Below are 56,863 nucleotides of genomic sequence, written 5' to 3' on the forward strand. Positions count from 1 at the left end.
CCGCGAGCTGGGCGCCCTCGGCTACCGGAACTGCCTGGTGCTCGGCAGCGCGGTCCCCCTGCTCTCGATGCGGCAGCGGGTCGAAGGGTTCGTTGCCGGGTTCAACGAATCCGGCACCACCCGCGTCCACCAGCCAGGATTCAGCTGGGTCGGCGCCCGCGAATACGTGCTCAGCCTGACCGATGCCGAGGCCCGCGAGCTCGACCTGGTCTTCGCGGTGACCGACGACATGGCACTCGGCGCTCTCGCCGGACTGCGCGAGCGCGGTCTCCGCGTCCCGGAGGACGTCGGCGTGGCCGGCTTCGACGACATCAGCACCCTGCGCGACGTCGTACCGAAGCTGACCACCGTGCATGTCGCTCTGAACGCCGTCGCGCAAGAAGCCGTCTACCGCGCCACCACCACCGACACCGACCTGGTACGGCGAACTGTCCCGGCGTACCCGGTCCTGCGCGCGAGCACGCCGGCGATCACAGCTTCACGCCGCCGCTGATCAGGTCGAGCTTCCAGTACCGCTGCAGGCTGAGGAACAGGATCGCCAGCGGCACGATCGACACCAGCACCCCGGCGATGACGATCGAGTACTGCGCGGCCTGGCCACCCGTGATGATCATCAGGCCGTAGAGCCCGAGCGTGAGCGGGTACAGGTGGTCGTCGTTGATCATCACGAACGGGAGCAGGAAGTTGTTCCAGATCCCGATGAACTGCAGCAGGAACACCGTCACCAACGCCGGCAGCATCAACGGCGCGCCGACCAACCGGAAGATCCGCCACTCGCTGCCGCCGTCGATCCGGGCCGCCTCCATGATCTCGTCCGGGACCGAGGCCTCGGCGTAGATCTTGCACAGGTAGATCGCGAACGGGCTGACCAGCTGCGGCAGCAGCACCGCGGCGTAGTTGTTGGTCATCCCGATCTTGGCCAGCAGCAGGAACTGCGGAACCGCGAGCAGGATCTGCGGCAGCAGCACCGCGGCCACGATCGCCCGGAACAGTACGACGCTGCCGGTGAACCGGTACTTGCCCAGCGCATACCCGGCCGCTCCGGCGATTGCCGTGGACAACAATCCCCCGCCGACCGCGTAGATGACCGAGTTCAGCACCCAGCGGCCGAAGATGCCGTGGTTGTAGCTGAACAACGCATCCAGGTTCGACCAGAAGCCGCCGTTGAAGACGGGGACGAACGGCGCGGTCGAGAACAACTCGTCGTTCGTCTTCGTCGAGGCGATCAGGATCCACAGCACCGGCAACACGCAGTACAGGGCGCCGATCAGCAGGATCAGCGTGGGCACCCAACGAGTGCGCTGTCTCATGACAGGTCTCATCGGCTCCTCCCGACCCGGCGGCCGATCGCCGACACGACCACCGTCGCGGCGACCGTCATCAGGATCAGCAGGAACGATGTCGCGGCGCCCTCGTAAATGCTGTTGTCCACAAAGGCGTCCGTATAGGCGCGCATCAGCGGCACCCACGTGGACGAGATCGCGTTCGCCAACGGCTTCAGCGTGGTCGGCTCGTTGAACAACTGCAGCGCGCCGATCACGCTGAAGAGCGCGACCATCGCCACCGCGGGTGCCATCAACGGCAGCTTCACCCGAACCGCGATCTGGAACTCCGACGCGCCATCCAGCTCGGCAGCCTCGAACAGCTCCCGCGGCAGACTGCGCACAGTGGTGTAGAGGATCACCATGTTGAATCCGACGACTCCCCAGACCGCGACATTCGCGACGCTGAAGAAGATCCCCTTGGTGCCGAAGTAGTCGATCGACCCGCCGCCGATCGGGCTGGTCGCGGGCAGATACATGAATCCCCACAGCAGGCTGGCGACGACACCCGGAACGGCGTACGGGAGAAAGATCGCCAGCCGGGCGAGTCCGGTCAGCCGGGCGCGCTTGGCATCCAGGCAGAGCGCGAAGACAGTCGCCAGTACGACGGTCGCCGGCACACCGAAGGCGGCGATCAGCAGCATCCGGCCGAGGCTCGCCCAGAACTCGTGATCACTCAGGGCCGCCGTGTAGTTAGCCAGGCCGGTCCACACCTCGGTGGGTTTGCCGCCGCCGAGCAGGCCGCGGCCGACCTTCAGCCGGCGGAAGCTGAGGAAGATCGCGTAGATCGCCGGAGCGACCGTGAACAGCACCAGCAACACGACTGCCGGGGTGACCAGGACGGCGGGCAGAAACCCGCCGTACTGGTGACTCCGTCTAGAGGGTCGGCGCATTTCAGCCGGCGACCTGGAAGCCGAGCTTCTTCATGTCGTTCACGGTCGCGTCCTGCATCGTGTCGAGAGCGCCGGAGAGCGCAGTCTTCTTCTGCAGCGCCCCGCCGAACGCATTCGAGTAGGCGTCGAAGGTCACGTTGGCGTTCGGTCCCCAGATGTCGAACGTACGCACGCCTTTGGCCGCGGTCGCCATCAGTGTGTTGTAGTCCGGCTGGTTGGACATGAACGGCGGCGGCGACTTCAGCTCGGGCAGCCCCTGGCCGGCCGGCGACGCGGGGAACGCCTGCACATTCTTGATCAGCGACGCCATTCCGGCCTCGGACGAGTTCATCCACTCGACGAACTTGGCCGCCTCGGCCGGGTGCTTGGAGTTCGCGGTCACCGCCTCGGTCTCGCCGCCCCAGATGCCGACGGTGGTGTCACCGGCGGTCCAGGCCGGCAGCGGTGCGGCGGCCCACTTCCCGGCGGTGTCCTTGGCGATGCTCGGCAATTGGTTCGGCCCCCACTGGGCGCCGACCCAGCCGATGAGGGTTCCGTTGTTCATGTCGGTGTTCCATTGCGCCGACCAGTTCGGCTGCGGGCTGACCAGACCCTTCGTGATCAGGTCGTCCCAGAAGCCGGCGACCTTCTTGCTGGCGTCGTCGTTGATCTTCACGGTCCAGGTGTCGCCGTCGGCCTTCCACCAGTTGGCCCCGGCTTGCTGTGCCAGCCCGGCGAACCAGCCCGGGTCGGCGGCGGTGAAGTTGCCGATGTACTTCTTCGGGTCCGCCTTCTTGATGGCGGCCGCCGTGGTCGCGTACTCGGCCCAGGTCGCGGGCGCCTTCAGACCGAGCTTGTCGAAGATGTCCTTGCGGTAGAAGAAGACCATCGGGCAGACGTTCTGCGGAACGCCGTACGTCTTGCCCTCGAACTGCACCTGGGACAGCGACGCCTTGTCGTACTTGGTGTCCAGGCCCTTCACGTAGTCGTCGATCGGGACCACGACCTGGTTCGCGATCAGCGCGGGCAGTGCCTGGTACTCGACCTCGGTGATGTCGGGGTTGGTGCCCGCCTTGTTGTTGGTGATCAGCTTGTTGTAGAGCGTGTACCCGGTCCCGGACGGCTTGCTCAGCTTCACCTGGATGTTCGGGTTCAGCTTGTTCCAGTCCTCGACGACCTTGTCCATGCCGCCGTCCCAGTTGACGTAGGTCAGCTCGACCTTCTCGGTGCTGGACGCCGATGGGCTGCTGGCGGACTTGGTGTCGTTGCCCGAACAGGCGCTCAGGGCCAGCGCGGCGATGACGATGCCGGCGCCGATACGTACGTACATGGTGGTCCTCACTTCACGGTGTCTCATTTGGTGGTCCAGGCTGGGTACTCGGTCGGGGTGGTCTGGATGCCGATCCACTGCCGGTGGGTGTAACCGGCCAGCTGGCCTTCGCCGCCGTGGCGGGCGTAGCCGTCGTTCACATGGACCTCGTTGCTCTTCACCTGTTGCGCGAAGGCAAGTCCGCGCATGGTGTCCTTGGTGAAGACGGAGTTCATGAGTGTGCGGTGGCGGTTCACCAGGTCGAGCGCCTCCGCCTCGGAATCGACGACGGTGATCGGCATCACCGGGCCGAAGATCTCCTCGGTGAACACAGGCATGTCCGGCGTCACATCTGTCAACACCGCCGGCTGGTAGAACAGGCCGTCGTACGTGCCGCCTGTCGCCAGCTTGGCGCCGGCCGCGAGCGACGGCTCGACGAGACCCTCGTGAAAGCGTTTCAGCTGGGTCTCCGTGATGATCGGGCCGAGGTCGACGTCATCCCGCAGCGGGTCACCGACGCGCAGTTTGGCCACCCGGTCGACGACGGCGGCCGTGAACTCGTCGGCGACCGAGCGCAGCACGATGTGCCGGCCCGCGGTGATGCAGGTCTGGCCCTGGTACCAGAGCGAGGTCCACAGCGCGCAGCTCGCCGCCTGGTCGAGGTCCGCGTCATCCAGTACGACGAACGCGTTGTCGCCGCCGAGCTCAGTGGCCGCGGCGCGGAAATTCTTCCCCGCGTACGCCGAGATCTGCTGGCCGACCTCGAACGAGCCGGTGAAGTGGATGAGATCCAGATCGGGATGCTCAGAGAGCGTTCTCCCGGTTTCCGGACCGTCTCCCGGGACCACGTTGAACACACCCGCCGGCACCCCGGCCGCCTTGGCCGCCTCGGCCAGCACCTGACCGCCCGCGATCGGGGTCAGCTCGGCCGGCTTCAGTACGACGGCGTTCCCGTAGGCGAGGCCGGGCGCGAGCGCACGCATCGCCAGGCTCATCGGGTAGTTCCACGGCACGATCAGCCCGATCACGCCGAGCGGGACCGTCCGGGAGAGCGATATCTTGCCGTTCTTGTACGGCGGGAGGATCGCGCCGGCGTTCTCGGTCAGCTGGGTGGCCGAGTTCAGCAACTGGTTGACCGACTGCCCGAGCTCCTCCTCGGCCTTCTCCCGGGTACCGCCGGTCTCGCGGATGATCAGCGTGAGCAGTTCGTCCCGCCGGTTCTCCAGCTCACGGGCGAACGCCCGGAGGATCTCGCACTTGGTGTTCGCGTCCACCTCGGCCCAGCCCGGCTGAGCCCGGCGGGCACTACGGACGGCCCGGTCCACCTGTTCGGCCGAGGCACTGCCGTACCGGGCGAACGCCGTACCGGCCGCCTTGTCCAGGACCGGTGACCAGTCCGACGCGGGCCGTTCGGCCCAGCCGTCGATCCACACCTGTGCTTCGTACTCCTGCATCCGCCTCACCCTTCACTTCTTCGGGAATGACACAGCCATGGGAATGCGCTTTCCTCGCAGGATTGCGCATTCCGGATGAGCGGTCAAGGGTGAATCTCGAGAAGTTTTCCGGGACCTGTCGAAGCGCGGCCAGTGGCTTCGTAGCCAGGGTGAGGGAACGGCAACGGGCCGATCCCGACCGAACACCGGAGGTCACCATGACCAGCACCGCCCCCACCACGACGCTCGCCCGGTACCTCGGCCAGAAGCTGCTCGAGCCGCTGCACCTGGTCACCTACATGTGCGACGAGCCGAACGAGGCGATGGCGGAGATCGGCTTCAACGACGGTCAGTACTGGCCGCTGTACTTCGCCGGTCGGGCCGCGCCGCTGGGTCAGGTGCCGGCCGCCGTCGTCGACGCGATCTTCTACAACTTCGCTCCGGGCATGGCCGAAGAGTTCTACACCGGCGTCTGGGACATCACGACCCCTTCAGCAGCCCTTGCGGCTCGCGAGGCCGGGAGCGTCGCGGGACTCCGCCGCGTCCTCGGCCCGCTCGCCGACAGCCCGGCAATCGCCCGCGCCGCCGACCTCGCCCTCCGACTCGCGCTGAACGCACCGAGCGAGGGTCGCCCCCTGTACGCCGGTCTGCGGACCATCGCCGTACCGACCGAACCGCTCGCCCGTCTCTGGCACGCCGCCACCCTGCTGCGCGAGCACCGCGGTGACGGTCACAACGCCGCACTGGTTGCCGCCGGCATCAACGGGCAGGAGGCGCACGTCTTCGCCGCGCTGGACACCGGCATGACGCCGCGCGCCTACGGTCGGCTTGACCCGCTGTCGGACGCTGAGCTGGAGGCCGTCGTCGACGGGCTGCGCGACCGCGGCCTGGTCGACGCTGCTGGTGAGTTCACAGCTGCCGGTCGGGCACTGAAGGACCGGATCGAGGAGCAGACCGACCTCGCCGCAGCCCCGGCGTACAAGAGCCTGACGGCCGACGAGCTCACCCAGTTCACCGCCGACCTCGAGCCGCTCGCGGCCCACATCGAGGCAGTCGGCTACGACTACCGCGTCGCGTAGAACGTGACGGCCGCCGAGCTGGCGACGTTGAGGGAGTCGACGCCGCCAGCCATCGGGATCTTCACGGTGAGGTCGGCCTGCTCAAGCACATGTGGCTTCAGCCCATGGCCCTCGGTCCCGAAGATCAGCGCCAGCTTCTCGTCGTGGCGGGCCGCCAATTCGTCCAGCGTGATCGACTCGTCGGTGAGCGCCAACGCGGCCGACACGAACCCTTGCTCCCGCAGTACGGCGAGCGCTCCCGGCCACTCCTCCAGCCGGGTCCACGGCACCTGGAACACGGTCCCCATGGACACCTTGATCGACCGTCGGTAGAGCGGATCCGCACAGGTCGGTGTCACCAGCACCAGGTCCACGCCCATCGCCGCAGCCGCCCGGAACCCCGCTCCGACATTCGTGTGATCAACAATGTCGTCGAAGATCGCAATCCGCCGTACCGCCGGAGTGAGCAACTCGGCGAGCGGTCGAGCCGCAGTACGTCGGTACGACGCCAGCGCGCCTCGGTGCACGTGGAACCCGGTGACCTGCTCAGCCAACTCCTCGGACACGACGTAGACCGGAGTCTCCGGCCACTTGGCCAGCACGTCCTCGAGCGAGTCCAGCCACCGCGGCGCCAGCAGGAACGACCGCGGTTCGAACCCGCCGTCGGCCGCCCGCCGGATGACTTTGTCGCCCTCGGCAATGAACAGCCCGTGCTCCTCCTCCAGCAACCGCCGAAGGCTCACCTCCCGCAACTGCACATAATCCGCCAACCGCGGATCCCCCGCCTCGCTCACCTCCACCAACCGGCTCACCGCCCCGCTCCCCTCCCCCGGCAATTTGAACGGATATCCCCGCAAGTTGACGGTTCTCCCCCCAAAATTCGAGGGGAGAACCGTGCATTTGAGGGGATATCCCCTGAAATGGTCACGGGGCGGACGGGGCGGACGCCAGGCGGGTTGGCCCCGGGGGCGAGGCGGTTAGCGCCGGGCGGGTTGGCCCCCGGATCGGCGAGGTGGTGCGCGCCGGGAGGGGCGGGGAGGGCGGGGCGAGCGCCGAGCGGGTCGGTCACTGCGGGGTGTCCTCAGGGCGGGCGGTTGCGGCGACGTCCACTACGTTGCCGATGACAACGATTGCGGGGGCGCCGACGCCTTCGGCGCGGATGGCTTCGGCGATGGTGGCGAGGGTGGCGGTGACGCGGTGCTGGCTGGGGAGGGTGCCGTCGGCGATGGCAGCGGCGGGGGTGTCGGCCGGGCGACCCGAGGCGATCAGGCGTTCGGTGATGGCGGGGAGGTTCTCGACCGCCATCAGCAGGACGAGGGTGCCGGAGAGCTGCGCCAGCGCGTCCCAGTTGACCAGTGAGTCCGGATGCGACGGCGGGATGTGACCGGACACGACCGTGAACTCATGCGTGACACCGCGATGCGTGACGGGGATCCCGGCCACCGCAGGTACCGAGATCGAGCTGGTGATCCCCGGTACGACGGTCCACGGGACACCGGCCTCGGCACAAGCCAGCGCCTCCTCGAAGCCCCGGCCGAAGACATAAGGGTCACCACCCTTCAGCCGTACGACGACCTTCCCGGCGCGACCGCCTTCGACCAGGATCCGGTTGATCTCCTCCTGCTGAGCAGATCGACCGCGCGGCAGCTTGGCCGCGTCGAACAGCTCGACATCCGGCGACAGCTCATCCAGCAACTGTTGCGGCGCGAGCCGGTCGGCGACGACCACGTCAGCCTCGGCCAGCAACCGCCGTCCGCGCACAGTGATCAGATCCGGATCGCCCGGTCCCCCACCCACCAGGTACACGCCCGGCCGCTTGCCGGCGGCGTCCCGAGCGCCGAGCTCACCAGTGCGCAGCCCCTCAAGGATCGCGTCGCGAACTGCGGCCGAGCGGCGGTGATCGCCACCACCCAGTACGCCGATGGTGACGTTGTCGTGCTGACCGGATGCCGGTGTCCACGCGGTCGCCCGGGAACGGTCGTCGGAACGGACGCAGAAGATCCGGCGTTCCTCGGCCTCGCGGGACACCTCGTCGTTCACCACCGGGTCGTCGGTCGCAACAACGACGTACCAGGCGTTTTCGAGGTCGCCGGCCGCGTAGCCGCGCTCGACCCAGCGCAGGGACGAGTTGGCGAGCAGACCTTCGATGGTCGGGGTGATCGAGGGTGAGATCAGGTCGACCTCCGCGCCGGACTCGAGCAGTCGTGGCAGCCGCCGCTGAGCGACGCCGCCACCGCCGACCACCACGACACGGCGCCCAGTCAGGACGAGGCCGGACAGGTATTGGTCGGTCACGAGTCGATCCCGGCGGACTCGAAGGTCGCCATCTCGCCGAGCGCACGGACCGCGCAGGCCAGGATCGGGTACGCGAGCACCGCGCCGGTGCCCTCACCCAGCCGCAGATCCAGATCAACCAGCGGAACCAACCCGAGCGTCTTCAGCGCGATCGCGTGTCCCGGCTCGGCCGAGCGGTGACCAGCCACGCAGTAATCGATCGCCGCAGGCTTCAGCGCCTGAGCGACGAGCGCAGCCGCCCCCGCGATCACCCCGTCGAGGATGACCGGCACGTGGTTGGCCGCGCCACCCAGGATGTAACCGGCCAGCGCCGCGTGCTCGAGACCACCAAAAGCCTGCAGCGCGCCAAGCCCGTCAGAAGCCGGTACGGCGTGCAGCGCCAGCGCCGACTCGACGATCGCAGTCTTGTGGGCCAGCGTCGCGTCGTCGATCCCGGTACCGCGGCCAGTCACCACCTCGGCGGTCGAACCAGTGAAGGTCGCGATCAGCGCGGCCGAGGCGGTCGTGTTCGCGATCCCCATGTCACCGGTCAGAAGGCAGCGGTAGCCGTCCTTCACCAACGTGTCAGCGAGGTCGAAGCCGACCGTGATCGCGGCGCACACCTCGTCGTACGTCAGGGCGGCCTCGACCGACAGATCCCGCGTACCGGGCCGGACCTTCGCGTGGACGACGTCGAGCTCGTCGATCGCCCCGGCCACGCCCACGTCGACGACCCGGACGTCGACCCGGTTGTTGGCCGCGAAGGCGTTCACCGCGGCACCACCGGCGACGAAGTTCGCCAGCATGCCGGCGGTCACCTCCTGCGGCCACGGCGATACTCCCTGCGCGTGGACGCCGTGATCTGCCGCGAACACCGTCACCACGGCCGGCGTCGGGACCGCGGGCGGGCAGACTCCCGTCATACCGGCGATCCGGATCGACAGGTCCTCCAGCACGCCCAGCGCACCCGGCGGCTTGGTGAGCTGGCCTTGACGCTCCGCAGCCGCCCGCATCGCCACCTCGTCCGCGGGCGCAATCCGCGCCAGGTACTCCTCCACCGCATGCCCTCCACTGTTCGGTGCCCACTCGTGCATCGATCTTCGCATCCCCGGGCGACTCCCCTCGGACGGCATGCGATCCGGTGGACAGTAATGTCGGATTCACCACACGTCGCAGATCGCGGAGGACCCCAGATGTCGCTCGATCGTCCCGTCACCCCGGACCCGTACAAGCTGCTCCCCGAAGTGGGCAGCTTCACTCTCACCAGCACCGATGTGACCGAGGGTGAACAGCTCCCCGACGCCCAGGTGTTTGCCGCGGGCAACACGTCGCCGCAGCTCAGCTGGTCCGGCTTCCCCGCCGAGACCAAGGGCTTCGTCGTCACCTGCTTCGACCCGGACGCGCCGATCGTGTCCGGCTTCTGGCACTGGGTCCTGGTCAACCTCCCCGCCGACGTCACCGAGTTGGAGACCGGCGCCGGTACGACGGAGCGCCTCCCGAACGGCGCGTTCCACGTCCGCAACGACTTCGGCACCAAGAACTTCGGTGGCGCCGCTCCCCCCGCGGGTGACCAGAACCACCGCTACTACTTCGTCGTCCACGCCATCGACGTCGAGGCCCTGGACGTCGACGACACCGCCACCCCGGCGGTCGTCAGCTTCAACCTCGCCTTCCACACGCTGGCCCGGGCGATCCTCACCCCGACGTACCAGACCGCGGAGTAAACGTCCGCTCGATCCACTCGACGCCCGCGTCCACCGTGGCGCGGGCCTCGAACAACCAACTGATCGCCGGCCCGACCTTGCCTTCGGTACCGGCTCCGGATTGCACCGCCTGATCAGCCAGTACGGCGACCTCGTGCGTGATCCCGTGCCCGTCGTACGGGAGTGAGCCGTAGAACGTGTCGAGCGTGCGGTAGTCCCGCCAGCCGGTGCTGATGGGCATCCGGTACTCGTGGAACCGTTTGCCCTCCACGTTGGCAATGGCTTCGGCGTGGTGGCACAGGGTGAGCGTCTTCAACGGCGCCCCGAGCAGCAGCACGCGCCCGCCCAGCTCAACCAGCCGCCCGAGCGAACCATCCGGCCCCCACGGATCCTCCGCCTGCGTGATCAACTCACCCGCCTGCGGTCCGAGCGCGGCGAAGCTCACCTCCGGGTGTGAGCTGCGCAAAGCCCCCGGCCACGTCCGCAGCCGCTCTGGCCACCGCCCGAAGTCCCGCCGCGCCGACGACACGGCCGGATCAAACGCCGGCATCTCCTCATAGGCCTGCCGCCAACTCTCCGGCCAGAGCTTCACGTGGTACGGGCTGTCGTCCCACCCACAGAACGCCAACAGCGTCCCCCCGGGTCCGACCACGTCCCGCAGCGCAAGCACAACGGTGTCGATCCCACCGACCACCCACCCGAGTGCCGACAACCGCACATGCACCATCAGCACATCCCCGGCGTTCACCCCCAGCCCCCGCACGCCCCGAGCGATCCCGCTCCGCGTCACCGGCCGAAACCGTGGATCCCCCAACATCGCCGCACTCGGAAACGCCATACCGGCAGTGTGTAGCCAAGGCCCCCAGCCAGTCGCCGCATTTTCCCGGTCCCGTCTGATGGGTCCACCCATCAGGTTGTGGGTTCCGGACTCGCATGCGGGTGCAAAACCCACAACCTCGTGGGGTGACCCATCAGATTGCGTTGGTGGGGGCGGCGGGGAGCCTGGTGGACTCCCCGCCGGAGCTCAGTCCTTGATGCCGGATTGGGTGACGCCTTGGATGAGGTAGCGCTGCAGGAAGGCGAAGATCAGCACCAAGGGGAGGATCGAGACGGCCACCGCCATGAACAGCTCGTGGATGTTGATGGTTTGGGCGGTGACGAAGGTGGACATCGCGACTTGGATGGTCCACGAACTGGAGTCCTGGCCGATCACCAACGGCCAGAGGAAGGAGTTCCAGTTGCCGATGAAGGTGATGGCGGCGATCGCGGCGAAGAACGGGAGCGAGTTCGGGACGACGATGCGCCAGAAGACGCCGAAATAGCCGGCACCGTCCACTCGGGCCGCCTCTTCGAGTTCCTTGGGAAAATTCAGAAAATACTGCCGGAACAGGAAGGCCGCGAATCCACTGAAGAGCGTGGGGATGATCAGGCCGCGCAGGGTGGAGACCCAGCCCAGCGACGAGACCACGATGAAGCTGGGGATGAAGGTGACCGCGCCGGGGATCATCAGGGTCGCGACGATCGCGTAGAAGATCTTGTCGGCGTGCCGGTACGGGATGCGGGCCAGGCCGTAGCCGGCCATCGAGGCGAGCAGGAGCTGGCCGCCGGTCCCGAGGATGCCGACGACGGCGGAGTTGTACATCGCCCGCGCCATCGGCACCTGGTTGTCGTGGAACAGTTCGCTGATGTTGCCCCACTGGATGTCCTTGGGGAACAGCTGCCAGTCCGGCGCGGTGATGTCGGCTTCCGTCGACAGCGCGTTGCGCAGGATCAGGTAGAACGGCAGTACGAACAGCACGACCGCGATCACCAGGGCGATCCAGCGCAGTACCAGCGCGATCGGGCTCCGCCGGAATCCGATCGGCTCGAGAGTTCCCGTCGTACGTTCCGCGGTGGCCATCAGTCACCAGCCTTTCCGAAGCCGAAGAGCCGGGTCTGCAGCAGGGTGACGATCATGATGATCACGGCCAGCAGGAGCGCACCGGCCGAACCGTGACCGAGGTCCTGGATCGACCCGAGCGAGATGCTGTAGAGGTACATCAGCGGCGGCCGCGCGAAGTTCTGCGTGCTGCCGAGCAGGTTGTAGAACTCGTCGAACGCCTGGTACGCCGCGATCAGGTTGAGCAGCAGCACCGACACCGACGTCGCCCGCAACTGCGGCAGCGTGATGTACCGGAACACCTGCCAGCCGGGCTTCGCGCCGTCCACGTACGCCGCTTCGTACAGCGACGGGTTGATCCGCTGCAGACCCGCGATGAACAGGATCATGTAGAACCCGAGCTGCAGCCACAGCCGCACCGTGATGATCGGGATCCAGTACCACGGCGGATCCAGCGTCGAGAGCCAGGCGATGTTGTCGACCCCGAACCAGCCGAGCACGGTGTTGGCCAGGCCGAACCGGACACCGTTGAAGATCGACAGCTTCCAGATCAGCGACGCGACGACGTACGAGCAGGCCGTCGGCAGGAAGAACACCGACCGGAAGAACGCCTTGGCGATCCGCACCTGGTTGACCAGCAACGCCAGCGCCAGCGACATCACGAACGTCAGCGGCACGATGAAGATCGCGAAGATCGTGAACGTGCCCAGGCTGGACAGGAAGTTGTGGTCGGTCAGCATGTCGATGTAGTTCTGCAGACCGACGAACTTCGACGGGGTGACCGTGTTGTACGCCTCGAAGAAGCTGAGGACCAGGCTCCAGATGATCGGCAGGTAGCTGAAGATCAGCAGGCCGATCACGAACGGGCCGACGAACAACCAGAACGACAACGTCGTCCCGGCGATACCCTTCTGCCGCCGTCCCCGCCGCTTACCAGAGACGGCGGGTTCGGTACGACGGACCTCGGTCGTGCTGCGGCTCATCCGAACAGCCGCGACAGCTCGCCGTTGACCGTCTTCTCGGCCTTCGCGATCTCGGCGGCGGGATCGGCTCCCTTCCGGATCACGTTGTTGAGCAGGTCGGTGAAGGCCGTGGTCATCTTCGGGGTCCAGGACGGGTTGTCGGTGTGACCGTAGTCGGTGGTCAGCTTGACGGTCTCGGCCGCGACACCGCTCTGCAGCTTGGCGGCCTTCGCGGCCAGCGACTTCCGCGGCGGGATGTGGAAGCCGTAGTTCAGGCACCAGTCCTCCTGGTACTCGGCCTGATCGATCCACAGCCACTTCACGAACTTCTTCGCTGCGTCGACGTTCGCGCTCTTCGCGGAGACGAACTGCGTCCAGCCGCCGGAGTAGACGGCCGGCTTGCTCTGCGCGTCGAGGGCGGGGAAGGCGAAGACACCGAGGTCGTCGCCGAGCGCCTTCTGCATTCCCGGGACCGCCCACATGCCGATCCACTGCATGGCGACGAGGCCCTGGTTGATCGCGGTCGGGTCCCACCAGTCGGTCGGAGCGCCGAGCAGGACGGACTTGTCGGCGTACAGCTGGTGCAGCTTGCCGAAGGCCTGGGCCGCCCGGTCATTGGTGAAGCCCGGCTTGTGGTCGTCGGTCAGGTAGGTACCGCCGGACGACCAGAGGGCGGGACCGCCGAGCGCGTTGCCGCCGTCGTTGCCGACGAAGATGCCCTTCACCTTGTCGGTGGTGAGCTCCTTGGCCGCGGCGATCAGGTCGTCGACGGTCTCCGGCGGCTTGATGCCGGCCTTGTCGAGCATCGACTTGCGGTAGTAGATGACCTGCGGGTCGACGATCATCCGGATGCCGTAGACCTTGCCGTCGATCGTGTTGGTGGCCAGGTCGCCCTCGGAGAAGTCGCTCTTCACGTCGGCGATGATGTCGTCGAGCGGCACCACCTGGTTGCTCTTCACCATGCCGATGTTCAGCTGGCTCTCGAAGACGTCCGGACCGTTGCTCGACAGCAGCCCGGAAGCGAGCTTGCTGGCGTAGTCACCAGGGGTCCACTGGACGGCGACATTGGCGTCGGTATAGGCCTTCGCGTACTTCGCCGCGGCCTGCTGCGTGCCGGCCTCGCCGTACTGGTGGTACCACTGCGCCAGGTTGACCTTCGCACCACCACCGCTACCGCCACTGCTGGACGGTCTGCCGGTATTTCCTCCGCAGGCCGCGGTGAACGCGGCGAGTGCGGCCAGTCCGCCGGCCCGCTTGAGCAGATCCCGCCGGTTCAGACCGGCGTTCGGAACATGAGCAGGCATGACTTCCACCTTCCCTCAGAGCAGCGCCGCAGGGGTTAGGGCGCCAGGAGTTCCGAGTTACTTAACAGCGTTAAGCATCTCCGATTTCGCACACGGTACAACTAAAACGAACATCACAACAGCCTCCACCCGAGAAACCTAGTCGGGTGAATCGTTGAAGAAGTACAGGCACACTGACCCAAAAGCGCGCCCGGCGCAAGACCGGGCGCGCTGTTCTTTGTTCGATTGTGTGGAATGTTGCGCGGACGGTATCCAGCCGTGATCAGTTAAACGTTTTGCCGGCCTCGGCCATCCGGATCAACGACTCCGTTGGGGCGAAACGCGACCCGTACTTCGCGGCCAATTCCGTTGCTCTTTCAACAAACTCCGGTACGCCGTAGGAGTTGACCGCCTGGAGCGCACCACCGAGCAGCGGCGGGAAGCCGATGCCGAAGATCGACCCGATGTTCGCGTCGGCGACCGACCGCAGCACGCCCTCGTCGAGGCAGCGCACGGTCTCCAGCGACATGATGAACGTGAACCGGTCCTGGAGGTCGACCACGGTGGCGTCCGACGTACCGGTGAAGTGCTCGCGCAGTCCGGGCCAGAGCCGCTTCGGGCCATCAGCGGGGTAGTCGTAGAACCCCGCGCCGGCCGCCTTGCCGCGCCGGTCGAACTCGTTGACCATCCGATCGGTGACCGCCATCCCGGCGTGATCGTCAAAGGCACCTGCGCTGCCACCGGCGGCGCGGGCCGCGTCGCGGATCTTCTGCGGCAGCGTCAGCGTGACCTCGTCGATCATCGCCAGCGGCGGTGCCGGGAAGCCGGCCAGCGACGCGGCGCGCTCGATCATCACCGGGTCGACGCCCTCGCCGACCATCGCCGCGCCCTCCATCACCAGCGTGCCGAAGACGCGCGAGGTGAAGAAGCCACGGCTGTCGTTGACCACGATCGGCGTCTTCTTGATCTGCCGTACGACGTCGTACGCCTTCGCGAGGGTCCGGTCCGACGTCTTCTCCGCCACGATCAGCTCGACCGCCGGCATCCGGTCGACCGGCGAGAAGAAGTGCATGCCGACGAAGTCGTCCGGCCGGTCGATCCCGTCTGCGAGTGACGTGATCGGCAGGGTCGAGGTGTTCGAGCAGAGCAGCGCATCCGGCTCGATCACGCCCGCGATCTCGGCGAAGACCTTCTGCTTGAGCTCCTCGCTCTCGAAAACCGCCTCGATCACCAGGTCGGCACCGGCCAGGTCGTTCGGATCCGCGGTCGGCGTGATCCGGCCGAGGAACTCCTCAACCTGCTCCGGCGTCTTCCGCCCCTTCTGCACCTGCTTGGCGAGCAGCTTCTCCGAATACGCCTTGCCCTTCTCGGCCGCCTCCAGCGAGACGTCCTTGAGCACGACCTCCATCCCAGCCTTCGCGCACTCATAGGCGATCCCCGCGCCCATCATGCCCGCGCCCAGGACACCGACCTTCCGCGCCTTGTACGCCGGTACGCCGTCCGGCCGGGAGGCACCGGCGTTGATCGCCTGGAGGTCGAAGAAGAACGCCTTGATCATGTTCTTCGCGATCTGACCGGTCGCCAGCGAGACGAAGTACCGCGACTCGATCCGGGAGGCGGTCGCGAAGTCGACCTGCGCGCCCTCGATCGCGGCGCTCATGATCGCCCGCGGCGCCGGGTACGGCGCCCCCTTCAGCTGCTTGCGCAGGTTCGCCGGGAAGGCCGGCAGGAACGCGGCCAGCTTCGGCGAGGACGGCGTACCGCCGGGGATCTTGTACCCGTCGCGGTCCCAGGGCTGCTTGGCGTCCCCGTCGTACTCCTCGATCCACTGGTATGCCCTGCGCAGCAGTTCGTCGGCCCGCACGACCTCGTCGACGATGCCGACCGACTTGGCATGCGCGGGCTTCATCCGCTGTCCCTGCAGCAGCACCTTCATCAGCGCGTCCTGCAGCCCGAGCATCCGGACCGTCCGCGTCACGCCGCCACCGCCGGGCAGCAGTCCGAGCGTCACCTCCGGTACGCCGATCTCGATCCGGTTGTCATCGGCAACGATCCGGTGATGGGCGGCCAGCGCGATCTCCAGTCCGCCGCCGAGCGCCGTACCGTTGATCGCGGCAACAACCGGTACGCCGAGGGTTTCCAGCGCACGCAGTTGGCGCTTGATCTCCTCGACCATGTCGAAGACCTGCTGGGCGTGCTCGGGCTGGATCTGCGACAGCAGCTCAAGGTTGCCGCCGGCAAAGAACGTCGGCTTGCCGCTGGTGATGACGACGCCCTTCAACCGGTGCCGTTCCGCCTGCAGCTTCTCGATCCGCGCGGCCATCGACGCGACATACGCCTCGTTCATCGTGTTCGCCGAGGCGTCCCGGTCGTTCATCGTCAGCGTGACGACACCCTGGTCGAAGGTCCAGTCGATCATGCCGCAAGCCTCTCGATGATGGTCGCGACGCCCATCCCGCCGCCGACGCACAGGGTGGCCAGACCGTAGCGCAGCTCGCGCCGCTCCAGCTCGTCCAGCAGGGTTCCGATCTGCATCGCGCCGGTGGCCCCGAGCGGGTGCCCGAGCGCGATCGCGCCGCCGTTCACGTTCACCTTCTCGTGCGGGACGCCGAGGTCGTTCATGAAGTGCAGGACGGCCGCGGCGAACGCCTCGTTCATCTCGAACAGGTCGATGTCGGACGCCTCGAGCCCGGCCTTCGCCAGCGCCTTGCGGGCGGCGGGTGCGGGGCCGGTGAGCATGATCGTCGGATCCGCGCCACTCACGCCCACGGACACCACGCGACCGCGCGGCGCCTGACCGAGCGCCTCCCCCGCCTTCGCGCTGCCGACCGCCACCAGTGCGGCACCGTCCACGATGCCGGACGAGTTCCCAGCGTGGTGCACGTGCTCGATCCGCTCGACCTTCACGTACTCCTCCAGGGCCACCGCGTCGAACCCGCCGTGCTCCCCGATCGCGGCGAACGACGCCGGCAGCCCGGCCAGCGTTTCAACCGTCGTACCGGGCCGGACGAGCTCGTCGTGGTCGAGGATCTGCAGACCGTTGCGGTCGACCACCGGTACGACGGAACGCGCGAAGTACCCGTTGGCCCAAGCCTTCGCGGCCCGTGCGTGCGACTCGGCGGCGTACGCATCGACGTCAGTGCGCGAAAAGCCGTCCATGGTTGCGATCAGATCCGCGCTGATGCCCTGTGGGATGAAGCCGGTGGCGAGCGCGGTCTCCGGGTCCATCGCCCAGGCGCCGCCGTCCGAGCCCATCTTGACCCGGGACATCGACTCGACGCCGCCGGCCAGGATGAAGTCTTCCCAGCCGGAGCGGACCCGCTGCGCGGCCTGGTTGACCGCCTCCAGACCGGAGGCGCAGAAGCGGTTGAGCTGAACGCCGCCGGTCGTGTCCGGGTAGCCGGCCATCAGGACGGCGGTCCGGGCGATGTCCATCCCCTGGTCGCCGATCGGCGTCACCACGCCGAGCACGACGTCGTCGATCTCGGCGAGATCGAGCTGCGGGTTCCGGGTCCGGTACTCGTCCAGCAGACCGGTGATCAGCTGGATCGGTTTCACCTCGTGCAGGGCGCCGGTCGGCTTGCCCTTGCCCCGCGGCGTGCGGATCGCGTCGTACAGGAAGGCTTCACTCATGATGTTCCCGTCGGTCGAGTCGTCCCTCGCATTGTGACAGTGTTGGTGTCACGGTCGTCAAGGGGGCTCGTTTATGATCTCCGCCATGCCCACTGTGTCAACGACCGGCAAGCCGGAGGGCGCGGACGACGCCACGCTGACCGTCGACGAGCTGTCGGCCCGGGTCGGCATGACCGTGCGGACCCTGCGCTTCTATGCCGGGCGCGGCCTGATCCCGCCGCCGATCCGCCGCGGCCGGGTCGGGTACTACGGCGCCGAGCACATCGCCCGGCTCGACCTGGTCCGGGAGCTGCAGGCGCACGGCTTCACGCTGTCTGCGATCGAGGGCTACCTGGAGCGGATCCCGGCCGATGCCACGCCTGAGGACATCGCACTGCACCGCACGCTGCTCACCCCCTGGATGCGCGACCTGCCGGAGACCCTCGATCGAGCAGCCCTGGTACGACGTACCGGCCGTGAACTGAGCGATGACGACATCGTTGCGCTGGTCGCGCTCGGCGTGGTCGAGCCGACCCCGGATGAAGACGTCTTCCACGTCGCGACCGCTCATCTCGGGCTTGGCGCCGAACTGCTCGACCTCGACCTTCCGGTCGACGCGGTGCTGGCGGTGACCCGGATCTTCTCCGAGCACGGCAAGGCGCTCGCCGAGGAGCTGACCGAGGTGTTCCGGACCATGGTCTGGCCGCACTACCGGGATTCGGGCGGCGCGCCGGAGCACATCCAGCAGCTGGTCGAGCGGTTCAAGCCCGTCACGATTCAGGGGCTCGTGATCGCCTACGAGCGTGCGGTCGGCGAGACGCAGCGCGAGACGATCCGCCGTACCCAGAGCAAACGGGCCAAACGGTAAAATTCGATAGGCCCGCAAAGGGTTTCGGCCGAATCTGTCGGAAGCGGCGGATAGCGTTCGCGCATGAAGTCGGTGAGCGTGGGTGACCTGAGTCCGGCCGAGGTCAAGAGAGCGGTCGGCGCGACGACCTACTCCAAAGGGCTCGACTACGCCCGCAACAGAGCGGTCCGGTCGATGTGGTGGGACCCCGAGGCGAAGGTGCTGCACGGCCGGGTGCGTGGACGCTTGGAAGAGTTCTACGAGACGATGGTCCAGCTCTCTTCTCCTGGCTATGGCCGAGCGGAGTACATCCAAGGTGAGTGCACCTGCCCGGTCATGTTCGACTGCAAACATGCCGCCGCATTGGTTCTGGAGGCGATCGCGTCCGCCGCCGTGGCACCGGCCGCATCCCAGCCGGCTTTGCCGAGTTTCCAACCGACGACTTCACGGCCACCCGCTCGACCGGCGGTTGTACGAGCACCCACCTGGGAGACTTCGCTCGGTCTGATACTTGGCACACAGGGCACTGCGACCGACCGCCCCCACGCAGCGCCGCTCGCGATCGAGCTGACCTTGTCCACGGCACCTTCGCCGTACCCTGGGCAGTGGTCGGCACCGGAACGGCCCCGGCTGATGGCACGCGTGATGAAGGCAGGCCGGACCGGCTGGGTGCGGGGAAACCTGAGCTGGGGCAGGCTGAGCAACCCCTACGGCGAGCTGGTCGCCGCGCACGTGCAAGTACTCAAGGAGCTCTACGCCTCCTACAACTCGCGCAGAGAAGACTTCAGCCACTACAACGACGACAAGCTCATCACACTGTCCGACTTCAACAGCCGGCAGCTCTGGACGCTCCTGGACCAAGCCCTCTCCGTCGGTGTGCGGTTGGTCCACGGCAAGAAACGCCAGGGAGACCTCGATCCGTACGACGAGGCCGAGTTCAGCCTGGACGTCACGCAGGACGCCTCGGACGACTCACTGGTGGTTCGACCGGTCATTCGGGTCACCTCTGATGGAGACGGTCCGGCGCGGAACCTGGTGCCCATCGGATTCATCGGCGCCGCGGGGCACGGACTGATCTGGGCAGACCAGCCGCAGCAGGCAGCCGATCCGGCCGAGGTACGGTTCCGGCTGGCAAGGCTTTCTCCGTCGGTACCGCAAGGGCTCCAGCAAGTCGTGCTGGCCGGCCAAGAGGTGCGGATCCCTCCGGCCGAGAACGCCCGCTTCCGCGCGGAGTACTACCCGCAGCTTCGGCGAGTGGCATCCGTCGGCTCGTCGGACGGGTCCTTCTCGCCCCCGGCGATCTCCGGCCCGCAGCTGAGCCTGCAGGCCGGCTACGGCGACGGCCATGTGCTGGATCTCAGCTGGAGCTGGCTCTACCAGATCGACGACGCGCAAGTCCGCCTGCCGCTGGGAGCAGGCCCGTCGGAAAGCGACCTCTACCGTGATTCGGCCAAGGAACTCGAGATCCTGACCGATCTCGATCTGCCGGAGGATCTGCACCCCGACTCCACCCTCCGCGGGCTCGAGACCTTGCGGTTCAGCACCGAGCTGCTTCCCCGCCTGGCCGTGCAGCCTGACGTGGATGTGGTGGTGAGCGGAACGCCGGTCGACTATCGCGAAGCAGGCGACTCGCTGGCCATCGGGGTCTCGACCTCGGCGCCGGCCGGTGAGACGGACTGGTTCGACCTCGGGATCTCGATCACGGTCGAAGGAAGGAAGGTGCCCTTCGTCGACGTCTTCCGCGCCCTGACCACCGGGGAGGCCTACCTGCTCCTTCCCGACGGTGCCTACTTCAGCCTCGAGAAGCCGGAGCTCCAGACGCTGCGGACCTTGGTAGAGGAGGCAAAGGCCCTCCAGGACGCCCCCAGCGACGGCCTGAAGATCAGCCGGTACCAGGTCGGTCTGTGGGACGAGTTGGAAGCACTGGGCGTGGTCGGCCGCCAGGCAAAGGCCTGGAAACAGCAGTTGGCCGCACTGCGATCCATCGACTCGGCCGTCCACGCAGAGCTGCCCACCACGATCCAGGCCTCGCTGCGGCCCTACCAGGTCGACGGATTCCGCTGGCTGGCCTTCCTCTGGAAGTTCGGGCTCGGCGGCATTCTGGCCGACGACATGGGGCTCGGCAAAACGCTGCAGACACTGGCCTTGATCGCCCATGTCAAGGCGACCGAAGCCGCTCCTGCTCCGTTCCTGATCGTCGCCCCCACCAGCGTCGTGTCGAACTGGCCTTCCGAAGCGGCCCGGTTCGCACCCGGCCTGAAGGTCGTGTCGATCGCCGACACGCTGCGCCGCCGCGGCCAGACGCTCGACGAAGCGATCGGCGATGCCGACGTCGTGGTGACCTCGTACACGCTGCTCCGTCTCGATATCGACGCCTATGCCGATCGATCCTGGTCGGGGCTGATCCTGGACGAAGCGCAGTTCGCCAAGAACCACCAGTCCAAGCTCTACCAGGCCTGCCGACGCCTGCCGGCACCGTTCAAGCTGGCCATCACCGGAACCCCGATGGAGAACAACCTGATGGAGCTGTGGTCGCTGCTGTCGATCACGTCGCCGGGCCTCTTCCCCAGCCCGGCCCGCTTCGACGAGTACTACGCCCGTCCGATCGAGAAGCAGGGCAGTTCCGAGCGGCTGGCCCAGCTGCGCCGCCGGATCAAGCCGCTGGTCAAGCGCAGAACCAAGGAGCAGGTTGCAGCTGACCTGCCGGCCAAGCAGGAGCAGGTGATCGAGGTGGAGCTTCAGCCCCGGCACCGCAAGCTGTACCAGACACACCTGCAGCGCGAACGGCAGAAGGTCCTCGGCTTGGTCGGCGACCTCGACAAGAACCGATTCACCATCTTCCGGTCGCTCACCCTCCTGCGGCAGCTGAGCCTGCATGCGGGATTGATCGACGACGCCTACGGTGGACTGCCCAGCGCGAAGATCGAGGCCTTGCTGGAGCAGCTTCCCGACATCATCGGCAGTGGGCACCGGGCAGTGATCTTCAGTCAGTTCACCGGATTCCTGAATCTGGTCCGGCAGCGACTGGACGCCGACGGAGTGGACTACTGCTATCTCGACGGCAGCACCCGCAATCGGCCGGCCGTGCTGAAGAAGTTCAAGGACGGCGACGCGCCGCTGTTCCTGATCAGCCTCAAGGCGGGTGGTGTCGGCCTGAACCTGACCGAAGCCGACTACTGCTTCCTGCTCGACCCTTGGTGGAACCCGGCCACCGAGGCGCAGGCCGTGGACCGGATCCACCGGATCGGTCAGCACCGAACCGTGATGGTCTATCGCTTGATCGCCAAGGACACCATCGAGCAGAAGGTGATGGAGCTGAAGGCGCGCAAGGCAGCCTTGTTCGCCAGCGTGATGGACGAGGGCAACGCGTTCGGCGCCGGCCTGAGTGCTGACGACATCCGGGGCCTGTTCAGCTGATCGGCGCCGGATGCTGCCGGCGACAACCGAAACGGCCGGCCGCGCGTCGTGGTTGGGTGAAGAAGATCCTGACCGCTGCAGCCGCCCTCCTGCTCTCGGTGGTTTGGTTGCCCACAGCAACCGCATCCACCACGCACCGGGTCGGCATCGCCACCTATTCCCTGGGAGACTCGGTGTTCGAGCTCCCACCATCGGCCGACGGGACGCCCGCGAAGGGCGAGCTCACCGCCGTCGTGCACTACCCGAAAGACCTCGCAGGGCACCGCTATCCCGTCGTACTGATCTCGCATGGTCTGTGGATCAGTTGTGCGGACAAGCAGGCCTGGAAGGACCAGGACTACGAGAAGCTGGACGCCTGGCCGTGCGCGAAAGGCACGCCGGAGATCCCGAACTACCGCGGCTACGACTACCTCGGTACGACGCTCGCCGCGCAAGGCATGATCGTGATCTCGATCAGCGCGAACGGTTCCAAGGCCCGGATGGGCCAGGAGCAGGACGAGGCCCGCGCTGCCCTGATCAACCAGCACCTGAAGATGTGGCAGCAACTGTCGACGGCCGGCGGCGGACCGCTGGCCGGCAAGTTGCCGGTGAACTTCAAGGGCCATGCCGATCTGACGAACGTCGGTCTGATGGGCCACTCGCGCGGTGGCCGCGGCACGCTGTTCGAGGCCGCCGACCTCCACCAGAAGGACTGGCCGGCCGGCGTCCGGATCAAGGCGGTCATCCCCCTCGCCGCCGCCGAGCCGTACTCCCCCGACGACGACCCGAACAACCCCGAGCTCGACGGCTACCGGATCACGAACATTCCGGTCGGGGCCTTCGTCGGTACCTGTGACGGCGCGGTCCGCGGCAACGTCTACGACTACCTGCAGGCCAACAACAAGCAGCCGCTCTACGAGTGGACTGTGCGCGGCGCCAACCACGACTTCTTCAACACCCAGTGGTCACCGTCGAGCGGCCAGGTCGGCGCGTACGACGACGCACCCGCGGACTGCAAGGACCAGCGGATGAGCGAACCGCAGCAGCGGTCGGTCGCGACGGCGTACACGTCGGCGTTCTTCCGGCGCTACCTGCTGAACGACCGCAGCGGCATGCCATTGCTCACCGGTGCCGTGCGGCCGTTCGCGGTCAATGTGAAGGTGGATCAGGGCGTGGGGAGCCTCAGGTAGGTCAGGCCACGGAGGTCGACGTACGTCTCGGTCGGGGTGGTGACCACGCGCAGCAGCACGTGGTCACAACCCGGGCAGCGGGCGACCATGCCAGGCGCGTTGAGGTAGAGGCGAGTGTCCGCGAAGACACCGGTCTGGCCGCAGCCGTCGCAGCGGGTGATCGCGGCGGTGACGTCGACTGCGAACACCTCGCTCAGCGCGCCGGCGGCGGCATTGCCGTCCAGATAGTCAGTCATTGCTAACCCCCTGTTGGACCGAAGCGCTCGGTGCGGATCCGGGCGGGATCGTGGCCGGCGGCAACGAGTAGGTCGGCCACGGTCTCCACGAACGGCGTCGGGCCGCAGACGTACGTCGTCGGTTCGTCGGCCGGGGTGAAGGTGAGCCGGTCGATGACGTCGGCGTCGATGCGGCCGACCCGCGTCTCCCCCGGAGGAGCTTCGCGGGTATAGACGAGACTGACGTGGACGTTGTCGGCTGCGGCGAGCTGCTTCAGGTCGTCCACGTAGATCACGGACGTCGGTCGACGGACGGAGTACAGCAGCCGGACTGGCGTCGTACTCGAGGTGTGGGCCTGCAGCATTGCCCGCAGCGGTACGACGCCGGAGCCGCCGCCTATCAACTGGACCGGCTCTTCCTGCTCGGGCTTCCAGACGAACCAGCCGCCGACCGGGCCGCGCAGCTCGAGCGGGTCGCCGGGCTTCAAGACCTCGACCAGGTACGGCGAGACTTCGCCGTCCGGCACCTGCTCGACCGTCAGCTCAATCGTCGGACCGGTCCCGGTCCAAGCTGACGCGATCGAATACGACCGGGAGGCGCGGTAGCCGTCTTCCGCGGTCAGCCGGACATCGAGATGCTGCCCGGCGAGGTGACCGGGCCAGTCCGGAACGTCGAGCACGATCGTGCTGGCCGTCGCTGTCTCCCGCCGTACCTCGGCGACGGTGGCGACCTGCCAGCTCAGTCGCCGGCGTACCGCTGTTCTTTCCATGGGTCTCCGTACTCGTGGTAGCCGGCCGTCTCCCAGAAACCGAGGTCTTCACTATCGGAGAGCGTGAGACCGCGGACCCACTTCGCGCTCTTCCAGAAGTACAGGTGCGGCACCAGCAACCGCGCCGGCCCGCCGTGCTCGGGGTCGATCGGTTCGCCCTCGTACTCATAGGCGATCCAGGCCTGACCGTCCAGCAGGTCGTCCAACGGCAGGTTGGTCGTGTAGCCGCCGTAGCTGCTCACGAGCGCGAAGTCCGCGCCGGTCTCGACATCCGCCAGCAGCGTGTCGAGCGAGACGCCCTGCCACTCGGTCTGCAGCTTCGACCACCGCGTCACGCAGTGGATGTCCTTCGTGATCTCGTCGGACGGCAGTGCGAGCAGCGCGGCCCAGTCCCACTTGTGCTTCTCACCGGTCTCCGTGGTCACGGTGAATTCCCAGTGCTCGGTCCGCACCTGCGGTGTCGGCCCCGCCGACAGCACCGGAAAATCATGCGTCAGGTACTGCCCCGGCGGAAGGTCCGTCCCAGTGCGATGACGACCGGTGAACCCCGGCGAAACAATCCCCATGGCCGACCTCCCTCAGGCATTACCTGAGGGCAGTCAACCATCCGGACCTCTCAGATGCCCATCGTTCTGCCGATGATTTCTTTCATGATTTCGGTGGTGCCGCCGTAGATCGTCTGGACGCGGGTGTCGAGGTAGGCCTTGGCGATCGGGTACTCGGTCATGAACCCGTAGCCGCCGTACAGCTGCAGGCAGCGGTCGACGACCTTCTTCTGGAGTTCGGTGGTCCACCACTTGGCCATCGCGGCCTCGGCGACGGTGAGGGTGCCGGCGTTGAGTTCGGTGATGCACCGGTCGACGAAGACGCGGGCGATCTGGATCTCGGTGGCGAGTTCGGCGAGCACGAAGCGGCTGTTCTGGAACGAGCCGATCGGGCGGCCGAACGCGGTCCGTTCCTTGACGTAGCGCAGGGTTTCGTCGAGGACGTTCTCGCAGGCGGCGACGGCGATCACGGCGATGGCGAGGCGCTCCTGGGGGAGCTTCTGCATCAGATAGACGAAGCCCTTGCCCTCTTCGCCGAGGAGGTTGGTGGCGGGGACACGGACGTTGTCGAAGAAGAGTTCGGCCGTGTCTTGGGCCTTGAGGCCGATCTTGTCGAGGTTGCGGCCGCGTTCGAAGCCTTCCATTCCACGCTCGACGACGATCAGCGAGATGCCCTGGGCGCCGGCGTCCGGGTGGGTCTTGGCGACCACGATCACCAGGTCGGACAGGATGCCGTTGGAGATGAACGTCTTCTGGCCGTTCAGTTCGTAGTGGTCGCCGTCGCGGCGGGCAGTGGTCTGGATGGCCTGCAGGTCGCTGCCCGCGCCGGGCTCGCTCATCGCGATGGCGGTGATCGTCTCGCCGGAGCAGAATCCGGGCAGCCAGCGAGCCTTCTGTTCGTCGTTCGCATAGTCGAGCAGGTACGCCGAGACGATGTCGGTGTGCAGCGAGAATCCGACCCCACTGGCGTGTGCCCGGGCCGCCTCCTCGAGGAGCACCGCGTTGAACCGGAAGTCGCGCACCCCACCGCCGCCGTACTCCTCCGGAACCATGAACCCGAGCAGCCCGGTCTGACCGGCCGTGGTCCAGAGTTCCCGCGGCACGATGCCGGCCTCTTCCCAGGCAGCGTGATGCGGGACGATCTCCTTGTCACAGAAGGCCCGGACGGTCTCCCGGAAGGCGTCGTGATCGGCGTCGAAGAGCTGACGTTCCACAGGCGGTGTCCTTTCAGATCAGATCTGACAGCGCTTAATTCTGATGGGCGGCGCCGGCCTCGAGCAGACCGTCGATGTCGGTGATGCCCCAGTCAGCCAAGGCTTCTCGGGTGTGCTGACCGGCTTTAGCCGGCGGCCGGTCGAGGGAGGTCGGCGTACGGGAGAAACGTGGTGCGGGCGCGGCCTGGCGGACGCCGTCCTTGTCCACGAACGTGCCGCGGGCTTCGAGATGCGGATGGTCACCGGCGAGTGGCAGGACCGGGGCGACGCAGGCGTCGGATCCGTCGAAGAGCTCGGTCCACTCGGCCTGCGGCCGCTGCCGGAAGGTCTCGGCCAGCAGCTTGTGCAGCTCGGGCCAGTTCGCCTGGTCATAGCGATCCGGCGCCTCGATGCCGAGCTTGCTGATCAGCTCGGCATAGAACTGCGGCTCGATCGCGCCGACCGCCATGTGCAGGCCGTCGGCTGTCTCGTACACGTCGTAGAACGGTGCCCCGGTGTCGAGCAGATTCGTCCCGCGCTCCTGCTTCCACGCTCCGCCTGCCAGTGCACCCAGCAGCATGGTGGTCAGATGGGCGGAGCCGTCCACGATCGCGGCATCCACAACCTGGCCCTGACCGGTCCGCCGCGCGTTGTGCAGAGCAGCCAGTACGCCGACCACCAGGTAGAGCGATCCTCCCGCGAAGTCGCCGAGGATGTTCGCCGGGACCTGCGGCGGTCCCCCGGCTCGGCCGATCAGGTGCAGCGCACCCGACAACGCGAGGTAGTCGATGTCATGCCCGGCGGCCTGAGCCAGCGGTCCGTCCTGACCCCAGCCGGTCATCCGGCCGTAGACGAGCCGCGGGTTGATCGCCGCACAGTCCTCCGGACCGACGCCGAGCCGTTCAGCCACGCCCGGCCGGAACCCCTCGACCAGTACGTCGGCCTCCGCGACCAAACGCCGTACGACGTCGATCGCGGCCGGGTTCTTCAGGTCGAGCGCGACGTTGCGGCGACCGCGGTTGACGAGCTCCAGCTCGGGCGGTCCCATCGCTAGCCCGCCACCCGGCCGCTCGATCCGCAGCACCTCGGCACCGAGCTCGGCCAGCAGCATGCACGCGAACGGCGCCGGACCGATCCCGGCCAGCTCGACGACCTTCACGCCTTCCAGGGGTCCCATGCCGCCATTGTGACAGTTCTACTGTCACAGTCGTCAAGTCATCGGCACAGCACAGCCCAGACGACCTTCCCGCCGGCCGCGGTCGGCGCCGACCCCCAGGACGCGGACTGCGCAGCAACGAGCTGCAGTCCATAGCCGTTCGTGCGCAACTCCCCCGGTACCAACGGACGCAGTACCGGCAGCACCGGGGATCCGTCGGTCACCGCGATGACCAAGAGGCCGTCCCGGAACTCCAGCCGATGAATCAGCTCGCCCTCGGAGTGCCGCAGGCCGTTGCTGATCAGCTCGTCGCTGACGGTGAGGGCCCGGTCGAGCAGCCCGAGGCATCCCCAGTCCGTGCACACGCGGACGACATGACGGCGGGAGATCCGCGCGCTGCGGACGTCGTACGGGAGCCGTTGAATGGCGAGGCGGCGGTCAGCGTCGGCCGCGGGCTGAACTTCGCCGAGGTCGAAGACCGTCGCGATCGACAGCACGCCGGCCGGCCGGACCACGATCACCTCGTCGTAGCCATCCATACCGATCTGCACCTCGACCCGCACCTCGACGTCCAGCTCGCCGCGCTGCCGATCGGCGGTCACCCGCGCGGCGGCACTTCGGGAGTGCGCTGCTTCCGAGGGATGTGCTGCGGAACTGCCGATCATGGAACCCGCCCCTGGACGTGCTCGACGTCGTGCCGTCGCCGGGGTCTGGGGCGCTGGATTGTGACGTTATACCTGCGCGCAGACGGACAACAGGCCGTACCCAGAGGTCATTTCCACCAACATTCGTAGCTCTCCGGGCAATGTCCAACGCGTGATCTTGACGTGCTCACCGGCGGCCGCTAAACCAGGTGCGCAGTACTGCACACTACCGCCCCGAACGAACAGGTTAGAACATGACAATGGACAGGCGTGACTTCCTCCGGACGACCGGACTCACGGCTGCGGCCGCCGGCGTCTTCTCCGCTCTCCCCGACAGCCTGCAGCGCGCGCTCGCCGCGCCCGCCCCCACCGGCGGTCTGGAGATGATCGAGCACGTGGTGATCCTGATGCAGGAGAACCGCTCCTTCGACCACTACTACGGGACGCTGCGCGGGGTTCGCGGGTTCAACGATCCGCTGGCTCGAACGTTGCCGACCGGCCGGTCCGTGTTCTACCAGCCGAACGGTTCCGGGTATGTGCTGCCGTACCCGGTGGCGAGTCAGTACATGACCGGGACACCGCACGACTGGGCGTCCGGCCACAACGCCTGGAACCACGGCCGCATGGATCAATGGGTTCCGCAGAAGTCGAAGTACAGCATGGCGACCCTGATGAGATCCGAGCTGCCGTTCTATTACGCCCTCGCGGACGCGTTCACGATCTGCGACGCCTATCACTGTTCCGAACTCGGCCCCACGAATCCCAACCGGTTCTACCTGTTCACCGGCATGCTCGGATATGAACCCGGGACGTCGAACCGGGCCATCGGCAACGATGCGTGGCAGAACCCGAGCCACACCGGCTACACCTGGACGACGTACGCGGAACGGCTCGAGGCCGCCGGCAAGAGCTGGAAGGTCTATCAGGAGTGGGACAACTACGGCGACAACTCGCTCGACTACTTCAAGAAGTTCCTCGACGTCGGGCGGAAGGCGCTCGCCAAGACGTCGTACAGCAAGCTCGAGTTCTTCTACGACCAAGGCGTCCGGCCCGGGAACGCATCGCAGCGCGCGACCCTGCTGAAGCAGCTCGCGGACGGGGTCGCCACACTGACGGCGGCCGAGCGCCGGCTGTACGACCGCGGCTTGGCGCGCGTCGGCGCGGACCAGCTCGTGCCCGCCTTCAGGGATGACATTGCCGCCGGGCGGCTGCCAGCGGTCTCGTGGATCGTGGCGCCGGAACCGAAGTGTGAGCACCCGGCCTGGGGTCCGGCCGAGGGCGCCAACTTCACCAAGGAGATCCTCGACAAGCTCGCCTCGAATCCGGCGGTGTGGAACAAGACGCTCGTCCTGATCACGTACGACGAGAACGACGGCTACTTCGATCACGTACCGCCGCCCGTGCCGCCGGTGAACGCGGACGAGGGCCAGTCGACTCCGGGGATCGCCGACGAACTGGTGAACGGCGAGCCGATCGGCCTCGGTAATCGGGTCCCGATGCTGGTGGTGTCGCCGTGGAGTCGCGGCGGCAACGTCTGCTCACAGGTCTTCGACCACACGTCGGTACTGCGGTTCCTCGAGCAATGGTCAGGGATCGCCGAACCGAACATCTCGCCCTGGCGACGCGCGGTCTGCGGTGACCTCACCTCCGCACTGGACCTGACGACATCGAACCCCAGCTACCCGACGCTGCCCACCACTCCCCCGACGCCCGGATGGGAAACGACGTACCCGGCTCCGCCTGCCAACCAGGCACTGCCTGTGCAGGAAGCCGGTGCGCGGACGTCGCGACCGTTGCCCTACGCGTTGACCGTCTCCGGTCGAGTTGCCGCCGACAACTTCTGGATCGACTTCAGCAACACGGGCTCGGCCGGCGCGCACTTTTACGTGTATGCCAACGCCTTCCGGACCGACGGGCCGTGGCGCTACACAGTCGGTGCCGGAAGCAACGTTTCCGACTACTGGCAAGCCGGTACGCCGACTGGCGCCTACGACCTGACCGTCGCCGGCCCGAATGGCTTTCTACGGCGGTTCACCGGGAACCGGATCACGGCGACGACCAGCGGGAACGCCAACCCCGAGGTCACGCTGCGGTATGCGCCAGCCGACAACCTGGTCTGGCTCAAGATGACGAACTCCGGGTCCAAGGCGTGCGTGATCACCATCCAGACCAACAATCGTGCTGGTGGTCCGTGGACCTACAGCGTCGCTGCTGGTGCCAGCGTCGAGGACTGGTGGAGTACGGCGAACGGTGCTGACGGCTGGTACGACCTGACCGCTACCGCTGACACGACCGATGGGTTCAGCCGCCGGTTCGCCGGGCGGCTCGAGAAGGGCGCATCCGGGATCAGCGACCCGGTGATGGCATCCGGTCGGCTCGCCGCATCCGTCCGGTCCTTCGACAGCCAAGAGAGCTCCGAGCCCGCGTCCGCGGTCCTCGACCGGAACTCAGCGACGTACTGGCACTCGCGGTGGAGCGAGCCCGCCGCCGCACTGCCGCACGAGATCCAGCTCGATCTGGGGTCCGCACGAACCGTCACGGGGCTCACCGTGTTGCCGCGCCAGGACGGCAGCGCCAACGGGCGCATCGGTCAGTACGAGGTCTACCTCAGCACCGACGGCACCAACTGGGGCTCAGCCCACACCACCGGCCGGTTCGCCGACACGGCCGACGCCAAGACCGTCCGCTGCTGGCCGACGACCGCTCGCTACATCCGGCTGCGTGCACTGACCGAGGCCGGAAACCGCGGCCCGTGGACCAGCGCCGCCGAGATCACGCCGCTGGGTTGGTGACCTACTTGAAGGTCTCAGCCGCGCGCTGAATGGTGGTGTAGTACTCCGACCAGCCGGCCTCGTCCAGCATGCCGGCGTCGGAGCCACCCTGCCCGTCGATCAGCTCCCGGATGATGTCGGCGTGACCCGCGTGATGCGCGGTCTCGTCGACCATCCGAACCAGCAACGCACCAAACGTCGTACGACGCTGGTCCTCACCCCAATGCGGCACCTCGGCCGGCGTATCCAAGTCGAACTGCGCGATCGACTCATCCCCGTGCGCACAAGCCTTGCGATAGAGGTCGGTGATGTACTCCGTGCTCTCACTCGGCTGAGCCCACATGTCAGCCCCGTCCCACACCGACCCGTCCGCCTCCCACGGCAACACCTCCGCCGGCGGCCGCCCCACGCTAGTCCCCAGGTACACGTACTCGATCCCAGCCAAATGCTTCACCAGCCCCAGCAGGTTCGACCCCGACGGCACCAACGGCCGCCGCCGGTCGAACTCGCTGATCCCCTCCAGCTTCGCCAGCAACAACGCCCGCGTGCCCTTCAAGTAGTCATGCAGCACCGTCTTCATACCCAGCACGCTAACCGAGCCCCCGGACAATCCCAGCCGCACGACCGACTGCAGGTAGTAGTCCCCCAGCTGCCCCGCCCCAGCTGCCGGCACGCGCGCCGGACCCCACTACCTGCAGTCCTTCGTGCCGCCTGTGGATAACTCGCGCCGCGATCCGCCCAACTTTGGCAACCTGGTGGAGTGCTGCTCGTCGACGAGATCCTGGCCCACCTCGGTGGCTGGGCGACGTCTGCCCAGTTGCGCCAGTTGGTCACACGAACGGCGCTGGCGGAGGCTGTGTCGCGCGGCGGCATCGAGCGGGTCGCGCGCGGGGTCTATGCGTTGCCCGCGCTAGGTCCGGAGCGGTTGACTGCTTTGGCGTACGACGGCGTCGCGTCGCACCTCAGCGCCGCTCACCTCTGGGGCCTGCCGCTGTTACGTCAACCGGACAAACCACACGTCATCCTCCCCCTGCGGCGCCACCCGCGGAGCCGCCGCCCCGCCGTACTGCACTGGGCGTCCGTCACCCCCGACGAGCGCGACAAGCGCATGACGTCGCTACTCCGCACAGTCGTCGACTGCTCGCGAATCCTCCCGTTCGGCGAGGCACTCGCCCTCGCCGACGCCGCCCTCCGCAGCGGTGAGCTGGGTCGCCACGAGCTCGAGAACGCGGCAATCGCCATGCGCGGCCCCGGGCGACCGACAGCCCGCCGGGTCGCAGACTCCGCGACAGCACTCGCGGAAAGCTTCCTGGAGTCCATCCTGCGCGGCTTGCTGATCTCCGCCGGACTCACCGAGTTCGAGCCCCAGGTCGTGGTCCGCGACGCCGACGGATTCATCGGCCGTGTGGATCTCGGACATCGAGCGGCCCGGCTCGCCCTCGAGGCCGAGGGCTACGGCTACCACAGCTCGTCCATCGCCTTCGCCGCCGACTGCCGCCGCTACAACAACCTCGTCGCCGCCGGCTGGCTGGTCCTGCGCTTCACCTACCAGCAGATCCTCCACGACTCCGCCTGGGTCATCGACCGCGTACGCACCGCCCTAGCCCTAAGAACACCCAGTACGACGCTCGCCCCGGTCGCCACCCTCACAACCGTCCCAGCCGACTGGGCCGCCTAGCCGCCACTCGCCGTCCACAACGCCACCTCCCGACTGCACGACGGACTGCAGGTACGCCGATCCACCCCGCTCACCCACGCGTGACCCCTCAGCCAAACGAGCCCGGAGCGCGACTACCTGCAGTCCTTCGTGCTCGGCACCCCGGATCACCAGCCACGTGACGTGAGGTCCGGGGTCGACCTTGTTGAGTGCCTCGGTGTCGGTTGGCGCGGCCTTGACCACGCTTCGCGGCGGACCGCGGTCGCACTACGGACTGCAGGTACACCGATCTGCACGGCGGTCACTCACGCGTGGACCAGGACACCGCGCCAGCGGGAGCGGGACTACCTGCAGTCCTTCGTGCTGGCGCCCGGACGGCCGGCCAGGCGGAGCGAGGTCGGTTGGCGCGGCCGCGACCGCAGCGGGAGGTGGACAGGGGTTGCACTACGGATGACCAGCCACGTGAGGTGAGGTCGGTTGGCCCTGCCAGACCACACTTCGCAGCGGACCGCGGTTGCACGACGGACTGCAGGTACGCCGATCCACCCCGCTCACCCACGCGTGACCCCCCCCCAGCCAAACCAGCCGCGAGCGCGACTACCTGCAGTCCTTCGTGCACGGCACCCCGGATCACCAGCCACGTGACGTGAGGTCGGATGGCCCCGCCTTCACCACACTTCACAGCGGACCGCGGTCGCACTACGGACTGCAGGTATGGCGGTGCGCGGCGGTCACTCACGCGTGGACCAGGACACCGCGCCGGCAGGAGCGGGACTACCTGCAGTCCTTCGTGCTGGCGCCCGGACCGCCGGCCAGGCGGAGCGAGGTCGGTTGGCGCGGCCGCGACCACAGTGGGCGGTGGGCAGGGGTTGCACTACGGACTGCAGGTACGGCGATCTGCGCGGGGCGGTGGCGGGGGCGGTGGGGCGGGACTACCTGCAGTCGTTCGTGTCGGCGGGATTAGGGGGTGCGGGTGGGGCGCCGGGTGGGATGAAGGGGGCGGGGGTGGGGCCTTGGTGGATCAACTCCAGGAGGGCGTCGGTGTTGACGTGGGTGTCGATGGCGTCGGCTAGGCGGTTGAGGCGGGATTCGCGGAGGGCGGCGAAGGAGGTGGTGCCGTCGGGGGCGGGCTTGCTGGTGAGGGTGGCGATCTCGGTGAGGAAGGCGTGCCGGGCTGCGTCGTCGTCGAGGAGGCCGTGCCAGATGGTGCCCCAGGTGGTGGCGGTGCGGCAGCCGCCGGGGAAGGGGTCGGCGTCGCCGGTGACTGTCACCACGCCGTGGTGGATCTCGTACGCCGTTGGTGCCGGGCGGGCGAGGGTTTTGGCGCGGGCGAATTCGGTTGCTACTGGCAACAGACCTAGGCCGGTGTGAGTGCCGCCGCCTTCGACGCCGTCGGGGTCGGTGATCACGCCACCGAGGAGTTGGTAGCCGCCGCAGATGCCCAGGATGGGGCGAGATTGGGCGGCGCGAGCAACAAGGGCGGTGTCGAGGCCTAGCGAGCGGAGCCAGGCCAGGTCGGAGACGGTGGCGCGGGAGCCGGGGAGGACGACGAGGTCGGCGTCACGGACTTCGGCCGGGCTGGTGGTGAAGAAGACGCTGTTGGTGGGCTCGGCGGCGAGCGCGTCGAGGTCGGTGAAGTTGCTGATCCGCGGGAAGCGGACGACCGCGATCGACAACACGTCGGCGCTCGCGGAGGTACGCCGTACCGGGATGTCGAGGGCGTCCTCGGAGTCCAGCCAGAGCTCCGGCAGCCACGGGAGGATCCCGTACGTCGGGCGGCCGGTGACTGCGGTGAGCATGTCGATGCCGGGTTGGAGGAGCGAGACGTCGCCGCGGAACTTGTTCACCAGGAAGCCGCTGATCAGGGCCTGGTCGGCAGCGTCGAGCAGCGCGACCGTGCCGAACATCGAGGCGAACACTCCCCCGCGATCGATGTCGCCGACCACGACGACCGGCGATTTGATGTGCTGGGCGAGGCCCATGTTCACGTAGTCCGACTGGCGAAGGTTGATCTCGGTGGGACTGCCCGCGCCCTCGGCGATCACCACGTCGTAGCGGGAGGCGAGGTCGTCGTACGCGGCGAAGGCTGCCTTGGCGAGCTCGGCGCGCTCGGTCAGGAAACCGCGGGCGGAGAGTTCGCCCCACGGCTGGCCCATCAGTACGACGTGGCTGCGGCGGTCGCTGCCGGGTTTGAGCAGCACCGGGTTCATCGCGGCCTCGGGCTCGGCGCCGGCGGCGACCGCCTGGATCCACTGCGCGCGGCCGATCTCGGTACCGTCGGCGCAGACCATCGAGTTGTTCGACATGTTCTGGGCCTTGTACGGCGCCACCCGTACCCCCTGGCGTGCGAGCCAGCGGCACAACCCGGTCACCACGGTCGTCTTGCCGGCGTCGGACGTCGTACCAGCGATCAGGAGTCCTGCCACGCGGTCGATCCTAAGGCCCGCAGCGTGAGGGCGCTTCAGTCCGTGCGCGCGGTGTCAGCTGAGGCGACCGGCGCAGGTCCGAGAAGGAAGACGGCGGCGGCCCCGGCAACGACGAGAGCCGCCAGAGCGATCACGCCGGCTGTGGTCTCCCGCAACAGCAAGGCCCCGATCGCGGCACCGGCGAACATCGCGGCGACTGATCCGAGCCGCCGGTGTGGTTTGGCCGACTGCCCGCCGGCAAGGATGCTGTCCGCCGCCAGCCCGGTCAGCGTCAGGGTGAGGACAGTGGTGGTCAGATCCTTCGGTGCCACCCGCCGTACGGTCGCGTTCTGCAGCCCGAAACACGCCGCCAGCAAGAAGATCAGCCCGTACGACGTACCGCCGGTCCGTTCCAGCACGTCCGTGCCCACCAGCAGCGCCGCGACCCCCAGCAGCACCGCCTGGGTCCCGAAGACACCTCCCAGCCAGCGCCTGGGCCGAGCCTCAAGCGCCGCGCCGACACGCCCACCGGCCAGGGACCCGACGAGGAAGCCGGCGAGGGAGAACAGCGGCGCGGTCACCGTGAAGCCGGAATCCGGTGCCAGAGCGAAACCGAGAAAGACCACGTTGCCGGTCATGTTGGCGACGAAGGTGTGCCCGAGCGCCAGGTAGCTGACCGCATCGATCAGCCCGGTTGCCGTCGTCAGCGCCAGGAATGCGCCCACCTCCCAGCGGCGGGCTACAGGTACGGCCATGGGTAGTCAGAGGCGCGGTGCCCGGGCGGGCCCAGTTCCCCTGTCTCCTTTCGCAGTCGATCCTAAGGCTCGCATTGTGAGGGCGAGATGGAGGCGGAAGCGACCGCCTGCGTTGCTGAACGGGAAGCCGAGGACGGACTCGGCATGCTCCAGGTGGTAGGCGACCGTGCTGTGGTGGCGGTAGACGAGCGCCGCCGCCTTGCGGACCGAGTCCGTGACGGAGAACGCGCGCAAGATCGCGAGCAGGTCGTCACCACCTGGTTCGGCCGCGATCCGATCGAGGGCGGCGACATCAGGTGAGGTGGCGATGTCCTCCGAGCGCAGGCGCTCGACCACCACCAGCAGACCGCCCAGATCATCAGCCCGTACGACGGGAGCCTCGGGCGAGGTGAGTCGCAACGCCGTACACGCATCCCGCCACGACTCAGCCGCCCGAATGGCCGGCACCACCGGACCGATGCCAGCTCGCACGCCATCAGCAGTCCCGATTGAGTCGGGAGTCTTGCAAAGGCTGACAACCGAGTCACCAACGGTTGCCGACACGTGCGGGGACAGGGGCGCCGCTGTCGAGACAGCCACCTGCAGAGTCGCGGTGGGGGTGATGCCAAGGAGGTGGAGGGCTCGGGAGCGTTCGGCGATGCCGGCAGTGGCGGAGACGACCAACTCGACCAGGGCTGGGTCGCCGACGGCGGGGAGGTTGCTGACGGTGCGGTCGAGCAGGAGGGAGCCGGCTAGGGCGAAGCGTTCCAGGACTATCTCGTCGAGGGGCAAGGCGGATTCGGGGCGGGCGAGCCAGAAGCGGGCGTCGCCGTACTCGCGGAGCTCGGCGCCGGCGGGTGGACCGCCGAGATCGATGGTGCCGGACGGGTCGGCGCACAGGACGAGGCCGCGACCGGGCGCGTCGACGCCGACCGGGCATTCCGCGAGGGCCGCCGTACTGCGGAGCAAGGTGGCGAGCTCGGCGCGATCCGTCATCAGGGCGTCGAAGAAGCCGATCACGCGGACGGCGCTCTCCGCGTCGGAGTCCAGCGAGGAGAGTCGCAGCAACAGCCCCTTCATACCGAGAGGTTACGCCGATCGTCGGAACGCCGGCCCCGGATCCCCGCCACCCGGCGGCTGCGCCGTGGCAGGCTGGGAACGGATGCTCAAGGTGTCGGCGAACAGAGAGGCACCACGATGACCCAGTACGCGATCGACCCGGAGCTGCTGCCCTGGCTGGCGATGATTCCGGAGATCGACCTGAGCGACATGCCCGCGCTGCGTGCGCGCACCTCCGAGATGACGAGCGTGATCCCGCCGGTCGTCGTACCGGACGGGCTCGAGATCCGCGAGGTCACGATCCGCGGCCACGACGGCTACGCCATCCGCACCAAGGTCTACACGCCGGCCGGGCCTGCCGAGGGGGCGCGGCCCGGCTTCCTGTACATCCACGGGGGCGGGTTCGTGATGGGCGACCCCGAGATGACGGAGCAGTCCGCGGTCGACATCGCGGCCGAGGCCGGCGCCGTGGTCGTCTCCCCCGACTACCGGCTCGCGCCGGACCACCCGTTCCCGGCGGGCCTCGAGGACTGCTATGCCACCCTCGAATGGTTCGTCGCGAACGCGGCCGAGCTCGGCGTCGACCCCGACCGGATCGCGGTCGGTGGTGCCAGCGCGGGCGGCGGGTTGACCGCCGCGGTGGTGCTGCTGGCCCGCGACCGCAAGGGCCCGGCCATCTGCTTCCAGGTGCTGGAGATCCCCGAGCTCGACGACCGGCTGGAGACTGCGTCCATGCGGGAGTTCGTCGACACCCCGCTGTGGAACCGGCCCGCCGCCGAGTTCAGCTGGAAGTACTACCTGTCCGGCACACCAGAGACCCTAGGACTCCAGTACGCCGCTCCCGCCCGTGCCGAAGACCTGTCCGGCCTCCCACCCGCGTTCGTCTCGGTGTGCGAGTTCGACCCGCTGCGCGACGAAGGACTGACCTACGCGCAGCGGCTTCTGGAGGCCGGGGTCAGCACCGAGCTGCATCACTACCGCGGCACCTTCCACGGCGCCGGCCTGGTGGCGACGGCCGAGGTGAGCAAGCGGATGGCGGCCGACGTGCTCGGCGCCATCCGCCGCGCGCTCAGCTGACCGGAGGTTCGTCCTGAGACCGATCCTGTGGGCCTTGCTCGGCCTCGGGTTTCACCGGAGTGATCCGGCGACCCTGAGCATCGGTACTTGGCAGCCTGGGGGTCGGTCCCTGGAAGCGAACGCCGCCACCGTCCCGAGCGGACAGCGGTTTGGCGACGTTCTCCAGCGACTGGCCCTCGGCGTCGACACCGAAGAACCACGCGATGATGCCACCGGCCAGCATGATCACCGCGCCGACGACGTACCCGATGGCCAGGGGGCCGCGGGCCGGGTGCTCGCCCTCACCGATGAGCGACGCGAACAGGAACGGTGCCACAACTCCACCAGTGAGCTGCGAGATCGCGAAGAAGAACGAGATGGCCTGTCCCCGAAGTTCGATCGGGAAGATCTCGCTCACCGTCAGGTACGCCGATGATGCGCCGGCCGAGGCGAAGAAGAACGTCACGCACCACATCAGGGTCAGCGTGGTCGCGTTCAGCGAACCGGCGTTGAACAACAGCGCGGTGACGAACAGCACGACCGCCGCGATCGAGTACGTCGCGAAGATCATCTTGCGCCGGCCGATGGTGTCGAACCAGTGCCCCAGGAGCAGCGGCCCGGCCAGGTTGCCGATCGCGAACGGGAAGAAGTACAGCGCGACCCCGGAATCGCTCAGCCCGAAGTACGACTTCAGCACCAGCGCGTAGGTGAAGAAGATCGCGTTGTAGAGGAAGGCCTGGGTGACCATCATCGAGAAGCCGAGGAACGAGCGGCTGCGGTAGTCGCGCAGCATCACCCGGGCGATCTCGCGATACGTCACCGGCGGGTAGTCGACCAGATTGATCGCCTCGTCGTCCGTCACCTCGCGCAGCTGACCACCTTGGCGCCGTACCGTCGCCTCGATGTCGTCGACGGTGCGCTCGGCCTCTTCGATCTTGCCGTGCGTCATCAGCCAGCGCGGGCTCTCCGGGATGTGCCGGCGCAGGTAGATGATCATCAGGCCCATCACCGGACCGACCAGGAAGCACAGCCGCCAGCCCCACTCGATCGGGATGATGTCGGTGTTCAGGAAGACCAGACCGACCGCGGACCCGATCAGCGCACCGGCCCAGTAGGTGCCGTTGACGCCGATGTCGACGCGGCCGCGGTACTTCGACGGGATCAGCTCGTCGATCGCGGAGTTGATCGCGGCGTACTCACCACCGATCCCCATTCCGGCCACGAAGCGGCAGAGCGCCAGCGACCAGAAGTCCCAGGTCAGACCCGCTGCGCCGGAAGCGACCAGGTAGACCACCAAGGTGATGATGAACAGGCTGCGGCGGCCCCACTTGTCGGTGAGCCGGCCGAAGACCAGGGCGCCGACCACCTCGCCGCCCAGGTAGATCGAGGCGAGCAGCCCGACCTCCGCCGTACTCAGGCCGAGGGTGGCGCCCTCTTTCAGGGTGTTGCCGACCAGCGAGACCAGCTGGATCTCGAGACCGTCCAGAATCCAGGAGACGCCGAGCCCGACGACGATCATCCAGTGGAACCTTGTCCACGGCAATCGATCCATCCGGGCCGGCACGAGGCTGGGTATGGCCTTGCCTTCCGCCAGTGCGTGCTCGTTGCTCATCCTGCTCCTCCCGAGCCCCGCGTCCCTGGATGGGACACGCCCATCAGAGCTCGTACCCCAAGGACCGCGCATTCCAAACCCCACTTAGAGTTGTGGGCATGGAGAACGAGATCAGCGTGGTGGACGCCAAGGAGCGCAGCCGGTACGAGGCACTCGACGCCGACGGCAACCTGATGGGCTTCGTGGACTACGCGCTGCACCCAGGACGCATCACCTTCCTGCACGCCGAGACGCTGCCCGACTTCCGCGGGCGTGGAGTGGCCGGCCGGATCGCGGTGAAGTCGCTGGACGACGCCCGCGCGCTCGGGCTGCAGGTCAAGCCCGCGTGCCCGTTCTACAAGGACTACCTCGAGAAGCACCCCGAGTACACCGACCTGGTGGTCCAGTGACCGCGCCGGTCATGGGCAAGCTCGAATGGCATCCGGCCGCCGAGGTTCCGGAACTGCTGGCCACGCCCGTTCGCGAGGCCCTCGGCGACCTCCCCGCTTATGCGGTGGCGATCGATCCGGAGCTGGCCGACACGGCCGCGTTCTGCGCCCAGTACGACGTACCGATGGCCGCGTCGGCCAACTGCGTGATCGTGCTCGGCAAGCGCGGCGGTGAGTCGTCGTACGCCGCCGTCCTGGTGCTCGCCGACGACCGGGCCGATGTGAACGGCGTCATCCGCAAGCACCTCGGCGTCCGGAAGATCTCGTTCGCCGCGCAGGACGACGCCGTCAGTACGACGGGCATGGAGTACGGCGGAATCACCCCGATCGGCCTTCCGGCGGACTGGCCGGTGCTGGTCGACGAGGCCGTCGTACAGGCTGGTCCGGTGGTGATCGGCAGCGGCATCCGCGCCTCCAAGATCCTGATCGACGGCACCGACCTGGCGAGGTTGCCGAGCGCGACCGTGCTCGCCCTGGCCCAAAGGTGATCTCACCCATCGGAGCGGCGACCGGCCGTGGCCCGTGGACACGGAGTAGCATCGCGGGCTGAAATGGGTGAGTGGACGGGTGCGGCGGGTGCGGCTGTGACGGATGACGGGGTGCCAGTGGCCGGCGGCGGAGATGGTGGGCCGACGGCGCTGCGGATCATGCTGGGCGGGCAGCTGCGCCGGATGCGGGAGCTGGCCGGGATCAGTCGTGCCGACGCGGGCTGGCAGATCCGGGCCTCGGAGTCGAAGGTCAGCCGGATGGAGCTCGGCCGGGTCGGCTTCAAGGAGCGCGACGTCGGCGACCTGCTCGACCTCTACGGCATGCGCGACGACGCCGAGCGCTTCCGGCTGATGGAGCTGGCCCGGGCCGCGAACAACCCGGGCTGGTGGTCCCGGTACGGCGATGTGATGCCGAGCTGGTTCACCAACTACGTGGGTCTCGAGGTCGCGGCGACGCTGATCCGGACCTACGAGGTGATGTTCGTCCCCGGGTTGTTGCAGACCGAGGACTACGCACGGGCCGTCGTACAGCTCGGGAAGTCGTATCTACCGGACGACGAAGTGGCTCAGCGAGTGGCGCTGCGGGTGACCCGGCAGCAGATCCTCACCCGGACCACCCCGGCGCGTCTCTGGGTGGTCGTCGACGAGGCGGCACTGCGCCGGCCGGTCGGCGGCGTCGACGTGTTGCGGGCGCAGATCGAGCACCTGATGACCTGCGCGCAGCAGCCGAACATCACCTTGCAGATCATGCCGTTCAGCAGTGTCGGCTACCCGGGCGCGGGTGGTGCGTTCAGCATCCTGCGGTTCCCCGACGGGGACCTGCCGGACATCGTCTACATCGAGCACGCGGCGAGCGCGCTCTACCTCGACAAGCTCGAGGAGGTCGACGAGTACGCCGCAATCATGGAGGGGCTCACGATTGCGGCGGCACCCGTCTCCGCGACCGAGGGCCTCCTGAAAGAGGCCCTCGCGCGGCTGGACTGATCGGACGGGATCAGGCCAGCTTCAGGTCCACGACAATGTTGCCGCGGGTGGCGTTGGAGTAAGGGCAGACCTGGTGGGCCTTCTCGACCAGGTCCTGCGCCACGTCGTTCTCCAGACCCGGCAGGCTGACGACCAGCGCCACCTGCAGGCCGAAGGCGCCACCGGGGATCGCGCCGAGGCCGACCTCGGCGGTGACCGTCGAGCCGGTGGTGTCGACGCGGAGGCGACGGGCGACCGTCATCATCGCGCTCTGGAAGCAGGCCGCGTAACCGGCGGCGAACAGCTGCTCGGGGTTGGTGCCGTTACCGGTACCACCCAGCTCGGCCGGCGGGGCGACGACGACGTCCAGCTTGCCGTCGCTGCTCGCGACCTTGCCGTCCCGGCCGCCCTGAGCGGTGGCCTTGGCGGTGTACAGAACCTTCTCGACTGCAGTGACCATGGTTGTGCTCCTGATTCAGCGTGTGGGGTCGAGCACGAGCTTGCCGACGGTCCGGCGGGCTCGCATGTCTTCGTGGGCGGTCGCGACCTCGGACAGCGCGTACTCGCCGCCGACGATCGGGCGCAGGGTGCCGTCGGCAACCAGACCGAACAGCTCGGTCAGCGGGTCACCGAGCAGGCGCGGATCTCCGAAGCAATCGGCCAGCCAGAAACCGACGATGGTCTTCGAGCCCTTCATCAACCGGTTCGGGTCGATCGCGGCGGCGGACTGGCGGGAGGCCGCACCGAAGGTGACGAGGCGGCCGAACTTGGCCAGCGCGGCGAACGACTCGTCGAACGTCGGTCCACCGACCATCTCGAGCACGATGTCGACGCCCTTGCCGCCGTTCGCCTCGAGGATGCGGTCCTTCAGGCCTTCCGGCGTACCGTCGATGGCGGCGTCGGCGCCGAGCTCGAGCGCCTGCTTGCGCTTCTCCTCCGACGACGCGGTCGCGATCACGCGGCCGGCGCCCCAGTGCTTGGCCAGCTGGATGGCGAGGGAGCCGACGCCACCCGCACCGGCGTGCACCAGCACGGACTCACCGGGCTGGAAGTGGGTCGAGGTCTTGAGCAGGTGCCAGGCGGTCGTGCCCTGCAGCACCAGCGCGAGTGCGTCTCCGTCGGAGACACCCTCCGGAACGTCCCAGGCGTACGGCGCGGCAGCGACCGCCTTCTCGGCGTATCCGCCCGAGCCGACCAGCGCGACGACACGGCGGCCGTCGGCGGTGTGACCGACCACCTCACCGCCCGGAATCATCGGCAGCTTGGCCGCCTGCAGGTAGCTGTTCTCCACCTGATGGGTGTCGGCGTAGTTGATCCCGGCGTGATCGACGGTGATCAGAACCTGACCGTCACCCGCGACCGGATCCGGAACGTCGCCGACCATGAGGACCTCAGGTCCACCGAATTCAGTGATCTCGATTGCTCGCATACGTTGTACTATACACTGTACGTTAGCGAGATCGAAAGGGAGTTGGATCACATGCCACGGACACCGCGGAACACCTTGAGCCCCGACCTGGTCGTGCGGACCGCACTGCAGGTGATGGAGGCCGAGGGTGCCGACGGGTTCAGCCTGCGCGGGGTCGCGGGCGAGCTCGGCGTCGGGCCGATGGCGCTCTACACCTACTTCCGGAACAAGGACGATCTGTACGACGCCATCCGCGACCACCTGATGGGGTTGATGCCGCCCCCGCCGGACGGGCTGCCCTGGCCGGACCAGGTCCGGTCGGTCTGCCGGGACCTGCGGATCCTGATGCGCCAGCATCCTTGCCTTGCGCAACTACTCGCGAGCCGGCCGCTGAGCGGGCACGAGACCGCGCGGGTCGCCGAGGGGCTGCTCAGTGTGTTGCGGTCGGCCGGCTTCGAGCCGGAGACCGCCGCGCGCACGCACACGACGCTGTTCACTTACGTGCTCGGGGCAACGACCTGGGAGATCCAGATGGCGCAGGAGCAGAGTGACCCGGACGCGTTGCGCCGGCTGCGGGCGTCGATGGAGTCGCTGTCGTCGCGGGACTTCCCGACGGTGATCGAGCTGGCGCCGGAGCTTGCGCGCACCACCGGCGGCGACGCGCAGTTCAACTACGGACTGGATCTGCTGCTGGCCGGTCTGACGGCTAAAACACCATCGTGACGATGGCCAGGATGCCGATGCAGACAATCAGTCCACGGAGTGCGATCGGCGGCAGCTTGCGGCCGTAGCGGGCACCGAGGAAGCCGCCGATCGTGGAGCCGACCGCGATCAGGCCGGCGGCCAGCCAGTCGACGTCGGCGACGATGACGAACAGGATCGCGGCGACCGTGTTCACGACCGTGGCCAGCACGTTCTTCAGGCCGTTCATCCGCTGCAGGTTCGGGTCCAGGCCGAGGCCGAGAATCGCCATCAGCAACACCCCCTGAGCAGCGCCGAAATACCCGCCGTACACGCCGGTGGCGAAGACCGCGGGGATCACCCACCAGGCGCCGCGATGGGTGTGCGTCGGCACGCTGATCCACTTCGACAGCAACGGCTGGAAGGCGACCAGCAGACAGCCGAGCAGGATCAGAACCGGTACGACGGCGTGGAACGCGGAGTCCGGGGTGGTGAGTAGCAGCACTCCCCCGACGACACCGCCGACCAGTGAGGCCGGGATCAGCCGGATCATCCGGCCGCGCTGTCCCTCGAGCTCACGCCGGTAGCCGATCGCACCGGCCGCCGTACCGGGTGAGAGACCGACGCTGTTGCTGACGTTCGCCAGGACGGGCGGGATGCCGACCGCGAGCAGGGCCGGGAAGGTCAGCAGTGTGCCTGACCCCACCACGGCGTTGATCGTGCCCGCGCCCATTCCCGCCACCAGGACGAACAGCGCCTCGAACCATGTCATCGTTGCCAGACTCTACAGACAGCAACAGGGCCCCCCACTGTGTGGGAGGCCCTGCTGAGACAGCTCGATCAGCGCTCGAGCGGCGGTTCGGCCTCGGGAAGGCTGTGCTCCGGGCTGGTCGACGGCGCGGGGGCCGCAGCCTGCCGTCCGCTGACGGCAGCGTTCTGCGCGGCAGCGATGGCCTCCTGTACGGCGTTGTCCGCCTCGGCGACCGCCTTGTCCTGGACACCGCCCTCGACCTCGGGTGCGGCCGCGGCGTCGGAGATCTCCGGCGCCTGCCAGTTGCCCTCGGCCTTCTGCGGGATGCCGGCGATCTGGCCGACGGCACTGCCGAGACCCTCCATCGCCTTGCCGATCTCGCTCGGGATGATCCAGAGCTTGTTCGAGTCGCCCTGGGCGATCGACGGCAGCATCTGCAGGTACTGGTAGGCGAGCAGACCCTGGTCCGGCTTGCCTGCGTGGATCGCGTTGAAGACCGTGGTGATGGCCTGCGCCTCACCCTGTGCCTTCAGGATCCGGGCCTCCCGCTCGGCCTGCGCCCGCAGGATGCGGGACTCCTTGTCACCCTGGGCGGTCAGGATCGCGGACTGCTTCTGGCCTTCGGCCGACAGGACGGCGGACTGCCGCATACCCTCGGCGGTCAGGATCGCGGCGCGCTTGTCGCGGTCCGCGCGCATCTGCTTCTCCATCGAGTCCTGGATCGAGGGCGGCGGGTCGATCGAGCGCAGCTCGACCCGGTTCACCCGGATGCCCCACTTGCCGGTGGCCTCGTCCAGCACGTAGCGGAGCTTCTCGTTGATCTCCTCACGAGAGGTCAGCGTCTGCTCCAGGTCCATGCCACCGATGATGTTCCGCAGCGTGGTCATGGTCAGCTGCTCGATGGCCTGGATGTAGTTCGAGATCTCGTACGTCGCCCGGACCGGGTCGTTGACCTGGAAGTAGATGACGGAGTCGATCGACACCATCAGGTTGTCCTCGGTGATCACGCCTTGCGGCGGGAACGAGACGACCTGCTCGCGCATATCGATGGTGTAGCGGACCTTGTCGACGAACGGGGTGAGCAGGTTCAGGCCCGGCTGCAGGCCGGTCTTGTACTTGCCGAACCGCTCGACGATCCCGACGGTCTGCTGTTGCACCACCCTTACGGACTTGGCCAGGGTGACGATCACCAAAATGGCAACGATCGCCAGCACCACAAGGAAGCCGATCACTGGACCCTCCACTCGTCAGAACCCGCAAGGCACGGACAGTCTTTCCTATCGACGGGGCAACGAGCGCTCCGGTTCCCGGCGCGTCGTTGCCTGTTCGAGCAGATTGCTCGACGTGCTGCAGTTCGAGCCTACTGCGGCTTCTCCGGACCCGGTTCCGGGTCGTTCAGCCCGGGGTGGGTGTCGAGCTCGTGGCGCACCGGCTCGGCCACCGGATAGACGACCGCGGTCGCGCCGTCGATCGACATCACCTCGACCCGGGTCCCCGGCTTGAGGGTCGACACCTCGTCGTACGGGCGGGCCGTCCAGAGCTCACCACCGAGCCGGATGGAGCCACCGCCGTCGGGATGGATCTCCTTCACGACCGTGCCGGTGCGGCCGATGACATGGGCCGATCCGGTCTTCAGCTCACCGCCGTGGTGCAGTTTTCGGACCAGCAAGGGCCGGATCGCGGCCAGCATCGCGGCCGCGGTCACCAGGCCGACGACGATCTGCAGCCAGAGCAATCCAGGGAACACCGCCGACACGCCTGCGGCCGTGAGCGCACCGGCCGCCAGCATCAGCAAGGTGAAGTCGAGCGAGGCCAGCTCGGCCAGGGCCAGGACGCCGGCAATCGACAGCCAGGCGACCCACAGATTCTCGCGCAACCAGTCCATCGTCCAACCCTATCCACGTTCGGGATATTCGGTAGGCCCTTGGACGCAGCCGTTACCCATCCGGCTCCCGCATCCCCATTTGATGGGCTGACCCACGGGCTTGCGGGAGGGCCCACGGCATGCGGTGCGCTGACCCACAACCGCGTGGGCGGGCCCACCAAATTGGTACGGCGGGTCAGAGGGCGCGGGCGGAGTAGCGGCCGTCTTCGCGGGTGAGGGAGAGCGCGAGGTCGAAGGTGTCGCTGAGGGTTTCGGCGGTGAGGGCCTGGTCGATGGGGCCGGCGGCGACGACCTTGCCCTGCTTGAGGAGCAGGGCGTGGGTGAAGCCGGGCGGGATCTCTTCGACGTGGTGGGTGACCAGGATCATCGCGGGGGCACCGACGGCGGTCGCGATCGCGCTGAGCGAGCGGACGAGCTGTTCGCGGCCGGTCAGGTCGAGGCCGGCGGCCGGCTCGTCCATCAGCATCAGTTCGGGATCCGTCATCAGGGCGCGGGCGATCTGGACGCGCTTGCGTTCGCCCTCGGACAGGGTGCCGAACGTGCGGTCGCTCAGGTGCGCGATCCCGAGCTCGGCGAGCAGCTCCTTGGCCCGCTGGTGGTCGAGTTCGTCGTACTCCTCGCGCCAGCGCCCGAGGACGGCGTACGAGGCAGAGACGACGACGTCGGAGACGCGCTCGCTCTTCGGCAGCCGGTCGGCGAGAGCGGCGCTCGTGATGCCGATTCGCGGGCGGAGTTCGAAGACGTCGATCGCGCCGAGCACCTCGCCGAGCAGGCCGACAACACCTGACGTCGGGTGGATCTGCGCGGCCAGGATCTGCAGCAGGGTGGTCTTGCCGGCACCGTTCGGGCCGATCACAACCCAGCGGTCGGCCTCGTCGACCGACCAGTCGATACCGTCCAGCAGCCGAGCCCCACCGCGCACGATCGAGACATCTGCCAGCTCCACCACAGCAGTCATGCGGGCAAACCTACGTGGTGCCCGGCGGGCGTCGTACGCCGGGTGAGAGACTGACATGCGTGCTGACCACCTCCGCCTCGGTCCGGTTCACCGTGTGGACCAATGCGATGCTGAGCGGTGCCTGCGATCCCGACACCGCCGCGCACAAGATCCTCGGTGAGGATGTTGGGCACCACGTCGCCGGACTGCCCGGGCATCCCGAGCCCGCGACACTGCCGGTTGCCCTGAACCTTCTGCGCGCGGCCGGCGCGAAGCAAGCCCACCTCGCGCTGCCGGTCCCGGGCGACCCGATCGGATTGGCCGGACCGCCTGCGTTCAATGAGGTGGCACTCGAGTCGGGCGAGGCGGTCGTCTTCACCGGACCGGAGCTCGGCCTTGTTCCGGCGTACGTCGGTCCTGCCGTGCAATGGACTGCCCTGCCCGCGACGAGTCCCCTGCCGGCCGACTTTGGCGAAGCGGATCGCGCATTGCGACTCGCGCTGATCGACGCCGCCGACTCACTGGCCGCGATGGACGTCGCCCGCTGGAAGCCCGAAGTGGCCGACGCGCTGATCGACATCCGCCGGATCGGTACCGGTCGCGACGACGACCTCGCCCCGGGCTACCCGTCCCGCGCGGTCAAGTCCGCGGCAACCGCTCGCCGCCTGCTCGCGATCGCCGACGCCGCCCTCGAGGACGACGGCTCCGCCATCACCACCACCGACGCCGACGCCCGCCGCCGTACCCTCCAGTCCCTCGCCACCGCCGCCCGCCGAGCCCTAGTCGCCGCCTGCGCCCCACCAGTCCTCGACTGACCCCTCTGCCCCAGCCGCCTCTCCCCCCGCCCGGCAATTCGGACGGATATCCCGTGAGGTTGTCCCTTCTCCCCTCGAAATTTGGACGGAGAAGGGTCCACTTGAACGGATATCCCCTGAAATGCGCGGAGGAGAGAGGGACGTCCGGCGGATGGGTTCTCCCCCTCCCCCTCCCCCTCCCCCGCCCCCGCCCCCGCGCCCGGCGGCAATTTGGACGGATATCTCCTGAGGTTGCCACTTCTCCCCTCGAAATTTCAGGAGAGAAGGGACCACTTCAGGGGTTATCCGTTGAAATGTACGGGGGCCTGCGATGGGGCCGGTGCAGGCTGCCGGGGGCGGTGGACGGCGGGGTTGGGTGGGGGTGGTGTTCATGTTTGGGATGTGGACCGGACCACCGCGCGACAGGTGTTGTCTGTAGCGTTTGGCTTTGAGATGACTGCTGAGGCTGAGGTTGAGAAGAGTTCGGCCGAGCGGCCGACGTTGCTGGTCACGCTGACCGGGACGGACCGGCCGGGGCTGACGTCCGCCGTGCTGTCGACACTGGCCACGCGCGGGCTGGAGGTCATCGACGCCGAGCAGGTCGTGCTCCGGGGCCGGCTGATCCTGGGTGTGCTGCTGTCGGCACCGCGGGATCACAAGAACCTGAAGGAAGAGCTCAAGGCGCTGGCGACCGCGCTCGACATCGACATCTCGGTGAAGAAGGGTGTCGGCGACAACGAACCCCGGCGCAAGGGCCGCAGCCAGGTGACCGTGATCGGGCATCCGTTGTCGGCGGTCGGGCTCGCGGCGATCGCCGGGCGGATCGCGGACACCGGCGCGAACATCGACCGGATCAGCCGGATGGCGCGGTACCCGGTGACGGCGATGGAGATCGCGGTGTCGGGTGCGGAGCCCGAGACGCTGCGCACGGTCCTCGCGCAGGAAGGTGTTCGCCAGGGGCTGGATGTCGCCGTACAGGATGGTGGGTTGTACCGGCGGGCCAAGCGGCTGATCGTGATGGACGTCGACTCCACGCTGATCCAGGGCGAGGTGATCGAGATGCTCGCGGCGCACGCAGGGCGGCTCGAAGAGGTCGCCGCGGTCACCGGTCAGGCGATGCGCGGTGAGCTCGATTTCGCTGCGTCGCTGGAGCATCGGGTGAAGGCGTTGGCTGGGTTGCCGGCGTCGGCGCTGGATGAGGTGTACGACGCGATCCAGTTCGCGCCGGGTGCGCGGACGCTGGTGCGGACGTTGAAGCGGCTCGGGTACCAGTTCGCGATCGTCAGTGGCGGGTTCAGCCAGATCACCGACAAACTGGCCGCCGAGCTCGGGATCGACTACGCGAAGGCGAACGAGCTCGAGATCGTCGACGGCGTTCTCACCGGCCGCGTGGTCGGCGAGATCGTCGACCGGGCCGGCAAGGCGACGGCGCTGCGCCAGTTCGCCGAGCGCTCGAAGACGCCGCTCTCGCAGACCGTCGCGATCGGCGACGGCGCCAACGACCTCGACATGCTCGCCGCCGCGGGCCTCGGCGTCGCCTTCAACGCCAAACCGGTCGTCCAAGCGGCCGCCGACACCCACCTGAGCGTCCCCTACCTCGACACGATCCTCTACCTGCTCGGCATCAGCCGCGAAGAGGTAGAGACCGCCGACGCCGACCAGCCCACCTGACCCCAGTCGGCGGCTCAACCGCCCCGGCCACCACTGGTGGCATGAGACACGAAACAGTGGCCGGAGACCTGTGACCACGGGTCTCCGGCCACCACAAACTGTCTCCTGCCACTACTGGTGGCGCGGCTACGATCTGGGCCCATGGACTTCAGCGGGCGAGCGGCGAGGCTTGAGGATGCGCAGGCGATTTATGAACTGATCGCGGCGGCCGAGGTGGGGTGGCACGGGCAGGCCGAGGTGGTGCCGGATCGGGTGGCGGCGGATCTGCGGCGGCCGTTGATCGACCTCGCGCTCGACACGCTCGTGGTTGAGGCGCCGGATGGCGAGGTCGTCGGATGGGCGTGGAACCACGGTGGGAAGCGCGCGCAGGTTGACGTGCACCCGTCGTACTGGGGCCAGGGGCTAGGGACGCAACTGCTCGGTTGGGCCGAGGCGCGGTCGCGGGCGGTCGGCAGCGAGTGGGTCTCGCAGACGGTCGATGACGCGGACAAAGCCGGTACGGCGCTCATGCAGTCGCGCGGGTACGACGTACTGGCGACCAACTGGCTTCTCGAACGACCACTCGCCACCGTTGAGCCGCAGGAACCGCCGGCCGGGATTCGGCTTGCACCCTATGAGCCCGAGCGGGCGCAGGAGGTGTACGAGCTCGCGCAGGACGTCTTCGGTGCTCAGCAGCGCCGCAAGTCCTTTGAGGAGTGGGCCGAGCTGACCATCGCCCGCCCCGCTTTCCTCCCGGCCGCCTCGACTCTCGCGTACGACGGCAACTCTGTGGTCGGCCTGGTGATCGCGCTCGACGGCGAGGAGGGGTACGTCGAACAGCTCGCGGTCGGTGTGGACCACCGGAACCGTGGGATCGCCCGAGCGATGCTGGACCGGACCTGCAGGGAATTCCGGCACGCCGGGCGCGACAGCCTGATCCTGTGGACACACTCGGGTACCGGCGCGCTGGCCATGTACGAGCACCTCGGCCTGCGGGTCCGGCGCAGCACCACCGTCCACCGGCTAACGCTCTGACCTGTTGACAGCGCTGACCTGTTGACACGCTGACCTGTTGACACGCGCTGTGAGAGCGCTCACATTGGCACCAACCTCACCCCGCCCCCGGAGGTCGCCATGCGTTTCCGCCCGCTCCTCGTCGCCACACTCGCCGCACCACTGCTCATCGCCGCCTCGCTGACCGTCGTCGCGCAGGCGAGCGCTCCACCGCCACCGGCCGGGTGGTCGACCGTCTGGGCCGACGACTTCGACGGCCCGGCGAACACCCTGCCGTCCAGCGCGAACTGGATCATCGACACCGGCCACGCCTATCCCGGCGGTCCCGCCAACTGGGGTACGGGTGAGGTGCAGAACTACACGAACAGCACCAACAACCTCGGCCTCGACGGCACCGGCAACCTCAAGATCACGCCGCGCCGCGACAGCGCCGGCAACTGGACCTCCGGCCGGATCGAGTCCCAGCGGAGCAACTTCAAGCCCCCGGCCGGCGGCGTACTGGCGATCGAGAGCCGGATCCAGATGCCGAACGTCACCGGCAACGCGGCCCTCGGCTACTGGCCCGCGTTCTGGGCGCTCGGGTCGCCGTACCGGGGTAACTACTGGAACTGGCCCGGTATCGGCGAGTTCGACATCATGGAGAACGTCAACGGGATCAACTCGGTCTGGGGCGTGCTGCACTGCGGCGTGAACCCTGGCGGACCGTGCAACGAGACCACCGGCCTCGGCGCCAGCCGCGCCTGCCCCGGCTCGACCTGCCAGTCCGCGTTCCACACGTACCGCTTCGAGTGGGACACGAGCATCTCGCCCAACCAGTTCCGCTGGTACGTCGATGGCCAGCAGTTCCACTCGATCAGCCAGAGCCAGCTACCGGCTGACACCTGGGCGAACATGACCTCGCACGCCGGCTACTTCGTGCTGCTGAACCTGGCGATCGGCGGCGCGTTCCCGGACGCTCTCAACGGACCGACCCCACGCGCCGAGACGGTGCCAGACCACCCGATGGTGGTCGACTACGTGGCCGTCACCTCCAAAGGCGGCGGCACTCCCCCGACCTCACCGCCCCCAGGCGGCGGCAGCGCGTACAGCACCATTCAGGCCGAGTCCGCCCAGCAGCAGAGCGGCACCGGAGTCGAGACGACCACCGACACCGGCGGCGGCCAGAACCTGATGCAGGTCGGCAACGGCGACTGGGCGCTCTACCAAGGCCTCGACTTCACCAGCACCGCCGCCCACCAGTTCACCGCCCGCGTAGCCTCCGGCGCCGGTAGCGGGGTCTCCGGACTGGTCGAGGTCCGACTCGACAGCCGCACCAACGCACCCATCGGCAGCTTCGCCGTCGGCAACACCGGCGGCTGGCAGTCCTGGCGCTCCATCCCCGCCAACATCTCCGCGGTCACCGGCGTCCACGACGTCTACTTGACCTTCAGCAGCGGCCAGCCCGCCGACTTCGTCAACGTCAACTGGTTCACCTTCGGCCACTGACCATGCGAAGGGTGGTGCTGTCCGGCACCACCCTTCCGGTACTACGCGATCTCGGCCGCCGCCGGTGCCGCGATCGTCACGGGGTCGCCGTACTTGCTGAAGGTCGACACCACCTTGGCGCCGTCGTCCTCGAGCTCGATCTTCGTCAGCAGCAGGTCCTTGTCGACCGTCATCTTGACCGGAAGCGTCTTCCCTTTGAGCCCGGTGGCCAGGTCGGCGGTCATGTATGCGCCCAGCGCGTTGGCCGCAGCGGCCTTCGGAAGATCGATCGTCATCGTGTAGACCGTCGCCTCGCCGGCCGGGGCCGAGCTGAAGGCGGTGGTGTGGGCCGCGCCGCCGACCAGGTCGTGCGTCGCGAACTGCATCTGGGCGAGCCGGATCAGGGCGCCCTTCAGCATCTCCTGCGGATCGGTGGTCTTCGGGTCGAACTTCATCCACGGCTTCGCCTTGTCCTCGCTCAGATGCGGGCTCTTGGCGTAGGTCTGCCCACCGGCGCGGATCACGCTGAGGGCGTCCTCGCCGGTCCCGTCGGAGCTCCCGGACAGCTCGGAGCCGGCCGCGGACAGCTTGACGTCGGCGGTGTACGTCTCCTTGTCACCTTCGTCGTCGCTCACCGAGACGGCGTGGAAGGTGCCCTTGGCCAGCATCGCCGCCAGGACCTTGGGGGCGAAATCGGCCTGTGTCAGGGTGACCACGGCCTGCGTGGTGGGGGTGTCGTTCGCCGCGGGCTTCGCGGAGCCGCAGGCGGCCGGGAGCACGAGGGCTCCGGCAACCAGGATCGGCATCAGGATCTTCTTCACCGATCGAGAGTGCCAGTACCGGCAGTCTCCTGCCCAGTGAATTGCACCTTGTTGCAGACCACCACTTATCCTTCGCCTATGTCTGAACAGCAGGGTGGTCCGGGAGCTCTCTTCGCGATCGGTGGTGCCGAGGACAAGCTGAAGAAGCGCACGGTGCTGCAGGAGTTCGTCGAGGCTGCCGGTGGGTCCAAGGCGCGGATCGTGGTGGTACCCACCGCATCGGCGCTCGGGCCGGACGTGGTTGACGTCTACCACGCGCTGTTCGCGGCTCTTGGCGCCCAGAGCGTCGTCGGGGTCCGTCCGGAGAACCGGGAGGACGCCGATGACCCGGCGTTCATCGCTCCGCTGCACGACGCAACCGGGATCTTCATGACCGGAGGCAACCAATTGAAGCTGGCTGGAGTCGTCACCGGTACGGCGTTCGGCCGCGCCGTGACTGCTGCTCACGCGCGAGGTGCGGCGGTTGGTGGGACGTCGGCGGGAGCGAGCATCCTGGCTGAGCACATGATCGCTTTCGGGCGGTCCGGGGCGACGCCGCGGCAGCGGATGAGCCAGTTGTCGAACGGGCTCGGGCTGGTCCAGGGCGCGATTGTCGACCAGCACTTCGCGCAACGGAACCGCTACGGGCGGTTGCTGTCGCTCGTTGCCCAGTCCCCCGGCCTGCTCGGGATCGGGGTCGACGAGGACACCGCTGCCGTCGTACGGGGAACTCACCTGGAGGTTGTCGGCCGTGGTGCGGTGACGATCTTCGACGGGAGCCGGATCAACTCGAACGCTCACTACGCGAAGCGGTCGGAGCCGATCCTCGCGTCTGGTGTGGTGCTGCACGTGTTACCGGCGACAGCGACGTTCGACCTGCAGGCTCGGGTGCTGCTGTCCTACGGGCCGCAGCCGCCCGCCGAGGAGATCGCCGGGCTCGCGGCTGCTGAGGCGGACCTGCGGAACCTGGCCAAGGAGATCGCGGCCGAGGGGGTCTCCCCCAAGTACTACGCCGATCGGAAGAAGCGCGCCGGCCGTCGTACGGCGAAGACCGCAGCGGCTGGGGAGTCCAGACCGGAGGCGACCGAGCCGATCACGGCCGGCGCCGAACTCGACACCCCCGACCGCTTCGAGCCAGACAGTGGGCCCGCATGACCGAAACAGCCGCAACGACCGACACCCAGGGGACGCCGAGCCCGGACCTCAAGATCATCGAGACCCGCGTCTACCGCGGGCCGAACGTGTGGAGCTACGACCCCGCCATCCATCTGGTCGTCGACCTGGGATCGCTGGAGAGCTTCCCGTCGAACACCATCCCGGGCTTCACCGAGAAGCTGCTCGAGCACCTGCCGCGGCTCGACCAGCACCACTGCTCGCGCGGCCGCCGCGGCGGGTTCATCGAGCGGCTGAACGAGGGCACCTGGCTCGGGCACATCGCCGAGCACGTCGCTCTGCAGCTCCAGCAGGAGGCCGGCCACGACATGCGGCGCGGCAAGACCCGCCAGGTCAAGGGGCATCCGGGCCGCTACAACATCGTCTACTCGTACGCCGACGAGGCCGTGGGACTGGCCGCCGGCGAGCTCGCCGTCCGGTTCGTGAACAACCTGGTCCAACCCGGCCCCGACTTCGACTTCACCGATGAACTGGAGAAGTTCATCAAGCAGGCGGAGCGTACGGCGTTCGGTCCGTCCACGCAGGCGATCGTCGACGAGGCCGTCTCCCGTGACATCCCGTGGATCCGGCTCAACAAGGCCAGCCTGGTGCAGCTCGGGCAAGGCGTGCACGCCAAGCGCATCCGGGCCACCATGACGTCGGAGACCGGATCGATCGCGGTCGACGTTGCCAGCGACAAGGATCTGACCACGCGGCTGCTCGCCTCGGCCGGTCTGCCGGTTCCGCGCTCGGAGTCGATCCGCACGGTCGACGAGGCGGTCTCGATCGCGAACAAGATCGGGTACCCGGTCGTCTGCAAGCCGCTCGACGGCAACCACGGTCGCGGCGTCTGCCTGAACCTGAAGACCGCCGACGACGTCCGCGAGGCCTTCCCGATCGCCGCTGAGCAGTCGCGGCGCGGCTGGGTGATCGTGGAGAACATGGTCGTCGGCAAGGACTACCGCTGCCTGATCATCAACGGCCGGATGGAGGCCATCGCCGAGCGCGTCCCCGCGCATGTGGTCGGTGACGGCGTGCACACGGTCGCCGAGCTGGTCGACATCACCAACGCCGACCCGCGCCGCGGTGTCGGCCACGAGAAGATCCTGACCCGGATCACCGTGAACAACGCCGCCCGCCAGCTGGTTCGTGACCAGGGTTTCGAGCTGGACGACGTACCGCCGGAGGACGTGACCGTGAAGCTCACGCTCACCGGCAACATGTCCACCGGTGGCATCTCGATCGACCGGACCTGGGAGGCGCACCCGGAGAACGTCGAGATCGCCGAGGAGGCGGCCCGGATGATCGGGCTCGACATCGCCGGCATCGACTTCATCTGCCCCGACATCACCCAGCCGGTGCGCGAGACCGGCGGCGCGATCTGCGAGGTCAACGCCGCGCCGGGCTTCCGGATGCACACCAACCCGACGATCGGCGAGCCGCAGTACATCGCGAAGCCGGTCGTCGACATGCTGTTCCCGCCCGGCGCGACCAGCCGGATCCCGATCGTCGCGGTGACCGGGACGAACGGCAAGACCACCACCTCGCGGATGATCAGCCACGTCTTCAAGGGCATGGGCCGCAAGGTCGGTATGACGTCCACCGACGGCATCGTGATCGACGAGCGGCTGGTGATCCGGTCCGACGCCTCCGGCCCGAAGTCGGCCCGGATGGTGCTGCAGAACCCGCGCGTGGACTTCGCCGTCTTCGAGGTGGCGCGCGGCGGCATCCTGCGCGAGGGACTCGGGTACGAGCGCAACGACATCGCCGTCGTACTGAATGTGCAGCCTGACCACCTCGGGCTGCGCGGAATCGACACGTTGGAGCAGCTCGCCGATGTGAAGGGTGTCCTGGTCGAGGCGGTTCCGCGGACCGGGTACGCCGTACTGAACGCGGACGACCCGCTGGTTCGCAAGATGCGGCGGAAGTGTTCCGGGCAGGTCGTGTGGTTCAGCATGGCCGAGCCGGGCAGCGAGGTCCGCGAGTACATCGAGGGTCACTGCCGTCGTGGTGGTCGCGCGGTCGTGCTCGAGCGCTCTGACCTCGGCGACATGATCGTGGTCAAGCACGGCCGTCGGTCGATGCAGCTGGCCTGGACCCACTTGCTCCCGGCAACCTTCGGTGGGCGGGCGATGATGAACGTGCAGAACGCGATGGCCGCTGCGGCTGCCGCGTTCGCGGCCGGTGCCCCGCTGCACGACATCCGGCAGGGCCTACGGACGTTCAACACGTCCTACTACCTGTCCCCCGGCCGATTGAACGAGATCGATGTCGACGGGCGCACAGTCATCGTCGACTACTGCCACAACGCACCCGCGATGCGGATGCTGGGTGACTTCGTGGACCGGCTCGGCGAGAGCCTGATCGCGTCGTCGGAGCTCGGGCGACCGTCCCGGATCGGCGTCATCGCGACTGCGGGTGACCGGCGCGACGAGGACATCCTCGAGCTCGGTGAGGTCGCGGCGCAGCACTTCGACGTACTGATCGTCCGTGAGGACGCGCGGCTGCGCGGCCGGCAGCGTGGTGAGCTCGCGGAGCTGATCGCGGTCGGCGTCCGGCGTGCGATGGAGGCCGGTGCCCGGTGCCGTCAGGTCGAGATCGTGATCGACGAACTGACCGCGATCCGGCATGCGCTGGCTCGGTCGAACCGTGGTGACCTGGTCGTCATGTGTGTCGACCAGCACCAGACCGTGCTGACCGAGCTCGAGTCCGTCTCGCACCTCGCCCAGGCGGGTGCGCGTTCGGGTGACGAGGGTGGCGATCCGGACTTCGTGAAGCCGGATGAGGCCGACGTACCGGAGGAGTGACCAAATCGATGGAGAGCAACGGAACTCGGTAGCGCCCAGGGTCGTTGGCGTTGCGTGAAGATGAAGTTGCTGGCGGCCACGATCGCCGTTGCTCTCCCGGTGCTGTTGTCCTCGTGCGGATCGACGGAGTCCCCCAAGCCGGCCAGTCAGGCCGCCGCGGTGACGCCGAGTGTGCTCGTCGAGGACGCGTGGGTGCGCGCGACGGTGGGCACCAAGGACACCACGATGACTGCCGCGTTCATGGCGCTGACCAACCCGGGCAACGCCGACATCAAGTTGATCTCGGCAACCTCTCCGGTGGCGGGGATGGTGCAGCTGCACGAGATGGCGATGAAGGACGGCAAGATGGTGATGCAGGAGAAGGCCGGTGGCGTGAACATCCCAGCCGCCTCGCACGCGCACCTGTCGCCCGGTGGTGACCACATCATGCTGATGGATCTGAAGAACCCGCTGAAGCCTGGTGACGAGGTTCCGCTGACGCTCAAGTTCTCCGACAACACCACGCATGATCTGACGGTCCCGGTGAAGGCGTTCACCGAAGAGGAAGAGCACTACCACCCCACACCCACTCCCAAGTGAAGCCGTCGCGCCGACAGCTTTTCGGGTACGCCGGAGCGGCCGCCGCTGGTGCCGCGGTCACCGGCAGCGCGGTCGTTGCCCTCGACAAGGAACCACCGGCATCGC

At 67.9% G+C, this 56,863-nt stretch carries 52 protein-coding genes (2 of these 52 cut by a window edge); 21 read left to right on the forward strand and 31 right to left on the reverse strand.

Annotated elements, in window-relative coordinates:
* Nucleotides 1-493, forward strand: partial view of a LacI family DNA-binding transcriptional regulator gene (locus tag ACFVWG_RS03795; protein ID WP_391541591.1) — the end only. It extends 572 nt beyond the left edge of the window; the window shows 493 of its 1,065 coding nt (coding positions 573-1,065); the start codon falls outside the window, past its left edge; it ends in the stop codon at nt 491-493.
* On the opposite strand, the gene ACFVWG_RS03800 is transcribed toward ACFVWG_RS03795, so the two are convergent.
* Genes ACFVWG_RS03800 through ACFVWG_RS03815 form a run of 4 tightly spaced genes read right to left on the reverse strand, consistent with a single transcriptional unit; the run spans nt 471 to nt 4,957 of the window.
* Nucleotides 471-1,310 (reverse strand): carbohydrate ABC transporter permease, encoded by an 840-nt coding sequence (locus ACFVWG_RS03800; RefSeq protein WP_391541592.1) that lies wholly within the window; start codon nt 1,308-1,310, stop codon nt 471-473. The genes ACFVWG_RS03795 and ACFVWG_RS03800 overlap by 23 nt on opposite strands.
* Nucleotides 1,311-1,318: 8 nt before the next feature.
* Nucleotides 1,319-2,215 (reverse strand): carbohydrate ABC transporter permease, encoded by an 897-nt coding sequence (locus tag ACFVWG_RS03805; protein WP_391541593.1) that lies wholly within the window; start codon nt 2,213-2,215, stop codon nt 1,319-1,321.
* Between the two features lies 1 nt (nt 2,216).
* Entirely contained in the window at nt 2,217-3,524 is a 1,308-nt protein-coding gene (locus ACFVWG_RS03810) for an extracellular solute-binding protein (protein ID WP_391541594.1), read from the reverse strand.
* Nucleotides 3,525-3,547: 23 nt separating this feature from the next.
* Nucleotides 3,548-4,957 carry an aldehyde dehydrogenase family protein gene (locus ACFVWG_RS03815; protein WP_391541595.1) on the reverse strand — a complete coding sequence of 470 codons (1,410 nt, stop codon included), beginning with the start codon at nt 4,955-4,957 and terminating at the stop codon, nt 3,548-3,550.
* 197 nt (nt 4,958-5,154) lie between these two features.
* Between ACFVWG_RS03815 and ACFVWG_RS03820 the strand changes: the two genes are divergently transcribed.
* Entirely contained in the window at nt 5,155-6,015 is an 861-nt protein-coding gene (locus tag ACFVWG_RS03820; protein ID WP_391541596.1) for a MarR family transcriptional regulator, read from the forward strand.
* Here ACFVWG_RS03820 and ACFVWG_RS03825 read toward each other — a convergent pair.
* The 3 genes from ACFVWG_RS03825 to cobT form a co-directional block, all read right to left on the reverse strand.
* Nucleotides 6,000-6,806: a TrmH family RNA methyltransferase gene (locus tag ACFVWG_RS03825; RefSeq protein ID WP_391541597.1), complete on the reverse strand. Its 807-nt coding sequence runs from the start codon at nt 6,804-6,806 to the stop codon at nt 6,000-6,002. The genes ACFVWG_RS03820 and ACFVWG_RS03825 overlap by 16 nt on opposite strands.
* 253 nt (nt 6,807-7,059) lie before the next feature.
* A complete protein-coding gene (gene cobA, locus ACFVWG_RS03830) occupies nt 7,060-8,289 on the reverse strand; it encodes a uroporphyrinogen-III C-methyltransferase (protein ID WP_391541598.1) in 1,230 nt (409 codons plus the stop codon).
* Nucleotides 8,286-9,374 carry a nicotinate-nucleotide--dimethylbenzimidazole phosphoribosyltransferase gene (cobT, locus tag ACFVWG_RS03835; RefSeq protein WP_391541599.1) on the reverse strand — a complete coding sequence of 363 codons (1,089 nt, stop codon included), beginning with the start codon at nt 9,372-9,374 and terminating at the stop codon, nt 8,286-8,288. The genes cobA and cobT overlap by 4 nt, the downstream gene beginning before the upstream one ends.
* Nucleotides 9,375-9,461: 87 nt before the next feature.
* Here cobT and ACFVWG_RS03840 point away from each other — a divergent pair, with 87 nt between their 5' ends.
* Nucleotides 9,462-9,992, forward strand: coding sequence for a YbhB/YbcL family Raf kinase inhibitor-like protein (locus tag ACFVWG_RS03840; RefSeq protein WP_391541600.1), 531 nt, complete (start codon nt 9,462-9,464; stop codon nt 9,990-9,992).
* Here ACFVWG_RS03840 and aac(3) read toward each other — a convergent pair.
* From aac(3) to ACFVWG_RS03870, 6 genes are all read right to left on the reverse strand, one after another.
* Nucleotides 9,964-10,788, reverse strand: coding sequence for an aminoglycoside 3-N-acetyltransferase (gene aac(3) / locus ACFVWG_RS03845; RefSeq protein ID WP_391542138.1), 825 nt, complete (start codon nt 10,786-10,788; stop codon nt 9,964-9,966). The two genes, ACFVWG_RS03840 and aac(3), sit on opposite strands and share 29 nt — an antisense overlap.
* A gap of 207 nt (nt 10,789-10,995) precedes the next feature.
* On the reverse strand, nt 10,996-11,871 hold the full coding sequence (locus ACFVWG_RS03850; protein WP_391541601.1) for a carbohydrate ABC transporter permease: 876 nt from the start codon (nt 11,869-11,871) through the stop codon (nt 10,996-10,998).
* Nucleotides 11,871-12,833 (reverse strand): carbohydrate ABC transporter permease, encoded by a 963-nt coding sequence (locus ACFVWG_RS03855; RefSeq protein WP_391541602.1) that lies wholly within the window; start codon nt 12,831-12,833, stop codon nt 11,871-11,873. Before ACFVWG_RS03855 ends, ACFVWG_RS03850 begins: the two co-directional genes overlap by 1 nt.
* Nucleotides 12,830-14,116 carry an ABC transporter substrate-binding protein gene (locus tag ACFVWG_RS03860; protein WP_391541603.1) on the reverse strand — a complete coding sequence of 429 codons (1,287 nt, stop codon included), beginning with the start codon at nt 14,114-14,116 and terminating at the stop codon, nt 12,830-12,832. Before ACFVWG_RS03860 ends, ACFVWG_RS03855 begins: the two co-directional genes overlap by 4 nt.
* A 262-nt stretch (nt 14,117-14,378) precedes the next feature.
* Nucleotides 14,379-16,514 (reverse strand): 3-hydroxyacyl-CoA dehydrogenase NAD-binding domain-containing protein, encoded by a 2,136-nt coding sequence (locus tag ACFVWG_RS03865; protein WP_391541604.1) that lies wholly within the window; start codon nt 16,512-16,514, stop codon nt 14,379-14,381.
* Complete coding sequence (locus tag ACFVWG_RS03870) at nt 16,511-17,728, reverse strand: acetyl-CoA C-acetyltransferase (protein WP_391541605.1); 1,218 nt, start codon at nt 17,726-17,728, stop codon at nt 16,511-16,513. Before ACFVWG_RS03870 ends, ACFVWG_RS03865 begins: the two co-directional genes overlap by 4 nt.
* A gap of 85 nt (nt 17,729-17,813) precedes the next feature.
* On the opposite strand from ACFVWG_RS03870, the gene ACFVWG_RS03875 reads away from it, so the two are divergent.
* From ACFVWG_RS03875 to ACFVWG_RS03885, 3 genes are all read left to right on the forward strand, one after another.
* Nucleotides 17,814-18,575: a MerR family transcriptional regulator gene (locus ACFVWG_RS03875; protein WP_391541606.1), complete on the forward strand. Its 762-nt coding sequence runs from the start codon at nt 17,814-17,816 to the stop codon at nt 18,573-18,575.
* Nucleotides 18,576-18,638: 63 nt separating this feature from the next.
* Nucleotides 18,639-21,971: an SNF2-related protein gene (locus ACFVWG_RS03880; protein ID WP_391541607.1), complete on the forward strand. Its 3,333-nt coding sequence runs from the start codon at nt 18,639-18,641 to the stop codon at nt 21,969-21,971.
* Between the two features lie 56 nt (nt 21,972-22,027).
* Nucleotides 22,028-23,140, forward strand: coding sequence for an alpha/beta hydrolase family protein (locus tag ACFVWG_RS03885; protein WP_391541608.1), 1,113 nt, complete (start codon nt 22,028-22,030; stop codon nt 23,138-23,140).
* Here ACFVWG_RS03885 and ACFVWG_RS03890 read toward each other — a convergent pair.
* Genes ACFVWG_RS03890 through ACFVWG_RS03915 form a run of 6 tightly spaced genes read right to left on the reverse strand, consistent with a single transcriptional unit; the run spans nt 23,116 to nt 27,621 of the window.
* Entirely contained in the window at nt 23,116-23,376 is a 261-nt protein-coding gene (locus tag ACFVWG_RS03890; protein WP_391541609.1) for a DUF6510 family protein, read from the reverse strand. The genes ACFVWG_RS03885 and ACFVWG_RS03890 overlap by 25 nt on opposite strands.
* A 2-nt stretch (nt 23,377-23,378) precedes the next feature.
* Entirely contained in the window at nt 23,379-24,125 is a 747-nt protein-coding gene (locus tag ACFVWG_RS03895) for a ferredoxin reductase (RefSeq protein WP_391541610.1), read from the reverse strand.
* A complete protein-coding gene (locus tag ACFVWG_RS03900; RefSeq protein ID WP_391541611.1) occupies nt 24,095-24,691 on the reverse strand; it encodes a sulfite oxidase-like oxidoreductase in 597 nt (198 codons plus the stop codon). The genes ACFVWG_RS03895 and ACFVWG_RS03900 overlap by 31 nt, the downstream gene beginning before the upstream one ends.
* Nucleotides 24,692-24,741: 50 nt before the next feature.
* Nucleotides 24,742-25,884: an acyl-CoA dehydrogenase family protein gene (locus ACFVWG_RS03905; protein WP_391541612.1), complete on the reverse strand. Its 1,143-nt coding sequence runs from the start codon at nt 25,882-25,884 to the stop codon at nt 24,742-24,744.
* 34 nt (nt 25,885-25,918) lie between these two features.
* Nucleotides 25,919-27,040 carry a CaiB/BaiF CoA transferase family protein gene (locus tag ACFVWG_RS03910; protein ID WP_391541613.1) on the reverse strand — a complete coding sequence of 374 codons (1,122 nt, stop codon included), beginning with the start codon at nt 27,038-27,040 and terminating at the stop codon, nt 25,919-25,921.
* Between the two features lie 38 nt (nt 27,041-27,078).
* A complete protein-coding gene (locus tag ACFVWG_RS03915; RefSeq protein WP_391541614.1) occupies nt 27,079-27,621 on the reverse strand; it encodes an ATP-binding protein in 543 nt (180 codons plus the stop codon).
* A 296-nt stretch (nt 27,622-27,917) separates the two neighbouring features.
* Between ACFVWG_RS03915 and ACFVWG_RS03920 the strand changes: the two genes are divergently transcribed.
* Nucleotides 27,918-30,455, forward strand: a complete 2,538-nt coding sequence (locus tag ACFVWG_RS03920; RefSeq protein WP_391541615.1) for a phosphocholine-specific phospholipase C — start codon at nt 27,918-27,920, stop codon at nt 30,453-30,455.
* A 1-nt stretch (nt 30,456) separates the two neighbouring features.
* On the opposite strand, the gene ACFVWG_RS03925 is transcribed toward ACFVWG_RS03920, so the two are convergent.
* A complete protein-coding gene (locus ACFVWG_RS03925; protein ID WP_391541616.1) occupies nt 30,457-31,014 on the reverse strand; it encodes a DinB family protein in 558 nt (185 codons plus the stop codon).
* Nucleotides 31,015-31,194: 180 nt separating this feature from the next.
* Between ACFVWG_RS03925 and ACFVWG_RS03930 the strand changes: the two genes are divergently transcribed.
* Nucleotides 31,195-32,112: a type IV toxin-antitoxin system AbiEi family antitoxin domain-containing protein gene (locus tag ACFVWG_RS03930; protein ID WP_391541617.1), complete on the forward strand. Its 918-nt coding sequence runs from the start codon at nt 31,195-31,197 to the stop codon at nt 32,110-32,112.
* Nucleotides 32,113-33,023: 911 nt separating this feature from the next.
* Here the strand turns inward: ACFVWG_RS03930 and ACFVWG_RS03935 are convergent.
* From ACFVWG_RS03935 to ACFVWG_RS03945, 3 genes are read right to left on the reverse strand one after another with little or no spacing between them, the layout of a single operon-like run.
* The gene (locus tag ACFVWG_RS03935) at nt 33,024-34,517 is read right to left on the reverse strand and encodes a cobyric acid synthase (RefSeq protein WP_391541618.1); all 1,494 of its coding nucleotides are present in this window, start codon (nt 34,515-34,517) and stop codon (nt 33,024-33,026) included.
* A gap of 35 nt (nt 34,518-34,552) precedes the next feature.
* On the reverse strand, nt 34,553-35,251 hold the full coding sequence (locus ACFVWG_RS03940) for a YoaK family protein (RefSeq protein WP_391541619.1): 699 nt from the start codon (nt 35,249-35,251) through the stop codon (nt 34,553-34,555).
* Between the two features lie 6 nt (nt 35,252-35,257).
* The gene (locus ACFVWG_RS03945) at nt 35,258-36,310 is read right to left on the reverse strand and encodes a helix-turn-helix domain-containing protein (protein WP_391541620.1); all 1,053 of its coding nucleotides are present in this window, start codon (nt 36,308-36,310) and stop codon (nt 35,258-35,260) included.
* 117 nt (nt 36,311-36,427) lie between these two features.
* Between ACFVWG_RS03945 and ACFVWG_RS03950 the strand changes: the two genes are divergently transcribed.
* A complete protein-coding gene (locus ACFVWG_RS03950; RefSeq protein WP_391541621.1) occupies nt 36,428-37,366 on the forward strand; it encodes an alpha/beta hydrolase in 939 nt (312 codons plus the stop codon).
* Here ACFVWG_RS03950 and ACFVWG_RS03955 read toward each other — a convergent pair.
* Complete coding sequence (locus ACFVWG_RS03955) at nt 37,359-38,957, reverse strand: MFS transporter (protein WP_391541622.1); 1,599 nt, start codon at nt 38,955-38,957, stop codon at nt 37,359-37,361. The genes ACFVWG_RS03950 and ACFVWG_RS03955 overlap by 8 nt on opposite strands.
* Before the next feature lie 98 nt (nt 38,958-39,055).
* Between ACFVWG_RS03955 and ACFVWG_RS03960 the strand changes: the two genes are divergently transcribed.
* The 3 genes from ACFVWG_RS03960 (at nt 39,056) to ACFVWG_RS03970 (ending at nt 40,857) form a co-directional block, all read left to right on the forward strand.
* Entirely contained in the window at nt 39,056-39,346 is a 291-nt protein-coding gene (locus ACFVWG_RS03960) for a GNAT family N-acetyltransferase (protein ID WP_391541623.1), read from the forward strand.
* Nucleotides 39,343-39,873, forward strand: coding sequence for a YbaK/EbsC family protein (locus ACFVWG_RS03965; protein WP_391541624.1), 531 nt, complete (start codon nt 39,343-39,345; stop codon nt 39,871-39,873). Before ACFVWG_RS03960 ends, ACFVWG_RS03965 begins: the two co-directional genes overlap by 4 nt.
* 159 nt (nt 39,874-40,032) lie before the next feature.
* The gene (locus tag ACFVWG_RS03970) at nt 40,033-40,857 is read left to right on the forward strand and encodes a helix-turn-helix domain-containing protein (RefSeq protein WP_391542139.1); all 825 of its coding nucleotides are present in this window, start codon (nt 40,033-40,035) and stop codon (nt 40,855-40,857) included.
* A gap of 10 nt (nt 40,858-40,867) precedes the next feature.
* Here the strand turns inward: ACFVWG_RS03970 and ACFVWG_RS03975 are convergent, their stop codons facing one another.
* Both ACFVWG_RS03975 and ACFVWG_RS03980 read right to left on the reverse strand, forming a co-directional pair.
* Nucleotides 40,868-41,296 (reverse strand): organic hydroperoxide resistance protein, encoded by a 429-nt coding sequence (locus ACFVWG_RS03975; RefSeq protein ID WP_391541625.1) that lies wholly within the window; start codon nt 41,294-41,296, stop codon nt 40,868-40,870.
* Nucleotides 41,297-41,311: 15 nt separating this feature from the next.
* Nucleotides 41,312-42,265, reverse strand: a complete 954-nt coding sequence (locus ACFVWG_RS03980) for a zinc-binding alcohol dehydrogenase family protein (protein ID WP_391541626.1) — start codon at nt 42,263-42,265, stop codon at nt 41,312-41,314.
* 51 nt (nt 42,266-42,316) lie between these two features.
* Here ACFVWG_RS03980 and ACFVWG_RS03985 point away from each other — a divergent pair, with 51 nt between their 5' ends.
* Nucleotides 42,317-42,967: a TetR/AcrR family transcriptional regulator gene (locus tag ACFVWG_RS03985; protein ID WP_391541627.1), complete on the forward strand. Its 651-nt coding sequence runs from the start codon at nt 42,317-42,319 to the stop codon at nt 42,965-42,967.
* On the opposite strand, the gene ACFVWG_RS03990 is transcribed toward ACFVWG_RS03985, so the two are convergent.
* The 4 genes from ACFVWG_RS03990 to ACFVWG_RS04005 all read right to left on the reverse strand — a co-directional run bounded on the left by ACFVWG_RS03990 (nt 42,951) and on the right by ACFVWG_RS04005 (nt 46,519).
* Nucleotides 42,951-43,697 carry a sulfite exporter TauE/SafE family protein gene (locus ACFVWG_RS03990; protein WP_391541628.1) on the reverse strand — a complete coding sequence of 249 codons (747 nt, stop codon included), beginning with the start codon at nt 43,695-43,697 and terminating at the stop codon, nt 42,951-42,953. The two genes, ACFVWG_RS03985 and ACFVWG_RS03990, sit on opposite strands and share 17 nt — an antisense overlap.
* Nucleotides 43,698-43,765: 68 nt before the next feature.
* Nucleotides 43,766-44,908: an SPFH domain-containing protein gene (locus ACFVWG_RS03995; protein WP_391541629.1), complete on the reverse strand. Its 1,143-nt coding sequence runs from the start codon at nt 44,906-44,908 to the stop codon at nt 43,766-43,768.
* Between the two features lie 128 nt (nt 44,909-45,036).
* On the reverse strand, nt 45,037-45,561 hold the full coding sequence (locus ACFVWG_RS04000) for an NfeD family protein (RefSeq protein ID WP_391541630.1): 525 nt from the start codon (nt 45,559-45,561) through the stop codon (nt 45,037-45,039).
* A gap of 175 nt (nt 45,562-45,736) precedes the next feature.
* Nucleotides 45,737-46,519, reverse strand: a complete 783-nt coding sequence (locus ACFVWG_RS04005; protein ID WP_391541631.1) for an ABC transporter ATP-binding protein — start codon at nt 46,517-46,519, stop codon at nt 45,737-45,739.
* 59 nt (nt 46,520-46,578) lie between these two features.
* Between ACFVWG_RS04005 and ACFVWG_RS04010 the strand changes: the two genes are divergently transcribed.
* The 4 genes from ACFVWG_RS04010 (at nt 46,579) to ACFVWG_RS04025 (ending at nt 51,441) form a co-directional block, all read left to right on the forward strand.
* A complete protein-coding gene (locus ACFVWG_RS04010; RefSeq protein ID WP_391541632.1) occupies nt 46,579-47,313 on the forward strand; it encodes a hypothetical protein in 735 nt (244 codons plus the stop codon).
* Nucleotides 47,314-47,745: 432 nt separating this feature from the next.
* On the forward strand, nt 47,746-48,963 hold the full coding sequence (serB, locus tag ACFVWG_RS04015; RefSeq protein WP_391541633.1) for a phosphoserine phosphatase SerB: 1,218 nt from the start codon (nt 47,746-47,748) through the stop codon (nt 48,961-48,963).
* A gap of 141 nt (nt 48,964-49,104) precedes the next feature.
* Nucleotides 49,105-49,977, forward strand: a complete 873-nt coding sequence (locus ACFVWG_RS04020) for a GNAT family N-acetyltransferase (protein WP_391541634.1) — start codon at nt 49,105-49,107, stop codon at nt 49,975-49,977.
* A 99-nt stretch (nt 49,978-50,076) separates the two neighbouring features.
* Nucleotides 50,077-51,441 (forward strand): glycoside hydrolase family 16 protein, encoded by a 1,365-nt coding sequence (locus tag ACFVWG_RS04025; protein WP_391541635.1) that lies wholly within the window; start codon nt 50,077-50,079, stop codon nt 51,439-51,441.
* A 41-nt stretch (nt 51,442-51,482) separates the two neighbouring features.
* Here the strand turns inward: ACFVWG_RS04025 and ACFVWG_RS04030 are convergent, their stop codons facing one another.
* Complete coding sequence (locus ACFVWG_RS04030) at nt 51,483-52,241, reverse strand: hypothetical protein (protein WP_391541636.1); 759 nt, start codon at nt 52,239-52,241, stop codon at nt 51,483-51,485.
* A 78-nt stretch (nt 52,242-52,319) separates the two neighbouring features.
* On the opposite strand from ACFVWG_RS04030, the gene ACFVWG_RS04035 reads away from it, so the two are divergent.
* The 4 genes in view from ACFVWG_RS04035 to ACFVWG_RS04050 are tightly spaced (at most 60 nt apart) and all read left to right on the forward strand, a layout consistent with a single transcriptional unit that may run on beyond the window.
* Nucleotides 52,320-53,375: a cyanophycinase gene (locus tag ACFVWG_RS04035; RefSeq protein WP_391541637.1), complete on the forward strand. Its 1,056-nt coding sequence runs from the start codon at nt 52,320-52,322 to the stop codon at nt 53,373-53,375.
* Nucleotides 53,372-56,179: a cyanophycin synthetase gene (gene cphA / locus ACFVWG_RS04040; RefSeq protein WP_391541638.1), complete on the forward strand. Its 2,808-nt coding sequence runs from the start codon at nt 53,372-53,374 to the stop codon at nt 56,177-56,179. The genes ACFVWG_RS04035 and cphA overlap by 4 nt, the downstream gene beginning before the upstream one ends.
* Before the next feature lie 60 nt (nt 56,180-56,239).
* Nucleotides 56,240-56,758 (forward strand): copper chaperone PCu(A)C, encoded by a 519-nt coding sequence (locus tag ACFVWG_RS04045; protein WP_391542140.1) that lies wholly within the window; start codon nt 56,240-56,242, stop codon nt 56,756-56,758.
* Nucleotides 56,755-56,863 carry the start of a Dyp-type peroxidase gene (locus ACFVWG_RS04050; protein ID WP_391541639.1) on the forward strand. The gene runs 1,046 nt beyond the window's last position, so 109 of the gene's 1,155 nt are visible here — the first part of the coding sequence; its start codon is at nt 56,755-56,757; its stop codon lies off the right edge, out of view. Before ACFVWG_RS04045 ends, ACFVWG_RS04050 begins: the two co-directional genes overlap by 4 nt.

Origin of the sequence: Kribbella sp. NPDC058245 (assembly GCF_042882005.1) — a bacterium.
Lineage (GTDB): Bacteria > Actinomycetota > Actinomycetes > Propionibacteriales > Kribbellaceae > Kribbella.

Coding starts and splice junctions, on each gene's coding strand:
- ACFVWG_RS03800 (WP_391541592.1), bottom strand. CDS start 1,310: ATGAGACAGCGCACTCGTTGGGTGCCCACGCTGATCCTGCTGATCGGC.
- ACFVWG_RS03805 (WP_391541593.1), bottom strand. CDS start 2,215: ATGCGCCGACCCTCTAGACGGAGTCACCAGTACGGCGGGTTTCTGCCC.
- ACFVWG_RS03810 (WP_391541594.1), bottom strand. CDS start 3,524: ATGTACGTACGTATCGGCGCCGGCATCGTCATCGCCGCGCTGGCCCTG.
- ACFVWG_RS03815 (WP_391541595.1), bottom strand. CDS start 4,957: ATGCAGGAGTACGAAGCACAGGTGTGGATCGACGGCTGGGCCGAACGG.
- ACFVWG_RS03820 (WP_391541596.1), top strand. CDS start 5,155: ATGACCAGCACCGCCCCCACCACGACGCTCGCCCGGTACCTCGGCCAG.
- cobT (WP_391541599.1), bottom strand. CDS start 9,374: ATGCGAAGATCGATGCACGAGTGGGCACCGAACAGTGGAGGGCATGCG.
- ACFVWG_RS03840 (WP_391541600.1), top strand. CDS start 9,462: ATGTCGCTCGATCGTCCCGTCACCCCGGACCCGTACAAGCTGCTCCCC.
- ACFVWG_RS03850 (WP_391541601.1), bottom strand. CDS start 11,871: ATGGCCACCGCGGAACGTACGACGGGAACTCTCGAGCCGATCGGATTC.
- ACFVWG_RS03855 (WP_391541602.1), bottom strand. CDS start 12,833: ATGAGCCGCAGCACGACCGAGGTCCGTCGTACCGAACCCGCCGTCTCT.
- ACFVWG_RS03860 (WP_391541603.1), bottom strand. CDS start 14,116: ATGCCTGCTCATGTTCCGAACGCCGGTCTGAACCGGCGGGATCTGCTC.
- ACFVWG_RS03865 (WP_391541604.1), bottom strand. CDS start 16,514: ATGATCGACTGGACCTTCGACCAGGGTGTCGTCACGCTGACGATGAAC.
- ACFVWG_RS03870 (WP_391541605.1), bottom strand. CDS start 17,728: ATGAGTGAAGCCTTCCTGTACGACGCGATCCGCACGCCGCGGGGCAAG.
- ACFVWG_RS03875 (WP_391541606.1), top strand. CDS start 17,814: ATGCCCACTGTGTCAACGACCGGCAAGCCGGAGGGCGCGGACGACGCC.
- ACFVWG_RS03880 (WP_391541607.1), top strand. CDS start 18,639: ATGAAGTCGGTGAGCGTGGGTGACCTGAGTCCGGCCGAGGTCAAGAGA.
- ACFVWG_RS03890 (WP_391541609.1), bottom strand. CDS start 23,376: ATGACTGACTATCTGGACGGCAATGCCGCCGCCGGCGCGCTGAGCGAG.
- ACFVWG_RS03895 (WP_391541610.1), bottom strand. CDS start 24,125: ATGGAAAGAACAGCGGTACGCCGGCGACTGAGCTGGCAGGTCGCCACC.
- ACFVWG_RS03900 (WP_391541611.1), bottom strand. CDS start 24,691: ATGGGGATTGTTTCGCCGGGGTTCACCGGTCGTCATCGCACTGGGACG.
- ACFVWG_RS03910 (WP_391541613.1), bottom strand. CDS start 27,040: ATGGGACCCCTGGAAGGCGTGAAGGTCGTCGAGCTGGCCGGGATCGGT.
- ACFVWG_RS03920 (WP_391541615.1), top strand. CDS start 27,918: ATGACAATGGACAGGCGTGACTTCCTCCGGACGACCGGACTCACGGCT.
- ACFVWG_RS03925 (WP_391541616.1), bottom strand. CDS start 31,014: ATGAAGACGGTGCTGCATGACTACTTGAAGGGCACGCGGGCGTTGTTG.
- ACFVWG_RS03940 (WP_391541619.1), bottom strand. CDS start 35,251: ATGGCCGTACCTGTAGCCCGCCGCTGGGAGGTGGGCGCATTCCTGGCG.
- ACFVWG_RS03945 (WP_391541620.1), bottom strand. CDS start 36,310: ATGAAGGGGCTGTTGCTGCGACTCTCCTCGCTGGACTCCGACGCGGAG.
- ACFVWG_RS03950 (WP_391541621.1), top strand. CDS start 36,428: ATGACCCAGTACGCGATCGACCCGGAGCTGCTGCCCTGGCTGGCGATG.
- ACFVWG_RS03955 (WP_391541622.1), bottom strand. CDS start 38,957: ATGAGCAACGAGCACGCACTGGCGGAAGGCAAGGCCATACCCAGCCTC.
- ACFVWG_RS03960 (WP_391541623.1), top strand. CDS start 39,056: ATGGAGAACGAGATCAGCGTGGTGGACGCCAAGGAGCGCAGCCGGTAC.
- ACFVWG_RS03970 (WP_391542139.1), top strand. CDS start 40,033: ATGCTGGGCGGGCAGCTGCGCCGGATGCGGGAGCTGGCCGGGATCAGT.
- ACFVWG_RS03975 (WP_391541625.1), bottom strand. CDS start 41,296: ATGGTCACTGCAGTCGAGAAGGTTCTGTACACCGCCAAGGCCACCGCT.
- ACFVWG_RS03980 (WP_391541626.1), bottom strand. CDS start 42,265: ATGCGAGCAATCGAGATCACTGAATTCGGTGGACCTGAGGTCCTCATG.
- ACFVWG_RS03985 (WP_391541627.1), top strand. CDS start 42,317: ATGCCACGGACACCGCGGAACACCTTGAGCCCCGACCTGGTCGTGCGG.
- ACFVWG_RS03990 (WP_391541628.1), bottom strand. CDS start 43,697: ATGACATGGTTCGAGGCGCTGTTCGTCCTGGTGGCGGGAATGGGCGCG.
- ACFVWG_RS04000 (WP_391541630.1), bottom strand. CDS start 45,561: ATGGACTGGTTGCGCGAGAATCTGTGGGTCGCCTGGCTGTCGATTGCC.
- ACFVWG_RS04005 (WP_391541631.1), bottom strand. CDS start 46,519: ATGACTGCTGTGGTGGAGCTGGCAGATGTCTCGATCGTGCGCGGTGGG.
- serB (WP_391541633.1), top strand. CDS start 47,746: ATGACTGCTGAGGCTGAGGTTGAGAAGAGTTCGGCCGAGCGGCCGACG.
- ACFVWG_RS04020 (WP_391541634.1), top strand. CDS start 49,105: ATGGACTTCAGCGGGCGAGCGGCGAGGCTTGAGGATGCGCAGGCGATT.
- ACFVWG_RS04025 (WP_391541635.1), top strand. CDS start 50,077: ATGCGTTTCCGCCCGCTCCTCGTCGCCACACTCGCCGCACCACTGCTC.
- ACFVWG_RS04035 (WP_391541637.1), top strand. CDS start 52,320: ATGTCTGAACAGCAGGGTGGTCCGGGAGCTCTCTTCGCGATCGGTGGT.
- cphA (WP_391541638.1), top strand. CDS start 53,372: ATGACCGAAACAGCCGCAACGACCGACACCCAGGGGACGCCGAGCCCG.
- ACFVWG_RS04045 (WP_391542140.1), top strand. CDS start 56,240: ATGAAGTTGCTGGCGGCCACGATCGCCGTTGCTCTCCCGGTGCTGTTG.